58 protein-coding genes and 1 pseudogene (2 of these 59 running past the window's edge) are annotated in these 56,196 nt (G+C 71.7%); 46 read left to right on the top strand and 13 right to left on the bottom strand.

The genetic code is table 11. The annotated features are described in order from the left end of the window. The 14 genes from fliD to C3481_RS12640 all read left to right on the top strand — a co-directional run. On the top strand, positions 1-954 hold the 3' portion of the coding sequence (fliD, locus tag C3481_RS12705) for a flagellar filament capping protein FliD (RefSeq protein ID WP_064955573.1). 426 nt of this gene lie to the left of the window's left edge; only the last 954 of its 1,380 coding nucleotides appear in the window; its start codon lies off the left edge, out of view; its stop codon occupies positions 952-954. Beyond that, positions 951-1,328 carry a flagellar export chaperone FliS gene (gene fliS, locus C3481_RS12700; RefSeq protein ID WP_023953678.1) on the top strand — a complete coding sequence of 126 codons (378 nt, stop codon included), beginning with the start codon at positions 951-953 and terminating at the stop codon, positions 1,326-1,328. Before fliD ends, fliS begins: the two co-directional genes overlap by 4 nt. Further along, positions 1,325-1,585, top strand: coding sequence for a hypothetical protein (locus C3481_RS12695; protein WP_064955572.1), 261 nt, complete (start codon positions 1,325-1,327; stop codon positions 1,583-1,585). The genes fliS and C3481_RS12695 overlap by 4 nt, the downstream gene beginning before the upstream one ends. Positions 1,586-1,693: 108 nt before the next feature. After that, the gene (locus tag C3481_RS12690) at positions 1,694-2,035 is read left to right on the top strand and encodes a flagellar basal body protein (protein ID WP_023953676.1); all 342 of its coding nucleotides are present in this window, start codon (positions 1,694-1,696) and stop codon (positions 2,033-2,035) included. Next, a complete protein-coding gene (locus C3481_RS12685; protein WP_023953675.1) occupies positions 2,032-2,424 on the top strand; it encodes a flagellar basal body rod protein FlgC in 393 nt (130 codons plus the stop codon). Before C3481_RS12690 ends, C3481_RS12685 begins: the two co-directional genes overlap by 4 nt. Further along, on the top strand, positions 2,424-2,729 hold the full coding sequence (gene fliE, locus C3481_RS12680; RefSeq protein WP_023953674.1) for a flagellar hook-basal body complex protein FliE: 306 nt from the start codon (positions 2,424-2,426) through the stop codon (positions 2,727-2,729). Before C3481_RS12685 ends, fliE begins: the two co-directional genes overlap by 1 nt. Then, positions 2,729-4,354 (top strand): flagellar basal-body MS-ring/collar protein FliF, encoded by a 1,626-nt coding sequence (gene fliF, locus C3481_RS12675; RefSeq protein WP_036304749.1) that lies wholly within the window; start codon positions 2,729-2,731, stop codon positions 4,352-4,354. Before fliE ends, fliF begins: the two co-directional genes overlap by 1 nt. After that, the gene (gene fliG / locus C3481_RS12670) at positions 4,351-5,352 is read left to right on the top strand and encodes a flagellar motor switch protein FliG (protein WP_023953673.1); all 1,002 of its coding nucleotides are present in this window, start codon (positions 4,351-4,353) and stop codon (positions 5,350-5,352) included. The genes fliF and fliG overlap by 4 nt, the downstream gene beginning before the upstream one ends. Continuing rightward, entirely contained in the window at positions 5,342-5,959 is a 618-nt protein-coding gene (locus C3481_RS12665; protein ID WP_103842640.1) for a FliH/SctL family protein, read from the top strand. The genes fliG and C3481_RS12665 overlap by 11 nt, the downstream gene beginning before the upstream one ends. Continuing rightward, on the top strand, positions 5,956-7,275 hold the full coding sequence (locus C3481_RS12660) for a FliI/YscN family ATPase (RefSeq protein WP_103842638.1): 1,320 nt from the start codon (positions 5,956-5,958) through the stop codon (positions 7,273-7,275). Before C3481_RS12665 ends, C3481_RS12660 begins: the two co-directional genes overlap by 4 nt. Further along, on the top strand, positions 7,272-7,730 hold the full coding sequence (locus C3481_RS12655) for a hypothetical protein (protein WP_103842636.1): 459 nt from the start codon (positions 7,272-7,274) through the stop codon (positions 7,728-7,730). Before C3481_RS12660 ends, C3481_RS12655 begins: the two co-directional genes overlap by 4 nt. Then, positions 7,727-9,265: a flagellar hook-length control protein FliK gene (locus C3481_RS16540; protein WP_181021929.1), complete on the top strand. Its 1,539-nt coding sequence runs from the start codon at positions 7,727-7,729 to the stop codon at positions 9,263-9,265. The genes C3481_RS12655 and C3481_RS16540 overlap by 4 nt, the downstream gene beginning before the upstream one ends. 14 nt (positions 9,266-9,279) lie before the next feature. Beyond that, complete coding sequence (locus C3481_RS12645) at positions 9,280-9,723, top strand: flagellar hook assembly protein FlgD (protein WP_036304747.1); 444 nt, start codon at positions 9,280-9,282, stop codon at positions 9,721-9,723. Between the two features lie 58 nt (positions 9,724-9,781). Next, positions 9,782-10,942, top strand: a complete 1,161-nt coding sequence (locus C3481_RS12640; RefSeq protein WP_023953668.1) for a flagellar hook protein FlgE — start codon at positions 9,782-9,784, stop codon at positions 10,940-10,942. 103 nt (positions 10,943-11,045) lie between these two features. Here C3481_RS12640 and C3481_RS12635 read toward each other — a convergent pair whose 3' ends face one another. Further along, on the bottom strand, positions 11,046-11,675 hold the full coding sequence (locus tag C3481_RS12635) for a hypothetical protein (protein ID WP_103842632.1): 630 nt from the start codon (positions 11,673-11,675) through the stop codon (positions 11,046-11,048). A gap of 104 nt (positions 11,676-11,779) precedes the next feature. Between C3481_RS12635 and C3481_RS12630 the strand changes: the two genes are divergently transcribed. From C3481_RS12630 to csrA, 12 genes are all read left to right on the top strand, one after another. Then, positions 11,780-12,043: a flagellar FlbD family protein gene (locus tag C3481_RS12630; protein WP_064955564.1), complete on the top strand. Its 264-nt coding sequence runs from the start codon at positions 11,780-11,782 to the stop codon at positions 12,041-12,043. Continuing rightward, the gene (locus C3481_RS12625; RefSeq protein WP_023953665.1) at positions 12,043-12,846 is read left to right on the top strand and encodes a motility protein A; all 804 of its coding nucleotides are present in this window, start codon (positions 12,043-12,045) and stop codon (positions 12,844-12,846) included. The genes C3481_RS12630 and C3481_RS12625 overlap by 1 nt, the downstream gene beginning before the upstream one ends. Then, positions 12,843-13,652: a flagellar motor protein MotB gene (locus C3481_RS12620; RefSeq protein WP_084670382.1), complete on the top strand. Its 810-nt coding sequence runs from the start codon at positions 12,843-12,845 to the stop codon at positions 13,650-13,652. Before C3481_RS12625 ends, C3481_RS12620 begins: the two co-directional genes overlap by 4 nt. 682 nt (positions 13,653-14,334) lie before the next feature. Next, positions 14,335-15,264 (top strand): flagellar motor switch protein FliM, encoded by a 930-nt coding sequence (locus tag C3481_RS12615; protein WP_083990559.1) that lies wholly within the window; start codon positions 14,335-14,337, stop codon positions 15,262-15,264. After that, positions 15,261-15,911 carry a flagellar motor switch protein FliN gene (fliN, locus tag C3481_RS12610; RefSeq protein WP_023953662.1) on the top strand — a complete coding sequence of 217 codons (651 nt, stop codon included), beginning with the start codon at positions 15,261-15,263 and terminating at the stop codon, positions 15,909-15,911. Before C3481_RS12615 ends, fliN begins: the two co-directional genes overlap by 4 nt. A 49-nt stretch (positions 15,912-15,960) precedes the next feature. Then, positions 15,961-16,434: a flagellar biosynthetic protein FliO gene (locus C3481_RS12605; protein WP_181021928.1), complete on the top strand. Its 474-nt coding sequence runs from the start codon at positions 15,961-15,963 to the stop codon at positions 16,432-16,434. After that, positions 16,431-17,165, top strand: a complete 735-nt coding sequence (gene fliP, locus C3481_RS12600; RefSeq protein WP_023953660.1) for a flagellar type III secretion system pore protein FliP — start codon at positions 16,431-16,433, stop codon at positions 17,163-17,165. Before C3481_RS12605 ends, fliP begins: the two co-directional genes overlap by 4 nt. Positions 17,166-17,177: 12 nt before the next feature. Beyond that, positions 17,178-17,453: a flagellar biosynthesis protein FliQ gene (fliQ, locus tag C3481_RS12595; RefSeq protein ID WP_023953659.1), complete on the top strand. Its 276-nt coding sequence runs from the start codon at positions 17,178-17,180 to the stop codon at positions 17,451-17,453. A gap of 1 nt (position 17,454) precedes the next feature. After that, positions 17,455-18,216, top strand: a complete 762-nt coding sequence (locus C3481_RS12590) for a flagellar biosynthetic protein FliR (RefSeq protein ID WP_023953658.1) — start codon at positions 17,455-17,457, stop codon at positions 18,214-18,216. A gap of 13 nt (positions 18,217-18,229) precedes the next feature. Continuing rightward, the gene (locus tag C3481_RS12585) at positions 18,230-19,321 is read left to right on the top strand and encodes a flagellar biosynthesis protein FlhB (RefSeq protein WP_023953657.1); all 1,092 of its coding nucleotides are present in this window, start codon (positions 18,230-18,232) and stop codon (positions 19,319-19,321) included. Further along, positions 19,318-21,369, top strand: coding sequence for a flagellar biosynthesis protein FlhA (locus tag C3481_RS12580; protein WP_103842628.1), 2,052 nt, complete (start codon positions 19,318-19,320; stop codon positions 21,367-21,369). Before C3481_RS12585 ends, C3481_RS12580 begins: the two co-directional genes overlap by 4 nt. Positions 21,370-21,429: 60 nt before the next feature. Continuing rightward, a complete protein-coding gene (csrA, locus tag C3481_RS12575) occupies positions 21,430-21,678 on the top strand; it encodes a carbon storage regulator CsrA (protein ID WP_370576215.1) in 249 nt (82 codons plus the stop codon). Between the two features lie 19 nt (positions 21,679-21,697). On the opposite strand, the gene C3481_RS12570 is transcribed toward csrA, so the two are convergent. Further along, a complete protein-coding gene (locus C3481_RS12570; protein ID WP_064955864.1) occupies positions 21,698-22,705 on the bottom strand; it encodes a metal ABC transporter solute-binding protein, Zn/Mn family in 1,008 nt (335 codons plus the stop codon). A 53-nt stretch (positions 22,706-22,758) separates the two neighbouring features. Further along, entirely contained in the window at positions 22,759-23,499 is a 741-nt protein-coding gene (locus C3481_RS12565) for a GntR family transcriptional regulator (RefSeq protein WP_071918931.1), read from the bottom strand. A gap of 181 nt (positions 23,500-23,680) precedes the next feature. Here C3481_RS12565 and C3481_RS12560 point away from each other — a divergent pair, with 181 nt between their 5' ends. The 9 genes from C3481_RS12560 (at position 23,681) to C3481_RS12520 (ending at position 35,136) form a co-directional block, all read left to right on the top strand. After that, positions 23,681-24,763, top strand: coding sequence for a substrate-binding domain-containing protein (locus C3481_RS12560; RefSeq protein WP_103842626.1), 1,083 nt, complete (start codon positions 23,681-23,683; stop codon positions 24,761-24,763). 44 nt (positions 24,764-24,807) lie between these two features. After that, positions 24,808-26,301 (top strand): sugar ABC transporter ATP-binding protein, encoded by a 1,494-nt coding sequence (locus C3481_RS12555; RefSeq protein ID WP_103842624.1) that lies wholly within the window; start codon positions 24,808-24,810, stop codon positions 26,299-26,301. Continuing rightward, positions 26,298-27,269 carry an ABC transporter permease gene (locus C3481_RS12550; protein WP_103842622.1) on the top strand — a complete coding sequence of 324 codons (972 nt, stop codon included), beginning with the start codon at positions 26,298-26,300 and terminating at the stop codon, positions 27,267-27,269. The genes C3481_RS12555 and C3481_RS12550 overlap by 4 nt, the downstream gene beginning before the upstream one ends. Continuing rightward, positions 27,266-28,336, top strand: a complete 1,071-nt coding sequence (locus C3481_RS12545) for an ABC transporter permease (protein ID WP_103842620.1) — start codon at positions 27,266-27,268, stop codon at positions 28,334-28,336. The genes C3481_RS12550 and C3481_RS12545 overlap by 4 nt, the downstream gene beginning before the upstream one ends. Continuing rightward, positions 28,329-29,201, top strand: coding sequence for a 3-hydroxy-5-phosphonooxypentane-2,4-dione thiolase (gene lsrF, locus C3481_RS12540; protein ID WP_103842618.1), 873 nt, complete (start codon positions 28,329-28,331; stop codon positions 29,199-29,201). Before C3481_RS12545 ends, lsrF begins: the two co-directional genes overlap by 8 nt. A gap of 47 nt (positions 29,202-29,248) precedes the next feature. After that, positions 29,249-30,901, top strand: coding sequence for a glycerol-3-phosphate dehydrogenase/oxidase (locus C3481_RS12535; RefSeq protein WP_103842616.1), 1,653 nt, complete (start codon positions 29,249-29,251; stop codon positions 30,899-30,901). A gap of 17 nt (positions 30,902-30,918) precedes the next feature. After that, on the top strand, positions 30,919-32,409 hold the full coding sequence (locus C3481_RS12530; protein ID WP_023953646.1) for an FGGY-family carbohydrate kinase: 1,491 nt from the start codon (positions 30,919-30,921) through the stop codon (positions 32,407-32,409). Next, a complete protein-coding gene (locus C3481_RS12525) occupies positions 32,406-34,385 on the top strand; it encodes an SDR family NAD(P)-dependent oxidoreductase (RefSeq protein WP_103842614.1) in 1,980 nt (659 codons plus the stop codon). The genes C3481_RS12530 and C3481_RS12525 overlap by 4 nt, the downstream gene beginning before the upstream one ends. A 184-nt stretch (positions 34,386-34,569) precedes the next feature. Next, positions 34,570-35,136: a manganese efflux pump MntP family protein gene (locus C3481_RS12520; protein ID WP_023953644.1), complete on the top strand. Its 567-nt coding sequence runs from the start codon at positions 34,570-34,572 to the stop codon at positions 35,134-35,136. 145 nt (positions 35,137-35,281) lie between these two features. On the opposite strand, the pseudogene C3481_RS16805 reads toward C3481_RS12520, so the two are convergent. From C3481_RS16805 to C3481_RS12500, 4 genes and pseudogenes are all read right to left on the bottom strand, one after another. Next, a pseudogene (locus tag C3481_RS16805) lies at positions 35,282-35,467 on the bottom strand (DUF4287 domain-containing protein); the annotation flags it as partial. Between the two features lie 108 nt (positions 35,468-35,575). Further along, positions 35,576-36,922, bottom strand: coding sequence for a dihydrolipoamide acetyltransferase family protein (locus C3481_RS12510; RefSeq protein WP_023953642.1), 1,347 nt, complete (start codon positions 36,920-36,922; stop codon positions 35,576-35,578). Positions 36,923-36,953: 31 nt separating this feature from the next. Further along, positions 36,954-37,934, bottom strand: a complete 981-nt coding sequence (locus C3481_RS12505) for an alpha-ketoacid dehydrogenase subunit beta (protein ID WP_064955857.1) — start codon at positions 37,932-37,934, stop codon at positions 36,954-36,956. Continuing rightward, complete coding sequence (locus C3481_RS12500; RefSeq protein ID WP_071918925.1) at positions 37,931-39,064, bottom strand: thiamine pyrophosphate-dependent dehydrogenase E1 component subunit alpha; 1,134 nt, start codon at positions 39,062-39,064, stop codon at positions 37,931-37,933. The genes C3481_RS12505 and C3481_RS12500 overlap by 4 nt, the downstream gene beginning before the upstream one ends. Positions 39,065-39,315: 251 nt before the next feature. Between C3481_RS12500 and C3481_RS12495 the strand changes: the two genes are divergently transcribed. Next, positions 39,316-39,762: an SRPBCC family protein gene (locus tag C3481_RS12495; RefSeq protein ID WP_103842610.1), complete on the top strand. Its 447-nt coding sequence runs from the start codon at positions 39,316-39,318 to the stop codon at positions 39,760-39,762. A gap of 148 nt (positions 39,763-39,910) precedes the next feature. On the opposite strand, the gene C3481_RS12490 is transcribed toward C3481_RS12495, so the two are convergent. Further along, positions 39,911-41,506 (bottom strand): alpha-amylase family glycosyl hydrolase, encoded by a 1,596-nt coding sequence (locus tag C3481_RS12490; protein WP_103842608.1) that lies wholly within the window; start codon positions 41,504-41,506, stop codon positions 39,911-39,913. A gap of 156 nt (positions 41,507-41,662) precedes the next feature. On the opposite strand from C3481_RS12490, the gene C3481_RS12485 reads away from it, so the two are divergent. From C3481_RS12485 to C3481_RS12455, 7 genes are all read left to right on the top strand, one after another. Then, positions 41,663-42,673: a LacI family DNA-binding transcriptional regulator gene (locus tag C3481_RS12485; RefSeq protein ID WP_103842606.1), complete on the top strand. Its 1,011-nt coding sequence runs from the start codon at positions 41,663-41,665 to the stop codon at positions 42,671-42,673. 53 nt (positions 42,674-42,726) lie between these two features. Next, a complete protein-coding gene (locus C3481_RS12480) occupies positions 42,727-44,433 on the top strand; it encodes an ABC transporter substrate-binding protein (protein ID WP_146053650.1) in 1,707 nt (568 codons plus the stop codon). A 3-nt stretch (positions 44,434-44,436) separates the two neighbouring features. After that, positions 44,437-45,423: an ABC transporter permease gene (locus tag C3481_RS12475; protein WP_023953635.1), complete on the top strand. Its 987-nt coding sequence runs from the start codon at positions 44,437-44,439 to the stop codon at positions 45,421-45,423. Between the two features lie 17 nt (positions 45,424-45,440). Then, positions 45,441-46,439: an ABC transporter permease gene (locus C3481_RS12470; protein WP_237049138.1), complete on the top strand. Its 999-nt coding sequence runs from the start codon at positions 45,441-45,443 to the stop codon at positions 46,437-46,439. Further along, on the top strand, positions 46,436-48,142 hold the full coding sequence (locus tag C3481_RS12465) for an ABC transporter ATP-binding protein (protein WP_103842602.1): 1,707 nt from the start codon (positions 46,436-46,438) through the stop codon (positions 48,140-48,142). Before C3481_RS12470 ends, C3481_RS12465 begins: the two co-directional genes overlap by 4 nt. Then, on the top strand, positions 48,139-49,476 hold the full coding sequence (locus tag C3481_RS12460; RefSeq protein ID WP_103842600.1) for a glucoamylase family protein: 1,338 nt from the start codon (positions 48,139-48,141) through the stop codon (positions 49,474-49,476). The genes C3481_RS12465 and C3481_RS12460 overlap by 4 nt, the downstream gene beginning before the upstream one ends. Positions 49,477-49,799: 323 nt before the next feature. After that, on the top strand, positions 49,800-50,294 hold the full coding sequence (locus C3481_RS12455; protein WP_084670380.1) for a DUF1990 family protein: 495 nt from the start codon (positions 49,800-49,802) through the stop codon (positions 50,292-50,294). 134 nt (positions 50,295-50,428) lie between these two features. On the opposite strand, the gene C3481_RS12450 is transcribed toward C3481_RS12455, so the two are convergent. Beyond that, entirely contained in the window at positions 50,429-51,493 is a 1,065-nt protein-coding gene (locus tag C3481_RS12450; RefSeq protein WP_071918918.1) for a histidinol-phosphate transaminase, read from the bottom strand. A gap of 72 nt (positions 51,494-51,565) precedes the next feature. On the opposite strand from C3481_RS12450, the gene C3481_RS12445 reads away from it, so the two are divergent. Then, a complete protein-coding gene (locus tag C3481_RS12445) occupies positions 51,566-51,973 on the top strand; it encodes a phage holin family protein (protein ID WP_023953629.1) in 408 nt (135 codons plus the stop codon). Between the two features lie 27 nt (positions 51,974-52,000). Here C3481_RS12445 and C3481_RS16435 read toward each other — a convergent pair whose 3' ends face one another. Both C3481_RS16435 and C3481_RS12435 read right to left on the bottom strand, forming a co-directional pair. Then, positions 52,001-53,308: a hypothetical protein gene (locus C3481_RS16435; RefSeq protein WP_146053649.1), complete on the bottom strand. Its 1,308-nt coding sequence runs from the start codon at positions 53,306-53,308 to the stop codon at positions 52,001-52,003. Then, on the bottom strand, positions 53,305-53,607 hold the full coding sequence (locus C3481_RS12435; RefSeq protein ID WP_146053648.1) for a hypothetical protein: 303 nt from the start codon (positions 53,605-53,607) through the stop codon (positions 53,305-53,307). Before C3481_RS12435 ends, C3481_RS16435 begins: the two co-directional genes overlap by 4 nt. 145 nt (positions 53,608-53,752) lie before the next feature. Here C3481_RS12435 and C3481_RS12430 point away from each other — a divergent pair, with 145 nt between their 5' ends. Together C3481_RS12430 and purB are read left to right on the top strand one after the other, a co-directional pair. Next, on the top strand, positions 53,753-54,229 hold the full coding sequence (locus C3481_RS12430; RefSeq protein ID WP_036305536.1) for a low molecular weight protein-tyrosine-phosphatase: 477 nt from the start codon (positions 53,753-53,755) through the stop codon (positions 54,227-54,229). A gap of 27 nt (positions 54,230-54,256) precedes the next feature. Next, positions 54,257-55,639, top strand: a complete 1,383-nt coding sequence (gene purB / locus C3481_RS12425; protein WP_103842598.1) for an adenylosuccinate lyase — start codon at positions 54,257-54,259, stop codon at positions 55,637-55,639. 79 nt (positions 55,640-55,718) lie between these two features. Here purB and C3481_RS12420 read toward each other — a convergent pair whose 3' ends face one another. Both C3481_RS12420 and C3481_RS12415 read right to left on the bottom strand, forming a co-directional pair. Next, entirely contained in the window at positions 55,719-56,048 is a 330-nt protein-coding gene (locus tag C3481_RS12420; protein WP_023953624.1) for a hypothetical protein, read from the bottom strand. Continuing rightward, positions 56,045-56,196, bottom strand: the 3' end of a protein-coding gene (locus tag C3481_RS12415; protein ID WP_023953623.1) for a hypothetical protein. 499 nt of this gene lie beyond the right edge of the window; only the last 152 of its 651 coding nucleotides appear in the window; its start codon lies off the right edge, out of view; its stop codon occupies positions 56,045-56,047. The genes C3481_RS12420 and C3481_RS12415 overlap by 4 nt, the downstream gene beginning before the upstream one ends.

The following is a 56,196-nucleotide window of genomic DNA, read 5'->3' as shown; positions in this document are numbered from 1 at the left end:
GACATCGCCCACGCCCTGAGCGCCACCGGAACCGGCATCACCGCGTCGGCGGTGTCGGCGGGCGTCGACGCGGACGGTCAGGCCCTGTGGCGTCTGCAGATCACCGCGACCGAGACGGGCGCCGACAACGCGTTCCAGGTGTTCCGCGGCGACGCCGCGTCCGTCGCGGCGGGCTCGGCGACCGATCTCGCCACCGAGCCCGGATCGGCGATCGTGACGGTAGGCGCGGACGCCCAGGTGCGCCTGTGGGCGGGAACCGCCGCGGAGCAGACCGTGACCTCGGCGAGCAACACCTTCACGTCGCTGTTCGCCGGCGTCGACGTCACGGTGAGCCGCGCGTCGGCTACGCCGGTCTCGGTGACCGTGTCGGCCGACGCCGCGGGCAGCGCGTCCGCCGCGAAGGCCTTCGTCACGCAGATCGGCACGCTGCTGGCGGGTATCGCCCGCGGGTCGGCCGCGACCGCCGCCACGACCCCCGGCCAGCAGACGACCCTGGGCGTCTTCACGGGCGACAGCACGGTGCGCGCGCTCCACCAGGCGCTCACCGGTGCCGTGCAGCTGCCGCTCGACGGGGTCGCCCCCTCGACCATGGGACTGAGCGTCGACCGGTGGGGCGCGCTGAGCTTCGACGAAGAGGCCTTCACGAAGGCCCTGGCCGACGACCCCGCCGGCGTGCAGCAGGTCTTCGCCGGCGTCGCCGCCCGCGTGCAGGAGGTCGCGGAGCGCTACTCCGACAAGTACGAGGGCCTGCTCACCACCCGCATCACGGGGCAGGAATCCGAGGTGAAGATGCTCGGCGAGCAGCTGACGCGCTGGGACCTCCGGCTCGAACAGCGGCGCGCGACTCTCGAGCGCACATACGCCGCGATGGAGACGATGCTCTCGCGGCTGCAGACCCAGTCGTCGTACCTCGAGTCGCAGCTGTCGGCCCTGTCGGGAGCGGCGAAGAAGTGAACGCCGCCCTCCGCGCCCAGCAGCGCTACCGCGAAGAGACGATCCTCTCGGCCAGCCCGTCGCGCCTGGTCACCCTCCTGTTCGACCGACTGCTGCTCGACGTCGAACGCGGCGAGGCGGCGCAGCGATCGGGAGACTGGCAGACCGCCAACGACCAGCTGCAGCACGCCCAGCGGATCCTCGTCGAGCTCACCGGCTCGCTCGACGACAGCTGGAGCGGGTCGGCGTCGCTCCGAGCCGTCTACGACTACATCACCCGGACGCTCATCGGGGCGAACATCGGGCGCGACGCCGACCGCACCCGCGAGTGCCGCGAGCTCATCGCGCCGCTCCGCGAGGCATGGCACGGTGCGGCAGAAGCGGCCCCCGCGTGACCTGGGCCGACCTGCTCGACAGGCTCGAGGCGGAGCTGATCGGCGACCCCACCGGCGCCCTGCCGTGGAATCCGCCCGCCGGGCTCGGCCCGCTCCCCGCGCATCTCCAAGACCGGGCACGGGCGGTCGTGCGCGCACAGGCCGACCGGTCGCGGCAGCTGCGCACCGAGCTCGACACCGTTCGCGGGCACCTCGACGCCCTCGACCGCATCCCGCAGCAGCATCCCGACGCCGTCTACCTCGACGTCGACGGCTGACCGCTCGCGGCTAACGGCATCGCTGCGGTGGCCGATAGGGGATGCTGAGCACGGATCGCTCATCCATCGGCCAGGGATCGGCCACATCGTTCGACGGAAGACGCCTTCGTGCTCGAATCTGTGACCACCACCGCGCTCACGAGCGCCCTCTCGGGCCTCGCCGAGCGCCAGCGCGCCATCGCCGACAACATCGCGAACGTCAACACCTCCGGCTACCGGGCCAAGGTTGTCAGCTTCGAAAGCGCCCTGGCGCGCTCGGTCGAACGCGGCGACGGCGCCGTGACCGCGACCGTCCGCGAGTCGACCGCCCCCACCCGTCTCAACGGCAACAACGTCAACCTCGACACCGAGACGCTCGCCAACATCGAGGCGGTGCTGCGGTACCAGTTCGCGGCACAAGCCGTGGGCGGCACCTTCAGCTCGCTCCAGACCGCGATGAGGACCTCATGACCTTCGACGCCATCGGCATCGCCGGGTCGGGCCTGACGGCCCACCGCACCTGGCTCGACGCGCTCAGCGACAACATCGCCAACATCAACACCGCGGTCGCGCCCGGCGACGACGCGTTCCGCCAGCGCTACATCGCGGTCGAGTCGGCCGGCGATCCCGGCGGCGTGCGCGTCGCGGGCGCCGTCTGGGGCGGCACGGAGGGCCGGCTCGTGCACGAGCCGAACAATCCGCTCGCCGACGCCGACGGCTACGTCCGCTACCCCGACATCGATCTCGGCGAGCAGATGAGCCACCTGATCCTCGCGCAGCGCGGCTACCAGGCCAACGCGGCGGTCGTCGACCGCGCGAAGACGACCTACGAGGCCGCGCTGCAGATCGGACGCCGCTGATGCCGCCGCTGTCGGGCATCGACGCCCTGGGCGCGGCTGCATCCGCCCTCACCTCGAGCACCCGAGCGCCGCAGCAGACAGACGGCGCCGGCTTCGGCGCGAGCATCACCGGCGCGGTCGACGAGCTGCGCGCGATGCAGTCGACGTCGAACGAGCTGGCCGTCGCGGCCGTCACGGGTGACCTCGACGACATCCACTCCGCGATGATCGCCTCGTCGCGCGCGTCGGTGACCCTCGAGCTCATCGCCGCCGTGCGCAACAAGGGCGTCGAAGCCTTCAACGACATCATGCGGATGCAGGCCTGATGCCCGCCGCCGTCACCTCGCTCTGGACCCGCCTGCGCGCGACGATCGCCGGGTTCACCCTCGCTCAGCGAACGATCGCGATCATCGGCATCGCGGTGCTCGCAATGGGCGTGTTCGCCCTGGCGAGCTGGATGTCGCGCCCGACCCTCACCCCGCTGTTCTCGGGCCTGTCGGCCTCGGATGCCAGCGCGGTGGTCGAGCAGCTGCGCTCGGGCTCGATCCCCTACGAGCTGACCGACGGCGGCTCGACCGTGCTCGTGCCCGAGACCGCGGTCTACGAGCAGCGCCTCGCGGCGGCCGCGGCGGGCCTGCCGAGCGCCGAGTCGTCGGGGTACTCCCTCTTCGACAAGATGGGCGTGACGAGCTCGGAGTTCCAGCAGTCGGTCACCTACAAGCGCGCGATCGAGGGCGAGCTCGCCCGCACGATCGGCGCCCTCGAGAACGTCACGACGGCCTCGGTGCAGCTCGCGCTGCCCGAGGAGAGCGTGTTCGTCTCGCAGAAGGTCGAGCCCACGGCATCCGTCTTCATCGAGACCTCCCGCGGAGTCGCACTGCCGCCCGAGCAGGTCGAGGCGATCGTGCACCTCACCTCGGCCGCCGTCAGCGGGATGAAGCCCGAGAACGTCGCTGTCGTGGATGCCGCCGGGCGCACCCTCTCGGCGATCGGCGGCGACGCCACCCGCAACGCAGACCAGCAGGCGGGGGCCTACGAGACCCGCATGGCCGCCAGCGTGCAGCAGATGCTCGACACCGTGCTCGGCAGCGGCAACGCGACGGTGTCGGTCGCCGCCGAGATGCAGCAGGCGGCGACCGAGCGCGTCGACGAGACCTACACCCCGGTCGAGGGCGCGCTGCCGGCCACCGAGGAGTCGAGCACCGAGAGCTACACCGGCACCGGGGGTCAGACCGGCGTTCTGGGCACCGAGCTTCCCGCCGGCGTCGGCGGCGCGGGTACCTACGAGTCGACGCAGACCAACCGCTCGAACGTCGTGAACAAGACCGTCGAGAGCACCTCGACCCCGGCGGGCGCCGTTGCGCGGCAGACCGTCGCCGTCGCGGTCAACGCCGACGGCACCGATGTCGTCGACGTCGCGCAGCTCGAGGCCCTCGTGACCTCGGCCGCCGGCATCGACCGGGCCCGCGGCGACCAGGTGACCGTCGAGCTCGTCGCATTCAGCGATCAGGGCGCCGCGGCCGCCCAGGCCGCCCTCGACGCGGCTCGCGAGGCGGAGGAGGCCGAGCGCTCGGCCGAGACGCTCCGCACGGCGATCATCGCCGTCGTCGTCGTGCTCGGACTCGTCGGAGCGACGATCGCGGGCCTGGTGATCGCCCGCCGTCGGCGCGCGGCCGCCGAGGCGGAGTCGGTCATGACGCTCACGCCGGTCGACGAGCCGCTCGACCGGTTCGACGCCCTCACCCGGGGCCTCGCGACCCCGCTCCTCGACGAGGCGCCCACGGTGCCCCTGCCAGCGATGGCGGTCGACCCCGAGCCGGAGCCCGACCCCGAGCCCGTGCAGGTGGCCCTCGACCGCCGCCGCGCCGAGATCGGCGACTTCGCCCGCCGCGACCCCGCCCGCACCGCCGACCTGCTGCGCCGGCTCGTCCGGGACTCGACCGACGCATGAGCGACCTCACCGGAACCCAGACGGCCGCCGTCGTCATCATGAACCTCGACCGGGCACAGGCCGTCGAGGTGCTCAAGCACCTCTCCGACGACGAGGCCGAGGCGATCGCGGCCGAGATCATCCGGCTGCGCGACCTCGACCTCGAGACGACGCGCGACGCGCTGACCGACTTCCAGCGGGTCGTGCGCGGACACCTGCCGCCCGTCCGCGGCGGACGCGATCTCGCGACGGGACTGCTGGAGGCCTCGCTCGGTCCCGAGCGGGCCGCGGGGGTCCTCACGAAGGTCTCGTCGTCGATGACGAGCTCGTCGTTCGAGTTCCTCACCGCCGTCGAGCCGGCCCAGGTCGCCAGCATCCTCGACGGCGAACTGCCCCAGACCGTCGCGCTCGTCATCGCGCACCTGCCGGTGGAGCGCGCCGCGGCCGTCCTGGCCGAGATCGCCGATCCCGCCCGCACCGACGTCGCGCAGGCGATCGCGACGATGGGCACCGCGTCGCAGGATGCCGTGGCCGTCGTCGCCACCGCGCTGCGTGCGCGCTCGGGCGCACTGACCACGCGCGACGCCCGCGAGACCCTCGGGGGCGTCCAGCCCCTGGTCGACATCATCAACCGCTCCGACGCGACCGTCGAGAAGGCCCTGCTCGCGAGCATCGAGGCCCGCGACAGCGCCCTGGCCGAAGATATCCGCTCGCGCATGTTCACCTTCGCCGACATCGTCGTGCTCGACGACCGCGACGCCCAGCGCGTCCTGCGCGGCATCGACGTCCGCGTGCTCGCCCTCGCGCTGAAGGGCTCGTCGGGTCCCGTCGCCGATGTGATCCTCCGGAACATGACCGAACGCAACCGCGAGGCGCTGCAGGAGGAGTCGCGTCTGCTCGGCACCGTGCGCGTCTCGCAGGTCGAAGAGGCGCGTGCGGCGATCGTCCGGACGATCCGCGAGCTCGAGGCCGCCGGCGACATCCGGGTGCAACGGGTCGAGGAGGAGTATGTCGTCTGACGCCTTCACCCGCCTCGAGATCCCGCGCCTGTCGGGTCCGCCGCTCACCCAGGAGCGCGACCGCGCCCGCGCCCGCGGTCACGCCGCCGGGTACGCCGAAGGGATGCGGCTGGCCGCAGCCCACGCCGAGCGCGACGCAGCGGAACGGGCCGAACGCGAGCAGGCGGCGGACGCAGCCGCCCGGGCGCGCGTGGCTGCCGCCGTCGCGGCGCTCGAACGCGCGGCCGCCCGGTTCGACGCGCGCGCGGCCGAGCTGACGGCGCCCGTCGTGGCCGAGCTTCATGCGATGGCGATCGAGCTGGCGGAGGCCATCGTCGAGCGCGAGCTGTCCGATCCCGTGCGCGCGGCGCTCACGACGGCGGCTCGGGTCGAGAACGCGGTGCCCGATGGCGATGGTGCCGCGGTGCCGGTCGTCCGGCTCTCCGCCGCCGACGCCGACGTCGTCGCCTCGGCCCTCACCGAGACGCTGCCACGATCGGTCGAGGTCGAGGTCGACCCGGGGCTCGCGCCGGGCGACGCGACGATCCGTCTGGCCGACGGCGCGATCGACCTGCGGATCGCCGCCGCGTTCGCGCGGGCCCGCCGGGCGCTCGAGGAGAGCGCATGAGCGGGGGCTGGCCGGCGGTCGTCGAGGCCGCGCGCCCGCTGCGGACCGGGACCGTTTCGCGGATCGTCGGCCTCGGCGTCGACATCCGCGGCGTGCACGGAGCGGTCGGCGACCTGATCGAGCTCGGCGGGACGACCGATCGCGGCACGGCCGGCGTGCCCGCGGAGGTCGTCGCTGCGGACCGCGGCATCCTGCGCTGCATGCCGCTCGGGGTCACCGACGGACTGCGCGTCGGCGACGCGGCGCGCGCCCTGTCCGGTCGAGCCCGCGTGCCGGTGGGCCCCGCCGTGCTCGGGCGCGTGCTCGACGGGCTCGGCCGCCCCATCGACGGCCGCGGCCCCCTCGTCGGGCCACGGGTCGACCTCGATCACGCCCCGCCGTCGGCGATGGGACGCGAACGCATCACCGAGCCGCTCGTCACAGGTGTGCGCGCGATCGACACGCTCACCCCGCTCGGCCGCGGTCAGCGGGTGGGACTGTTCGCCGGGTCCGGCGTCGGCAAGTCGTCGCTGCTGTCGATGATCGCGCGGGGATCGTCGGCCTCGGCCAACGTCATCGCCCTCGTCGGCGAGCGCGGCCGCGAGGTGCGGGAGTTCCTCGAGGACGACCTCGGCCCCGCGGGTCTCGCCCGCTCGGTCGTCGTCGTCTCGACCTCCGATCAGCCCGCGATGGCGCGCCTGCGCGCGGCGTCGACCGCGACGCGCATCGCCGAATCGTTCCGCGACGAGGGTCAGCACGTCGTCCTGATGATGGACTCGCTCACCCGCGTCGCGATGGCCCAGCGCGAGATCGGGCTCGCGGCCGGCGAACCGCCCGCGACGCGCGGCTACCCGCCCTCGACGTTCCCGGTGCTCGCCCGCCTGCTCGAGCGCGCCGGCACCGATCGGCACGGGTCGATCACGGGGATCTACACCGTGCTCGTCGAGGGAGACGACCACAACGAGCCCGTCGCCGACACCGTGCGCTCGATCCTCGACGGACACCTCGTGCTCGACCGGACGCTCGCCGTCACCGGGCACCACCCCGCGATCGACGTGCTCGGATCGGTCTCCCGGCTCGCCGGCAAGGTCGCGACCGGGGATCAGCGCCGGCTCGCGACGACGCTGCGGGCCGTGCTCGCCGCCCGCCAGGAGGCCCACGACCTCATCGGCGTCGGCGCGTACCAGCCTGGAGCCGACCCGCGGGTCGACGCCGCCGTCGCCTCTGCGCGGGCGATCGACGCCTTCCTCCGGCAGGACCTCGACGGTCGGTCCCCGGCCGCCGAGTCGTGGCGCCGTCTCGGCGAGCTCGTCGCCTCGTTCGGAGACGTCTCGTGAAGCGGGGGTTCCCCCTGGCGGGGCTGCTGCGCATCCGCGGCATCCAGCAGCGTGCCGCGGCGGCGCACCTCTCGCGCGCCGCGATGGAGGAGCAGCGCACCGAGGCCCGCGATCGGCAGCTGCGCGCGGCCCTGACCACGTCTGCCGAGACGCCCGGCGACATCCGCACGCTCGCCGCCCTCGCGGCCAGTCGTGTGGCCGCCCGCAGCCTGCTGGCCGACCTCGACACGCTCCGGAGGGCGCAGCGCGCGGACGTCGACTCAGCTCGTCTGCGCCTCGACGACGCCCGCCGGGCCGAACGAGGCATCGAGCGGCTGGCCGACGCGTTCCACGAGCGCGAGCGGGAGCGACGGGACGCCGCCGAGCAGGCCGTCCTCGACGAGATCGCGCTGCGCTCGGCGAACGGGATGCCGGGCACGTCGGACACCTCTCCCCGGCCCGAGGAGGCGTCATGAGCATGTGGGGCCTCGCACTCGGAACGACGACCGCGCTCGCGCGTCCTCGCGGCGGCGGCGGGCCGAACGGCGGCGACGACGGCGGCGAAGGTGCGACGGCGTCGGACGCCTTCGCCCTCGTCCTCGCCGGGCAGGCCGCGGCCGCGGAGCCGGTGGACGGTGTGCCGGTGGCCGGTGGGGATGCCTCCGCGGGCCGCGGGGCGTCCGGCACGGACTCGGGCGCAGGGCAAGCCGCGGCTCAGGGCCCGGGTATGCCCGACGGGGAGGCGGCGGGAAATCCGGCTGACGGGAGTATTGCCGTCACGGATGACGCGACCGCACTGCCCGCCACTGTGAGCGCCGGCGCGGGGAGCCTCGCCGGGCTCGGGGTGTCGGGCGGCGGGGTCTCGGGCGGCGGGGTCTCGGGCGGCGGGGTCTCGGGCGGCGGGGTCTCGGTTCATGGGGTCGACTCGGGCGACGGGGTCGACCCGGGCGGGGCCGCGGCGGGCGCTGCCGGACTCTCGGTCACCGGTCCCGTGACGGCGACCGCGACGGAAGCGACCGTGCCCGAAGCGACCGCGGCGGAAGCGACCGCGCCCGAAGCGACCGTGACGCCAGCGACCGTGCCCGAGGCGACCGTGACGCCAGCGACCGAAGCTTCGGCGACGACAGTGACAGCGGCGACGGTGACCGGGCCGGCGGCGACGGTGATGGCGCGGCCGATACCGGCCGGGGAGGCGACAACGGCTACAGCCGGGCGTCCGGACGCCACGGGCACAGGGGGGCCCTGGAGCACCGCGGGGTTCGGGAGCACCGCGGGGTTCACGGCCGCGCGGGAGGCTGCCGACACGTTCGAGAAGCCGCACGGCCCGCGAGCCGAAGCGCTGGTCACGCCGTCGTCGACGGCTGCGACGAGCCAGGGCGGCGCAGCATCCGCACCTGCATCCGCACCAGCATCCGCACTGCTGCCGCACCCCGCGTCCGCACCGGCTGCTCCCCTGCCGCCCCCGGCAACGATCGCATCGGCGTCGCCCGCGCCGAGCAGCGCGCCGGCCACGCCGCCCCTCGCGCCCCAGCTGCGCAGCCCCGTCCTCTCCCTCGTGGCGGCCGAGCCGGGCCGGCACACGATGGTGCTGCGGGTATCGCCCGAAAGCCTCGGGCCGATCACCGTCACGGCGCACATCTCCGGGTCGTCCGTCACCGTCGAGCTGACCTCCGGCACGGCGGCGGCACACGACGCGATCCGGGCGGTCCTCGGAGATCTGCGCCGCGAGCTCGCCGTGCTCGCGCCGTTCTCGTCCGTGAGCCTGACCCCGGGTGACGATCCGTCACGGGCGTCGACGCTTCCGCCTCCGGCCCAGCACGCCGGAGGAGCAGGCGGGACGGCCGGCCAGACCTCGGACGGGGGCGCGTCCGACCGAACGCCGCAGCAGACCCCCGACGACCCGGGTCGCGGCGGGCGTCCCGGTCATGCGCCCGCTGTTCCCGCCGAACTCCCGCACGACCCAGCCCGCCCCGCGCCCCTCGAGGCCGGTCGCATCGACCTCTACGCCTGAATCGGAGAATCACCATGACCAGCGTTCCGCCCGTCGGTGTCGTGGGTGCCACGCCCGCGGCATCCGCCCCTCCCGCGCCGAAGCAGACCCTCGATTCCGAGGTCTTCCTGCAGCTGCTCGTCGCGCAGATGAAGAACCAGGACCCGAGCTCTCCGCTCGATACCAACGAGATGATGGCGCAGACGACGCAGCTCGCCATGATGGAACAGCTCGTCGCGCTCACCACGACCTCGTCGGAGCACTTCGCCCTCACGATGCGCCAGACCGCCGCCGCGCTCGTCGGCCAGCAGGCCTCGTACGTCGACGCCGACGGCACGACTCGCAGCGGTCGCGTGACGCAGGTGTCGTTCGAGAAGGGCGTGCCGCTCGTGACGATCGGCGGCACGGCGGTTCCGCTCGACGTCGTCTCGGGCATCGCGGTGTCGGATGCCGCGCCGCCCGCGGCATCCGCATCCTGAACCACGGCCACTCCGGCAACCCCCACCACCACGCCAGCCCCACACCGAAGGACACTCCATGCTCCGCTCGCTCTACGCCGGCATCTCCGGCCTCCGCTCGCACCAGACCATGCTCGATGTCACGGGCAACAACATCGCCAACGTCAACACCGTCGGGTTCAAGGCGGGCTCGGTGCAGTTCCAGGACACGCTGTCGCAGATCGTCCAGAACTCCCGTGCCGCGCAGGCCGGAGCCGGCGGCACGAACGCCGCTCAGGTCGGCCTCGGCACCCAGGTCGCGGCGGTCCGCACGAACTTCACGCAGGGATCGCAGCAGGCCACCGGCGTGCCCACCGACCTCATGATCGCGGGCGACGGCTTCTTCGTCGTCCGCAACGGCGCCGAGACGCTGTACACGCGCAACGGCTCGTTCGGCTTCGACTCCGCGGGTCGACTGACCACGAAGGACGGCGCGCTCGTGCAGGGCTGGAGCGCCGTCGACGGTGTCGTGCCGACGGGCGGGCCGGTCGGCAACATCGCGCTTCCGGTGGGCGCCACCTCGCCCGGGCGCGCGACGACGACCGCCGCGGTGACGGGCAACCTGCCCTCGGGCTCCGCGGTCGGTGAGAAGCTCGTCCGCGACGTCACCGTCTACGACGCTCAGGGCGAGTCCCGCCAGCTCGCACTCACCTTCACCCGGACCGCGGGCGGCTGGGACGTCACCGACGGCACCGCGACGACGCAGCTCGCCTTCACCGACGGACGCCTGACGACGACGCCCGCGACGATCACCTCGGGTGGGGTCGCGGTCGACCTCTCGGCCATCACCGGCTACGCCGACCTCAGCACCGTCAAGCTCGGCGGTCAGGACGGGCGCGCGCCCGGAAGCCTCGTGTCGTACACGCTGTCGGCCGACGGCAGCCTCGTCGGCGCCTTCAGCAACGGAGCGACATCGGTGCTCGCTCAGATCGCCCTCGCATCCTTCGACAATCCCGAGGGGCTCGAGAAGGCCGGGTCGTCGCAGTACCGCGCCGGCGCCAACTCGGGCGCGGCCGACGTCGGCACGGCGGGCACCGACGACCGCGGCGGGCTCGTCAGCGGGGCGCTGGAGATGTCGAACGTCGACCTCTCGCAGGAGTTCACGAACCTCATCGTCGCGCAGCGCGGATTCCAGGCGAACGCCCGCATCATCACCACGAGCGACGAGGTGCTGCAGGAGCTGACCAACCTCAAGCGCTGAGCGCGGGCGCGGCCCGCAACTCCTCAGATTTCCTGCGGGTACGGCCTCGCGGCCCGCGCGGCACCGAGCGCGCCGGTTTCTGAGGAGCTGCGCGCGCGGCCGGTCAGGGCCACAGCGGGTGCGCTCGCGCAGCTGCGTTACGAAGCGCAGCGGCGTCGAGCGCCGTCACCGTCTCGGGGATGCCGCGGGCCGGCCACTCGACGCCGACCTCGAACGTCGGCACCGGGGGTGTCGGCCAGACCCAGAACTCGCGCGCCCAGCTGTCGGCGTGACCCTGCGGCCGACCGAGCCCCTCGAGCACCGGCCCCTCGACCTGCGCGTCGGTCACGTCGCCGCGCGCCCACGGCGAATCGTCCTGCGTCGTGATCGTCCGCCCGTCGGCGAAGCGGACGCCCCAGCGCAGGCCCGTCGGATCGAACCGGTCATCGAGCTGCCCCCGGCCGTGCGCACGATCGAGGTACCCCCAGATCCGTTGCCGCGCGAGCCGGCCGGTCTCGGCCACGCGCACTGCCAGCCGCAGCACGACACCCTCGCGGTACACCCGCACGAGTTCCAGCGACACGACCGTGTCGGGCGAGCGGCCCACCTCTCGGTCGAGCGCCACGATCACGGGGGCGACGTGCCAGGGCGGCCCCATCCATGCCGGCATGTCGAGGGGCGGGTGGTCGTCGTCGGGGATCTCCCGCGGCTCGACGGGGCGGAAGAACGGGGGCTGCGGCGACGACGCTGACACGGGCGCAACGCTAACCGACCGCCGCGTCCTGCCGACAGTCCCCTCGGAGCCGTCGTACCCGCGACAGCTCGTTCCCCCGCGCGCCGACCGACGAGAAGGGCGACATGATCGTTCTGACACGACTGAACCGTCACCGGTTCGCCGTGAACCCCGACCTCGTCGAACGCATCCAGGCGAGCCCCGACACGACGCTCACGCTGGTCGATGGGGCGACGTTCGTGGTTGCCGAGACGATGGATGCCGTCATCCAGAGCATCGTCGAGTTCCGCGCCCGCGTGCTCGCGACGGCCCTCGGCCATGCCGCGGCATCCGCCACCGCGCCCGCATCGGCCACCGCACCGGCCATCGCACCGGAGGGCGAGCGCTGATGGACCCGTCACTCCTCATCGGCATCCTGCTGGCGTTCGGCGGCCTGTGGGCGATGATCCAGCTCGAGGGTGCCAGCCTCAACGCCCTGCTGCTGCCTGCGCCCATGGTGCTGGTCTTCGGCGCGACGATCGCGATCGGCATCGCCGGCGGCACGCTGCGCGATGCCGCGGGGGCGGTGCGCGCCCTGCCGCGGGCCTTCGTCGGCATCAAGGGATCGACCGAGGCGCTCATCGACACCGTCGTGGGCTACGCCGAGAAGGCACGCGCCGAGGGTCTGCTCGCCCTCGAGAGCGCCGTGGCCGACGAGAAGGATCCGCTGCTGCGCCACGCCCTGCAGAGCATCGCCGACGGAACGGATGCCGAAGACCTGCGGGTCGTGCTCGAGGACCGCGTCGCCACCGTCGCCGCGGAGCGCCGCACGGCCTCGCGCTTCTACTCCGCCCTCGGCGGGTACGCCCCGACGGTCGGCATCGTCGGCACGGTCGTCTCGCTCACCCACGTGCTCGAGTACCTCGACAAGCCCGACCAGCTCGGGCCCCTCATCGCCGCCGCGTTCGTCGCGACCCTGTGGGGCCTGCTGTCGGCGAACTTCATCTGGCTGCCGATCGGCACGCGGCTGCAGCGCCTCGCCGAGATCGAGGTCGACCGCATGACGCTCGTGACCGAGGGGATGCTCGCCGTCCAGGCGGGCAACCCGCCGATGCTCGTCGCCGAGCGACTGCGGGCTCTCGCACCCGAGACCAAGCCCGGGCGCGGTCGGGCGAAGGCGGCGGCCGACGAGCCAGCGGACGCCGGGGTATGAGCGCGCCGCGTCGCCGCCGCGTCATGGAGTCCTCGCACGAGGGCCCCGACGAGCGCTGGATGGCGTCGTACCTCGACATGATCACGGTGATGATGTGCATGTTCATCGTCATGTTCGCGATGTCCAACGTCGACCAGGAGAAGTTCGAGCAGCTGCGCGCCTCGCTCGCGACCGGGTTCGGTTCGGAGATCTCCGACACCCGCGACGTCTCGGAGGGCGTCGTCGTACCACCCGAGCTGGTCGAGGAGGAGGGCGAGGGGTTCGTCGAGACGCCGACCGCTCCGACTCCGGCCGAGCAGGAGTACAGCTCGCTCGACGACCTGCGCTCACGCCTCGAGGGCGCTCTCGCCGAGCAGGGCCTGGGCGACGCCGCGACCTTCACGATCGACGACCGGGGCCTCACGATCGGTCTCGTCAGCGCCGAGACGTTCTTCGACACCAACAGCACCGACCTGAGCGACCGCGCCCGGGCCGTGCTCGACGCCGCGGGAGCCGTGCTCGCCGCCGACGCGCACCTCATCTCGGTCGAGGGCCACGCCGACGCCCGCCCCGCCATCGCGCCCTTCGCCGACAACTGGGAGCTCTCCACCGCGCGGGCCAACGGCGTGCTCGGCTACCTCGTCGATGCACGCGGGGTCGCGCGCGAGCGCATCAGCTCCGTGGGGTTCGGCTCGTCGCGACCGCTCGCCGAGGGATCGAGCGCCGAGGCCCTCGCGCAGAACCGCCGCGTCGACATCGTCGTGCTCTCGGACGCCGACGCCCAGGTGCGAGGCGAGCTCCCCGCGCTCGCCGCCGCCGACGGCTGACTCCCCGGCACGACCTTCACCTGGCAGAACGCGTCCCCTCGCTCGGGCTGAGTGGGCGCAGACTGCCAACCCGACCCAACCCGCGGTGCCTCGGGGTCTCACTTGGCAGACCCCGCCCCATCCCCAGCCCCGACTGGGTACAAGCTGCCAACCCAACCCAGAGCCCGCGTCCACCCCAGGCCTCACCTGGCAGATTTCGCCCCATCCCCAGCCCCGACTGGGCACAAGCTGCCAACCCGCGCCAACCCGCGGTGCCTCGGGGGCTCACTTGGCAGACCTCGCCCCATCCCCAGCCCCGACTGGGCACAAGCTGCCAACCCGCGCCAACCCGCGGTGCCTCGGGGGCTCACTTGGCAGACCTCGCCCCATCCCCAGCCCCGACTGGGCGCAGACTGCCAACCCGAGCCAACCCGCGCCAACCCGCGGTGCCTCGGGGTCTCACTTGGCAGATCCCCGCCCCATCCTCAGCCCCGACTGGGCGCAGACTGCCAAACCGAGCCAACCCGCGGTGCCTCGGGGTCTCACTTGGCAGACCCCGCCCCATCCCCAGCCCCGACTGGGTACAAGCTGCCAACCCAACCCAGAGCCCGCGTCCACCCCCAACCCAAACCCACCCCCACCCCACCCCACCCCGCGAAGCGCGGGGCTAACCAGACGCGCGACGCGACCGATAGTCCCCGCCGTGCAGACCGTGCCGACCGCCCCGAGCGTGCGAACCGAGGATGCCGCAACCGCGGCCCCGGAACGCTACGACTTCGGGCGACCCGCGGCGCTGTCCCGCGAGCACACGCGCGCCCTGGCGGGGGCCTTCGACGCCTTCGCGCGCCAGTGGGCGATGCTCCTCGCCGCGAAGGCGCGGGTGCGAGCGCACATCGCCCTCGAACGCGTGAGCCTCGAGACCTACGACGAGTACGTCGCCACGGTCCCGCCGACGACGACGCTCGTGCTGTGCTCCGACGCGAGCTCGGACGATCGCGCGGTCATCGAGTTCCCGCTGCCGTCGGCGCTGTCGTGGATCGTGAAGATGCTCGGCGGGGACGGCTCGCAGCGGCCCGAGGCCCGCGCCCTCACGGCGATCGAGCAGGCGCTCATCCGGTCGCTCATGGACGAGACCCTCGGCCACCTCCGCACCGCCCTCGGATCCCTCCTGCCTCGCGAGCTGAGCGTCGGCGCGGTGCAGTACAACGCGGCCTTCGCCCAGGTCGTCGGCGGCCAGGACCTCGTCGTCGTGGCCCGGTTCTCGATGCGCCTGGCCGACCGCACCGAGACGGCGACGATCGCCCTCCCCGCCGCGACGCTGCTCGAGCGCCTGTCCGACAGCGCCTCGGCGCCGCGCGCCACGAACGACCCGGGTCTCGTCCGCCGGCACATCGAGCAGACGCCCGTCGAGGTGACGCTGCGACTCGCACCGCGCGCCGTCCGCCCCGCCGAAGTGCTCGACCTCGCCGTCGGCGACGTCATCTCGCTCGCGCACGCCGCCGACCGTCCCCTCGATCTCGCCGTCGACGAGCACGTCGTCGCATCCGCCGCCGTGGGGTCGCACGGCGCACGCCTCGCGTGCGTCGTGACGGCATCCGATCTCTCCCCCGCGCTGTCAGAGGAGTCGCCATGACCAGCACCACCACCCACGAGGCCGCAGCCGCGGCGGCGTTCGCCGACCGCCTGCCGACCGCGTCGCGCATCACCGCCCGCCCCGGGACGAGCGCGGGCGAGACCGGCGACGCGGTCATCGTCTCGTCGGTCGGCGACACGAGCGCGGCCCTCGCGGTCGTGGTGCTCGACGAGTCGGCTCTCGTCGGCGCGGACGCCGGCCTGCCGCTGTCCGAACGACTCCGAGACGCGCTCGACGCCGCGGCGACGGCGTTCGGGCCGAGCGTGCTCGGCGAGGCGAGCATCGGCGACGCCTCGTCGCTGTTCGCCCACCCCGCCGCGCAGGTGTTCGACCTCGTCGACGAGGATGCCCGGGTCATCGGGCGTCTCGCGGTCCGCGTGTCGCATCCCGCCGCCGCCTCGCCGCGCCGCCTGCAGCGCATCGCGGGCGTCGAGATGGAGCTGACCGTCGAGGTCGGCCGCACGCGCATGACCGTCCGCGACGTGCTCGACCTCGAGCCGGGCCGCATCATCGAGCTCGACCGCTCAGCCGGCGCCCCCGCCGACGTGAAGCTCAACGGACGGCTCATCGCCCACGGCGAGATCGTCGTCGTCGACCAGGACTACGCGGTTCGCATCACGCGCATCATCGAGAACGCGGAGGCCTGACATCGACGATCTGCTGCTCGCGCTGCGCGTCGTCGTCTCCCTCGGCGTCGTGCTGGCGATCGTGTGGGTGCTGCAGCGTCGCTTCTCGCGCGGCAGCGCCGCGGGGTCGCGCACGAGCCGTGCGCGCGGCCCCAGACCGGCGCGCTCGGATGCCGTCGCCGACATCACCGTCGTCGCCAAGCGCGGCATCGGGCCGAAGGCCCAGGTCGCCGTGGTCGAGATCGACGGGGCCCGTTACGTGCTCGGCATCACCGAGGGCGGGGTGTCGATGCTCGACCGGATCGACCCGACGCCCGACACCACGACGGGGCACCCCGCGACGGCGGATGCTGCACACGGCGACGGCGCGGGCCGCCCGGCTCTCCGGGATGTCGCGGGCGACGAGCCTCTCGCACCGCCCGTGCCCCTGCTCCGCGCGCAGGCCCGCGCCGAACGCACTGCACGCACCGCCCGCACCACCCGCCCGGCGACCATGACCGCGCGCGATGCCGCACAGGTGCTGCGCCGGGCCCTGGGCGCGTGATCTCCGGCGGCGCGCTCGGCGCGCTCGTGCTCGTCGCCGCCTCGACACCCCCGCCGAACGGCGGCATCTCGGTCGACATCAACGGCATCGACGGCACGCCCTCGTCGTCGGTGCTGACGCTCATCGGCATCACTCTGCTGTCGGTCGCCCCGGCGCTGCTGCTGATGATGTCGTCGTTCACGAAGATCTTCGTCGTGCTGGCGATGACCCGGAACGCGCTCTCCCTGCCCACGATCCCGCCCAACCAGGTGCTCGCGGGCCTCGCCCTGTTCCTGACCCTGTTCGTGATGTGGCCGGTGCTGACCGAGATCAACACGGTCGCCGTTCAGCCCTACGTCGACGGCTCCCTGACGTTCACCGACGCGGTCGGCGTCGGTGCCGACCCGTTGCGCACCTGGATGCTGTCGTTCACGCGCGAAGAGGACCTCGCGCTGATGACCCGGTTCGCGGGGGCCGAGAATCCCCAGGATCCGGCGAGCGTCCCCATGATCACCCTCATTCCCGCGTTCATGATCTCCGAACTGCGCGCGGCCTTCATCATCGGCTTCGTCATCTTCGTGCCGTTCCTCGTGATCGACCTCGTCGTCGCGGCGGCGCTGATGTCGATGGGCATGATGATGCTCCCGCCGGTGATGATCTCGCTGCCCTTCAAGATCCTGCTGTTCGTGCTCGTCGACGGGTGGGGGCTCATCCTCCGCACCCTCATGGAGAGCTACGGAGCGGGCGGATGACCGGGGGCACGCGTGAACCCTGAAGCGGTCCTCGACATCGGCATGGAGGGCGTCGTGCTCGCCGCGAAGCTGGCCGCCCCGCTGCTGATCACGGCACTCGTGGTCGGCTTCGCCATCTCGCTCCTGCAATCGATCACGCAGATCCAGGAGGTCACGCTCTCGTTCGTGCCGAAGGCCGTCGCCGTCGCGATCGCCCTCGTCGTGTGCGGGCACTGGATGATCGCGGAGGCGATCGCCTTCACCCACACCATGTTCGACCGCATCCCGCACCTGCTCTCGGGCGGTTGAGATGCAGCTGCTGCTCGACTTCGCCTGGATCGAGGCCACGGGACTGGCCGCGGTCCGCACGACCGCCTTCGTCTTCACGGCCCCGCCGTTCTCGTACGGCGCCTTCCCCGCCCGCATCAAGGCGATGGTCGCGATCGGCGTCGCCCTCGCCCTCAGCGGCACGGTGGCGCCGGGCTACCAGAGCCTCGACACCGGCGCGTTCTTCCTCGCCCTGACCGCTCAGGTCGTCACGGGGGCGCTGCTCGGGTTCCTCGTGATGACGTGCTTCGCGGTCGTGCAGTCGGCCGGCGGCCTGATCGACGTCTTCGGCGGCTTCCAGCTCGCGCAGGCCTTCGATCCGCAGATGAACGTCAACGGCGCCCAGTTCACGCGCCTGTTCCAGATGATCGCCCTCGCCCTGCTCTTCGCGAGCAACGGCTACCAGCTCATCCTCGCGGGGCTCGCCCGGAGCTTCACGGCGATCCCCGTCGATGGGGTGCTCGACCTCGCCCGCCCGGTCGAGCTGCTGGTCGACACCGCGTCGCAGCTGCTCGTCGCCGCGCTGCAGATCGCCGGTCCCCTGCTGCTCGTCCTCTTCCTCGCCGACATCGCGCTCGGGCTCGTCAGCCGCGTCGCCCCCGCCCTCAACGCGTTCGCGCTCGGCTTCCCGCTGAAGATCATCCTGACGTTCCTCCTCGCCGGCAGCGTCATCCTCGCCCTGCCCGCCGTCGTCGGGGCCCTCACCGACCAGGCGACGGGCCTGCTGATCGGCGGAACCCGATGAACGGCGGCGCGTCATGAGCAGCGACAGCGGGGAACGCACCGAGCAGGCCAGCCGCCGGCAGCTGCGCGAGGCCCACCGCAAGGGCAAGCTCTCGCGCAGCCAGGACCTGTCCGCCTGGCTCGCGATCGGCACCGTCGCACTGGTCCTCCCCGCCATGATCGGGGCGGGTGCGGATGCCGGGGCGGCGCAGTTCGTCGAGATCGCCGCCGTCATCCGCAACCCCGACCCCGAGCACGCCGTCGCCGTCCTGTCGTCGGCGCTCGGCGGCATCCCGGCCATCCTGGGCACGGCACTGCTCGCCGTCGCGATCGTCGCGATCGTCGGGTCGGTCGCCCAGGGCGGCGTCCATCTGCGCGGCGTTCCGGCGCGGTTCGAGCAGTTCAACGTGCTGAACGGCGTCAAGCGGCTGTTCGGCCTGCAGGCGCTCTGGGAAGGCGCGAAGGCGCTGCTCAAGACCGCCGCGATCGGCCTCGCCCTGTGGTTCGTCGTCGCCGGGCTCATGCCCGTTCTCACGATGAGCGGCGCCCACCCGATCACCCGGCTGCTCGAGATCGCCTCGAACGTCGTGACCGCGCTGCTCATCACCGCCGTCGCCGTCGGCGTCCTGCTGGCCGCGGTCGACGTCCTCGTCGTCATGCGCCGCAACCGCAAGCACACCCGCGTCACGAAGAAGGAAGCGCGCGACGAGCACAAGAACTCCGAGGGCGACCCGCTCATCCGCAGCCAGCGCCGCGCCCGGCAGATGGCGATGAGCCGAAACCGCATGATCGCCGCCGTCGGAGATGCGGATGTCGTGCTCGTGAACCCCACGCACATCGCCGTCGCGCTCCGCTACGAGCCCGGCAAGTCGGCGCCGCGGGTCGTCGCGAAGGGGCAGGGCCTCATCGCCGAACGCATCCGCGACCGGGCGCACGAGGCCGGCGTCCCGCTCGTGCGCGACATCCCGCTCGCCCGTGCCCTGCACGGCGCCTGCCAGCTCGGCCAGGAGATCCCCGGCGATCTCTACACCGCCGTCGCCCGCGTGCTCGTCTTCGTCGACGGGCTCAAGCGCCGCGGCGCGGCACGCGGCGTCCACACCGTTCCCGAGAGGAAGGCACCCCGATGAACATCCTGAGAAGGTCGCTGGTGCCGATGGGGGTCGTCGGCATCATCATGCTGCTGATCGTGCCGGTGCCGCCGCCGATCCTCGACGTCCTCATCATCACCAACATCCTGTTCGCTCTGCTCATCCTGCTGACGGCGATGTTCGTGAGGCGGCCGCTCGATTTCGCGGTCTTCCCCTCGCTGCTGCTGGTGGCGACGCTGTTCCGGCTCGGCCTGAACGTCGCCTCGACGAAGCTCGTGCTGGGCGAGGCGCACGCGGGACAGGTCATCGACGCGTTCGCCGCGATCGCCGTGGGCGGATCGCTCGTCATCGGCATCGTGGTCTTCCTGATCCTCATCGTCATCCAGTTCGTCGTCGTGACGAAGGGCGCCGAGCGCGTCGCCGAGGTCGGCGCCCGCTTCACCCTCGATGCCATGCCCGGCAAGCAGATGGCGATCGACGCCGACCTCAACGCCGGCCTCATCAGCGATGCCGAAGCGCGGCGCAGGCGCGCCGAGATCGCCGCCGAGGCGGACTTCTACGGCGCGATGGACGGCGCCTCGAAGTTCGTCAAGGGCGACGCGATCGCCGGCCTCGTGATCATCATCATCAACCTCGTCGGCGGCGTCGCGATCGGCATGCTCTCGAAGGGCATGGAGGCGGGCGAGGCCCTCAACACCTACGCCCTCCTCACGATCGGCGACGGCCTCGTCACGCAGATCCCCGCGCTGCTCATGGCGGTCGCGACGGGCATGATCGTCACGCGCTCGGGAGCGGAATCCGACATGGGATCGGCCGCCGCGGCGCAGCTGACGCAGTCGCGCAACGCCCTGTCGATCGCGGGTGGCGCGGCGATCGTGATGTCGTTCATCCCCGGCATGCCGATGCTGCCGTTCCTCGTCATCGGCGCCACCCTGCTCCTCATCGCGCAGCGGGTCGGCCGACGCGAGCAGACGCAGGCTGCCGAGGACGCCCCGGCCGTCGATCCGCGCGGCGCCGTCGACACCCCCGAGGAACTGGCCGAGCGGATGCGGGTGCATGCGCTCGAGATCCTGCTCGCTCCCGACATCGTCGACCTCGTCACCGGCGGCCCCGACGACCTGCTCGGACGCGTGCGGGCGCTGCGACGCAAGACCGCTCTCGAGCTCGGGCTCATCGTTCCGCCCGTCCGCACGCGCGACAGCATCGAGCTGCCGCCCTCGACCTACGTCATCCGGGTCGCCGGCATCGAGGCGGGCCGGGGCGTCGCACCCCGGGCCTCGCTCCTCGCCCTGGGCTCGGGGCTGGAGACCCTGCCCGGGCGGGCGTCGCCCGACCCCGTGTTCGGCATCGACGGCAAGTGGGTTCCGCTCGAGATGCGGCACAGCGCGGAACTTGCGGGAGCGACGGTCGTCGACCGCGCGAGCGTCATCATCACGCACCTCTCCTCGGTCATCCAGGCTCACGCCGCGCGGCTTCTCAGCCGCGAGGACGTCCGCCAGCTCACCGAGACGCTGCGGCAGTCGAGCCCCGCAGCGGTCGAGGAGCTCACACCGGCGCTGCTATCGCTGGCCGAGGTGCAGCGCGTGCTGCAGGGTCTGCTCGCCGAACGCATCCCGATCAACGACCTGACCCGGATCTACGAGGCGCTCGCGCTGCGCGCCAAGACGACGACCGAACCCGACGCCCTGATCGAGGCCGCACGTCTTGCGCTCGGGCCCGCCGTGGCGACGCGCTTCGCCGAGCAGGGGCGGCTGCGCATCGTGATGATCGACCCGCTGCTCGAGCAGTCGATGCTCGAAGCGATGCGGCCGAGCGAGGACGGCCCGCACATCGCGCTCGACCCGCACCGGCTCGAGGCGGTCGTCGCGTCGACGCGCGCGGCGCTGGAGGCGGCGGGCCCCGGACCCGAGCCGGTGCTCGTGTGCGCCCCGTCGCTGCGCTCGGCCGTGCGGCGCCTCATCTCGTCGCAGACCGACGGGCTGCCGGTGCTGTCGTACACGGAGGCGACGGCCGGGGGCCTCGCGATCGACACGGTAGGCGTGGTCCGGGACAGCATCGGCGACGCGCACGCCATCGCGACCGCATGAGACTCGCGTCGAGCGCGAGGCGCGCGGACGGCGTCCGGAAAGTAGGGTGATCGAGTGCTGGTGTTGACGAGACGGGTCGGTGAGAAGGTGCTCATCGGCGACGACATCGAGCTCACGGTGCTCGAGGTCAAGGGCGACAGCATCCGGCTCGGCATCGACGCACCGCGGTCGACCCGCATCCAGCGCGCCGAGATCGTCGCCGCCGTCGAGAACGAGAACGTCTCGGCGGCCCGCACATCCGCAGACGAGCAGCAGGCCCTCCTGAACGCACTCGTCCGCCGCCAGGGCGAGGCCCCGACGGCGGACTGAGCGGAATCTCGAAGGCGGGTCAGCCCGCGAGCGCGCCCGAGATCTCGTCGATGTTCTGCTGCATCCAGCCGACGTAGTCGACACCGTCGGGCATCAGCTCGGTGAACTCCAGCACGGGGATGTTCAGCTCGTCGGCGAGCTTCGTGATCTCCGTCGTCTCGGCGCCGCCCGTCTGGGCGTTGACGATCACGATCCGGACGTCGCCCGAGCGCAGGATCTGCTGCGCCTCGAGGAGCGTCGCGGGAGGCACGTCCTGCCCCTCCTCGACGGCCTCGCTGAACGCTGCCGGAGTTGCGTTCTCGAGGCCGGCGGCCGCTGCGAGGTACAGCGGAACCGGCTCGGTCACGAAGATCTTCTCGCCCTGGTGCGCCGCGGAGATCGTCTCGAGCGACGTCTCGAGGCCGTTGATCCGCTCGATGAGCGCCTGGGCGTTCGCCTCGAAGGTCTCGGCCTGGGCCGCATCCAGCTCGCCGAGCTCGTGCGCGATGTCTTCGACGAGGTGCGCGATCGTGTGCGGGTCGTACCAGACGTGCTCGTTGAAGCCCTCGATGTGGTCATGACCCTCGTGATCGTGGTCGTGACCGTCGCTGTCATCCGAGGCGTGATCGTCGCCGTCATCCGAGGCGTGGTCGTCGTGGCCCTCGGCGCCCGGGAAGTCGTGCGAGAACTCGACCGCCGTGAGCACGGGGGCCGTGCTGCCGCTCGCCTCGACCAGTGCGTCGAGGAACGAGTCGTAGCCGCCGCCGTTCTCGATGACGAGGTCGGCCTGCGACACCGTCAGCTGATCGCGCGCCGAGGCCTCGTACGAGTGCGGATCCTGCGCGAGCGAGGTCACGATCGAGGTCACCTCGACCGCGTCGCCGCCGACCTCGGCGGCCAGCGAGCCGTATACGTTCGTCGAGGCGACGACGCTGATCTTGCCGTCGTCCGAACCGCTCGCGGCCGGCGACGAGGTGCCGGCACAGCCGGCGAGGGCGAGGGATGCCGCTGCCACGAGCGCGGCGGCAGGGAGGAGTCGACGGGTCATGCCGTCGATTGTACGTTACTGATAATCGTTCTCTTGACCGCCGGAGCGGGAGATCAGCGGATTCCCACGTAGAAGCGCGATTCGTCACTGCGGTGAAGGGCCAGGTACCGCTCGAACGGCTGCCCCTCGGCGTCCCACGCGATCGACTCGATCGACAGCACCGGCTGCCCCGGGGCGAGCTCGAGGAGCGCGGCGTCCGCCGGGTCGGGGACGACCGCGCTGAGCCAGCGATCGGCGCCGCTCGGCTGCACCCCGAAGTTGCGCCGGAGATGCTCGTAGAGCGACCGGTTCTCGAGGTTGGCGCGCGCGAGCGTGGGAAACCGGTCGTGGGGCAGCACCGTGTCGACGAGCAGCCAGGGCGTCTCGTCGACCCGCCGCAGGCGACGCAGCCGAACCACGGGTGCCCCGACAGGGATGCGCAGAGCCTCGGCGTCCGCCGCGTCCGCCGTGCCGACGGCGAAGTCGAGCACGCGGGTCGTCACCACTCGACCCGTTCCGGCGAGATCGTCCGACGACCCCGCCATCGACCCGACGAATCGCAGGTCGGGCCGCGCCGGCGCGACGAACGATCCGCGTGCGCGGACCTTGTAGATCAGCCCGGCGCGCACCATGTCGGCGAGGGCTTCCCGGACGACCGTGCGGGAGACCCCGAAGCGGTCGATGAGCTCCGACTCGGACGGCAGCGCCTGATCGGGCCGCCACCGTCCCGACTCGATCTCACCCCGCAGTGCGAGCGACAGCTGCTGCCACAACGGGAGATCGGACGAGCGGTCGAGCGTCGTCGCTGCGGTCATGGGAGCCTCCTCGATCGGGCCGTCACGGCGAGCGTATCGGCGCCGTGTTGACACTCGGCGGCCCGCTCCCTATCTTAGTCATCACCAACTTGTCATGACAGGTTGGTTGTTACGAGTTTGCAGCCCGCACGCCCTCGTGACATCGGCACCTCGCAACGATGCGACACCAGGAGGCACAACGATGACGTTCCCGACCACCCGCCGTCTGCTCGCCGCAGCGGCCGCGACAGCGATCTCCGCTCTCGTCCTCGCCGGCTGCGCCGGCAGCCCGACCGACACCACCTCTGCCGGCGGAGAACCCCAGGGCCTGAAGGTGGCCCTCTCGAACGGGTTCGTCAACGGCTGGCGCCTGACCCTCATCGACAAGTTCGAGACGGAGGCCGCGAAGCTCAAGGAGAGCGGCGTCGTCTCCGACTACAGCGTCGTCAACGCCCCGGGCGAGAACAGCGCGACCGAGCAGGCATCGCAGATCCGCAGCCTCATGCTGCAGAACCCCGACGTGCTCATGGTCATCCCGGCTTCGTCGACCGCGCTCGTCCCCGTCGTCGAGGAGGCATGCGCCGCCGGCATCACGGTCGTGATCGTCGACGCCGACATGGACACCAGCTGCGGCATCGTCGTGCGCAACGACTACGGGCAGTGGGGCGCCGACTCGCTCCAGCCCGCGCTCGACGCGATCGGGGGCACAGGCGACATCATCCTCAACCGCGGCGTGATCGGCTCGCAGCCCGACGAGGCGTTCTACGCCCGCCAGCAGGAGATCCTCGCCGACTACCCCGACGTGAAGGTCGCGGCCGAGGTGAACGGCTTCTGCGACGCCGCGACGGCGCAGAAGGAGATCGTCGCGATCCTCGGCTCGATGCCCCCGATCGCCGCCGTTCCCGGATGCATCGGCGGCATGGGCGTCGTGCAGGCGTTCCAGTCGGCCGGTCGAGACATCCCGGTCGTCGTGTTCGACACCGACGGCAAGTCGCTGTCGTTCTGGAAGGAGAGCGGCATCGACAACGGTTCGTTCGCCGCGCTGACCGATCCCGGACAGATCGTCGCCGCCCTCTACGCCGCCATCGCGAAGCTGCGCGGCGACGAGGTGCCCGACGAGGTCGTCCTGCCGCTCGTGCAGGTCACGCAGGAGAACCTCGACTACTGGGTCGAGACCCTCGGCACCGACGAGTACGCCGCGAACGCCTGGGACGAGGAGACGACCGACGCCGCGATCGCGGCTCTGCTGGCCGGCGACGACGTCGCCGTGCCCGCGCTGCCCTGACGCCCGGTGACACCGTGGCCGACCAGCTCGAACCAGGAGACCCGATGACAACCCTGTCGCACACCCCCGCGACCACCCCCTCGGACGTGGCGCTCGTCACGGCCGAGGCGGTCGCCAAACGATACGGAAACACGACGGCACTGGCCGGGATAGACATCTCGGTCGCCGCCGGCGAGATCCTGGGCCTGGTCGGCCACAACGGCGCCGGCAAGAGCACCCTCATGCGGGTGCTCGCCGGACGCGAGCAGCCCGACGCCGGCAGTATCCGCTGGCGGACGGGCGGCGCGACCGCGAAGCCCGGCACCGAGCAGCCCGGCGTCCGGATGATCTACCAGGAGCTCGCCCTCTGCCCCGACCTCACCGTCGCCGAGAACATCGCGCTCTCGGACGCCGGCACCCGCGGGGCAGGCTGGAACCGTCGCGCCGAGCGGCGCGTGTCACGGAAGCTCGACGAGATCTTCCCCGGACACGGTGTCTCGGTACTGCGGCGGGCCGGCGACCTCACGATGGCGCAGCGGCAGATGGTCGAGATCGTGCGCGCTCTGTGCACGCCGTCGCTGTCGCTGCTGATCCTCGACGAGCCGACCGAATCGCTCAGTATCAACGCGACCCGCCAGCTCTACGCGGCGCTCCGCAGCCTCGCCGACGAGGGCGTCGGAATGGTCCTCATCTCGCACCGGATGCAGGAGGTGCTGGCCCACGCCGACCGCATCGCCGTCATGAAGGACGGCCGCGTCGTCGAGGTCGTCGCGGCGAGGGATACCGACGAGGACGCGCTGCTGGCGGCCATGGGCGGCGAGGTCCACGCCGACACGGCGACGGTGCGCCGGGTGAGCGCCGCGAGCGCTCCGCCGGAGATCGACGCGCGGGGCACCGTCGCCCGCATCGACGGCGGCGACGTGCCGTTCTCGGTCTCACCCGGCGAGATCGTCGGCCTCGCCGGGCTCGCCGGCCACGGCCAGGACGAGCTGCTGCACCGCCTCTGGAGCAACGCGCGCGGCGTCCGCGTCGTGCGCGGCCGCGCCTACGTGCCCGGTGACCGGCAGACCAGCGGCATCTTCTCGCTCTGGAACGTCGCCGACAACCTCACCGTCTCCGCCACCCGTCATCTCGCGACGGTGGGAATCGTTCCGCCCGCGCGGCGACGACGGCTCGCCGAGGAATGGGTGCAGCGCCTGAACGTCAAGGGCGGTGCCCGGGCCCCGATCACGTCGCTGTCGGGCGGGAACCAGCAGAAGGTCATCGTCGCGCGGGCGTTCGCGACCGACGCCCCTCTCGTCCTGCTGGACGACCCCTTCCGGGGCGTCGATGTCACGACGAAGAACGAGCTGTACGCCCTCATGCGCGTCGAGGCGGCACGCGGCCGCTCGATCGTCTGGTACTCCACCGAGAACGGCGAGATGGCCCACTGCGACCGCGTCTACGTCTTCCGCTCCGGACGCGTCGTGAGCGAGCTCTCCGGCGACGACATCACCGACGAGCGCATCATCGCCGACTCCTTCGGAGTCGACGCCGAGACAGTCCAGGAGGACCGATGACCACCGACGTGCTCGCCCCGCCCACCGCCCCGCAGCGCCTGCGCGCCTCGGCCGTCAACGGGTCGCCCGCGCTCCTCGCCCTCGTCGCGCTCATCGCGATCTTCGCACTGACCGCGGCTCTGCAGCCCGGAATCCTCAGCGTGCCCGGTCTCACCCTGATGCTCATGTCGTCCGTCCCGCTCGTGCTCGCCGCCCAAGCCCAGATGATCATGATGGCCGTCGGTGACATCGACCTGAGCGTCGGATACCTCGTCGGGCTCATCACGGTGATCGCCGCGACGCTCCTGCGGGAGAGCCCCGCGCTCGCGATCGCCATGATCGCCGGCATCCTCGCCGTCTACGCCCTCCTCGCGTGGGTGGTGCAGCGCCGCGGGGTGCCCTCGATCATCCTGACGCTGGGCATGTCGTTCGTGTGGCTGGGCATCGGCCTGCAGATCCGGCCGACCCCCGGCGGCCAGACCCCCGACTGGCTCTCGGCCCTGTCGACCTGGCGGCCGACCTGGTTCCCGGCGCCCCTCATCTTCATCGCCGCGGCGACGGCGCTGGGCTGGTGGATCACCCGACGCTCGCTCGCGGGGGCACGCATGCGCGCGCTCGGCTCGCAGGCCGCGACGCTCGAGAAGACGGGCGCCTCGCTCGTCGCGACCCGGGCGACCGCGTACGTCGCGGCAGCCGCGCTGCTCGTCGTCTCGGGCCTGCTGCTCGCCTCGCAGACCTGGTCGGGCGACATCAACGCCGCCGGCGAGTACACCCTCATGACGATCGCCGCGGTGATCCTCGGCGGCGGCACGTTCTCGGGCGGCCGGGCGCTGCCGATCGGGACGACGCTCGGCGCGATCACCCTCGGCCTCATCACCGTGCTGCTCAGCCTCATCAACCTTCCGTCCGCCCTGCAATCGGCCGCACAAGGCGTCATCGTCATCGCCGTGCTCGCGGGCCGCATGATCACCGAGAGGATCGCGCGATGACCTCCGCTTCCATCCCGCTCCCGGCGCTCCGCCGCGGACCCGCCTGGCCCGCCTGGGGCTGGTCGCTTCTCGGCGTGCTCGCCGTGTGGGCGGTCATCATCGCCGTGCGGCCCGTATCTCCCCTCGACCCGATGGCCCAGGCCCTCTCGCTCGCGCCGTTCCTCGTGCTGGTCGCCCTCGGGCAGATGCTCGTCATCACCCTCGGCCCGGGCAACATCGACGTCTCGGTCGGCACCGTCATCTCGATGGCCTCGTACGTCTCGGTCGGCGTGGGCGCGACAGCGGGGCCCGTGATCGGGCTCGCCGCCGGCGCCGGCTCCGGGCTCGCCGCCGGCGCGGTCAGCGTCGCCGCGATCCTCCTCCTGCGGGTGCCCCCGATCATCGCGACCCTGGCGACGAGCCTCATCGTCACCTCCGCGACGCTTCTGCTGGCGGATGCCGCTCGCGGCGGCGCCGACGCGGGCCTGCGAGCCTTCGTCACGGCCAAGGCGTTCGGCATCCCCGTCATCGCGCTCGTCGTCGCGGCCATGACCGTGATCGTCTGGCTCGCCCTGACGCGGACCCGTGTCGGTGTGGCCGTCATCGCGGTGGGCCAGAGCGTTCGTGCGGCCGAGCGGGCGGGCCTGCCGGTGGCGGGCGTGACCGTCACCGCCTACCTCGTCTCGGCGTGCCTCGCCGGACTCGTCGGGGGCCTGCTCGCCGCCTTCATCTCCCCGAGCACCGTGCTCGGCAGCTCGTACATGCTCGACTCGATCGCCGTCGTCGTGATCGGCGGCACCCTCATCTCGGGAGGCCGCCCCGTGCCGGCCGGCGCCTGGACCGGCGCCCTGTTCTTCGTGCTGCTGTCGGGACTGCTCAATCTCGTGGGGTGGTCGGTCGGCGCCCAGAACGTCCTCAAGGGCGTGCTCGTCGTCCTCGTGGTCGTGATCGCGTCCGCCGCGACCGGAACCGGCCGCAGCTCCCTGCGCCGACTCCGCGCGAACCTGCAGCGCCCCACCCCTGCCCCCTCGGCCCGACGCGCCGACACCGACCCCACCCCGAAGAACAAGGAGAACATCCATGGCTGACCTCGACGACCTGCGTGAGGGAACCGACTACTCCGGCCCCGCCGCGGCCGGCACCGGCTACCCCATCAAGGGCCAAGCAGGCCAGGACTGGGGGATGCGCGCGCGGATGTCACGCGTGTTCGACCCCCGCGACGGCAAGACCGTGATGCTCGCGTTCGATCACGGCTACTTCCAGGGGCCGACGTCGGGACTCGAGCGGCTCGATCGCTCGATCCTCCCGCTGGTCCCCCAGGCCGATGCCCTGATGTGCACGCGCGGCGCCCTGCGCACGACCATCCCGCCGCACTCCGCGAAGGGCATCGTGCTCCGCGCCTCGGGCGGACCGAGCGTGCTCAAGGAGCTCTCCGACGAGGAGGTCGCCGTCTCGATCGACGACGCCGTGCGACTGGATGCCGCGGCGCTCGCGGTGCAGGTCTTCATCGGCGGCGACAACGAGACGAAGTCGGTGCGCAACATGACGACCCTCGTCGACGCGGGCCAGGCCACCGGCATCCCGGTCCTGGCCGTCACCGCGGTCGGCCGCGACATGGTGCGCGACGCCCGCTACTTCCGGCTCGCGACGCGGATCAGCGCCGAGCTCGGCGCCGCGTTCGTGAAGACGTACTACGTCGAGGAGGGCTTCGAGACGATCACGAGCGCGTGCCCCGTCCCGATCGTCATCGCCGGCGGCAAGAAGGTCGAGGAGCGCGAGGCCCTGCGGGTCGCATCGCGCGCCATGGCCGAGGGCGCGGCGGGCGTCGACATGGGACGCAACGTCTTCCAGTCGGAGCACCCGGCCGCCATGCTCGCGGCCGTCCGCGGCGTCGTGCACGACAGCCTCAGCGCCGACGACGCCTTCGATCTCTTCCAGACCCTCTCCCACTGAACCCTCTCGGGGCGCCCACGGGCGCCCCGAGACCAGAAGGATGCAGCATGCCCTCGCTTCGTACCCATGCCGAGCCGACCTCGGCCGACGTCGTCGTCATCGGCGCCGGGATCAACGGCCTCGCCATCGCCCGTGAGGCCGCCGGCCGCGGCCTCCACGTCGTCGTCATCGACCGTGACGACATCGCCGCCCGCACGTCGGCGATCTCGACCCGTCTCATCCACGGCGGCCTGAAGTACCTCGAGCGCGTGGAGATCCCGCTCGTGCTCGAGTCGATCCGCGAGCGCAACATCCTGCTGCGCACGGCGCCGCATCTCGTGCGCCCGTACCCCATGCTCATCCCCTTCTCGCGGGGCGCCTCGCGGCCCGGATGGCTGCTGTCGTGCGGGCTGCTGCTGCACGACATCCTGTCGCTGGGCAAGAAGCTGCCGCGCAACCGCATCGTCTTCTCGCGGCGACTCGCCCGCGAGTGGCCCTCGGTGGCCGCGGGCGGCGTGAAGTGGGGCGGCGTCTTCCAGGACGCGCACGTGCCGGTGACCGAGCGCTTCGGCATCGAGCTCGCCATCGACGCGGCCAACCACGGCGCGACCGTGCTCACCCACACCCCCGTCACCGACCTGATCCGCGAGAACGGACGCATCGCCGGCGTCCGGTACCTCGACCGCGAGGACGGACGCGAGCGGACGCTGCGCGCCCCCGTGGTCGTCAACTGCGCCGGCCCCTGGGTCGACGCGGTGCTCGATCTGCAGGGCGACCACCCCCGCCGGATCGGGCCGACGAAGGGAAGCCACCTCGTCGTCGACGCCTTCCCCGGCGCGCCCGACACGTGCATCTTCTTCGAGTCGCCCGACGACGGCCGGCCCATGTTCGTGCTGCCGTGGTGGGACGGCAAGTACATGATCGGCACCACCGACCTGCCCTACGACGGGTCGATCGACGAGATCATCGTCGACGACGACGAGGTCGACTACCTGCTCCGGGCCGTCAACGACCTCATCCCGGCAGCGGGGCTGCGCCGCGACGCCGTGCTCTGGTCGTTCTCGGGGGTGCGCCCCCTCCCCTACGTCGCCGATCTCAGCGACCCGGCCTCGGTCAGCCGCGACAGCGAGATCGTCGTGCACACGGGCGAGGCCGCGGGGCTCCTCACCGTCATCGGCGGCAAGTACACGACCCACCGTGCCCTCGGCGAGCAGGCGCTGCGGCGCATCGAGACGGCACTCGGCCTCGGCCGTCGCCGCTCCGCGACCCGGACGGCCCGGTTCCCCGGCGCACCCGCGGGCGATCACGGACGCTTCGTCGCCGACAGCGTCGCCCGCAGCGTCCTTCCCGAGCGCAGCGCCCGCCGTCTCGCCGACCTGTACGGAACCCTCAGCCGCCCGATCGAGATGCTCGCGGCATCCGATCCGTCGCTGGCAGAGGTCATCGACGACGACAGCGGCGCGATCGCGGCGGAGGTCGTGTTCGCCGTCCGCGAGGAAGGCGCCCACACGCTCGAGGACGTCCTGATCCGCCGCACCGCGATCGCGCTGAACAGCGACGTGGGCCTCGGCTGCGCGCCCCGCGCGGCAGACGTGCTCGTCGCGCACGGCGACTGGAGCGCCGAGCGCGCGGATGCCGAGCTGGCGCGATACCGTGAAGCCGCTCGGCGCTTCGCACCCCGAACCCTGCGCCCGGCACCCGCTCAGCCGACGGCCGCCTGAGCGAGAAACGAGGATCGATGAAGATCTGCGTCATCGGCATCGACGTGGGCCTCACGTCTGCCAAAGCAGCGGCGTTCGACGACGCCGGGCGGGAGATCCGCACGGTCTCGGCGCCGAACCCCCGCGTCGCGGTCTCGCGCGAGCGGCAGGAGATCGCGATGGACACGCTGTGGGACGTCGTGGCCGACGTCCTGCGCGACCTGACCGCGTGGCTCGCGGCCGACGGATGGACCGTCTCGGCCGTCGGCGCGACCGGTCACGGCAACGGCCTGTACCTCGTCGACGAGCAGCTGCGGCCGGTGCGGCCCGCCATCGCCTCGACCGACAGCCGGGCCGAGCACGTCGTCGCGGCGCTCGACCCCGCGGCGGTCGAGCGGATGCGGCTGCTCACCGGGTCGCTTCCGTGGGCCGCGCAGCCCGGCGTGCTCCTGCGGTGGCTGCTCGACAACGAGCCGGAATCGCTCGACCGGGCCCGCTGGGCGCTGACCTGCAAGGACTGGATCACCGCGTGCCTCACCGGCGTCGCGAGCGCCGACACATCCGACTCGTCGGGGTGCGGGCTGGTCAACCTGCGGGCGCGGGAGTACGAGCCCGAGGTCTTCGACATGCTCGGCCTGCCCCGCGAGCTCCAGCGCATCCTGCCGCCCCTGCACGCGAGCGACGAGGTCGTCGGGACGATAAGCGCCGAGGCCGCCGCGCGCTCCGGCCTGACCGCGGGCATCCCCGTCGTCGCCGGGTGCATGGACTGCGTCGCGAGCCCGCTGGGGGCGGGCTCCACCGACCTCGGCGACGTGACGGTGATCGTGGGAACGTGGGCGATCAACGCGGTCGTCGTGCCGACGGATGCCGTCCCCCCGCGCGTCACCATCAACGCGCTGCTCCCCGATCCCCGCCTCATGCTGGCCATGGAGGTCGCACCGACGTCCGCGGCGAGCATCGAGTGGGCGTCCGGACTGCTCGGCGCGCGAGCCACTCTTCCGCTGACGCCGCGCGATCTGCTCGAGGCCGCGCACGGCGCACCCCCGCTGGCCGACGGGCTGCTCTTCCTGCCGTTCATCCACGGCGCACCCGAGCACCTCGGCGCCTCCGGAACGTTCGTCGGGATCAAGGGCAGCCACGGCTACCCGCACGTCGCCCGCGCGGTCGCCGAGGGCATCACGCAGTACCACCGCGTGCAGATCGAGAAGGTCGTCGCGACGGGCGCTGTCGTCACCGACGCCCCGTGGACACTCGCCGGCGGCGGGGCGAAGAACCCGCAGTGGGCGCAGATGTTCGCCGACGTCATCGGGCACGCGATGCGCCGGCAGCTCGGCACCGAGCTGGGCGCCCGGGGCGTCGCCTCGCTCGCGGCACGCGGTGTCGGCGTCGACATGACCCCGTGGGGCGTCGAGCCCGACCCCGCGCTCGTCGTGCAACCGGGCATCTGCCGCACCGCGTATCAGCAGCAGGCCGCTCGCTTCGACCGGGTCGTCTCGTCGATGACGAGCGTCTGGGAGGCCTACGCATGACCCCGTCACCGGAGGTGTCGGCCGCGCTCGACGACATCGTGCGCGTCAGCCGCGCGCTCGGCGGCGATCCCTCCTTCGTCCTCCACGGCGGCGGGAACACCTCGATCACCGCGCGGGGCGAGGACGTCACGGGCGAACCCGTGGACCTCGTCCTCGTCAAGGGCAGCGGGTGGGACCTCGCCACGATCGAGCCCGCGGGATTCGCGCCGCTGCGCCGCGAACGGCTCGAAGCCCTGCTGCGCCTGCCGCACCTCGACGACCCGACGATGGTGAACGAGCTGCGCCAGGCCTCCCTCGACGCGTCGGCGCCGACGGCCTCGATCGAGGCGCTGCTGCACGCGCACCTCCCCGGACGCGTCGCACTCCACTCCCACGCCGATGCGATCGTCGCCGTGACCGATCGCGACGTGTCCGACGTTGAGATCGCGTCGGCGCTCGGCCCGCGGGTCGCCGTTCTGCCCTACGTGATGCCCGGATTCCCGCTCGCCCGCCTCGTGGCCGACACCGACCTGAGCGGTGTCGACGCGCTCGTGCTGCGCAACCACGGCCTGTTCACCTTCGGCGACGACCCCGACGCGGTGCTCGCGCGCCATCGCGAGATCGTCGCCCGCGCGGCCGAGGTCTCGGGGATCGTCGCCCCCGAGACGAATGCCGGTGAAACGGGTGCCGGTGAAACGGATGCCGGTGAAACGGGTGCCGGTGAGGGCGGCATCCCGTCTCGGGGCACCATCGAGGCCATCGCGAATCTGCGCGCCGACATCGCGCGGGCCGCGGGCCGGCCCCTGCTGCTGCGGCAGAGCCGATCGCACCGTGCCGCCGCGTTCGCTGCGCGCCCCGACGTCAGCGCGGCCACGACCCGCGGAACCGCGACCCCCGAGCACGTCATCTACACGAAGCGTCATCCGCTCGTCGGGCGCGATGTCGCCGCCTACGCGAGCGCCTACCGGGCCTACGTCGAGCGCCATCGGCAGCGCCAGACGGGGCCGGTGACTCCCCTCGACCCCGCTCCCCGCGTCGTGCTCGACCCGGAGCTCGGGATGCTGACGGCGGGCGACACCGTGCGGGATGTCGGCGTCGCGGCCGATATCGCGGAGCACACGATCGCCGTCATCCAAGCCGCCGACGCGATCGGCGGCTACCGATCGCTCGACGAGGCGCAGAGCTTCGACATCGAGTACTGGTCTCTCGAGCAGGCCAAGCTCGCGGGCCGCCGCCGTGCGCCGCTCGCGGGCGAGGTCGCCATCGTGACGGGCGCCGCCTCGGGCATCGGCCGGGCCGTCGCCGAGCGACTCCTCGCCGATGGCGCCGCCGTCGTCGGGGTCGACCTCGACCCGGGCGTGCGGCACGCCTTCGCCGGTGACGTCTGGCGCGGTGTCGTCGGCGACGTCGCCGACCCGGCGGTCATCGAGCGCACCCTCGACGAGGCGGTCCGCACCTACGGCGGCGTCGACATGCTCGTCGTCGCCGCGGGGATCTTCCCCCGCAGCCAGTCCATCGCCGACCTCGACGACGCGACGTGGGAGCGCGCCCTGCGCGTCAACGCCACCGCCCCGCTCCGCCTGATGCGCGCGGCTCATCCTCACCTCGCGCTCTCGCCGCGGGGCGGGCGGGTCGTGCTCGTCTCGACGAAGAACGTCGTCGCCCCGGGACCGGGCGTCGCCGCCTATTCGGCGAGCAAGACGGCGGCGGCACAGCTCGCACGGGTCGCCGCCCTCGAGTGGGCCGCCGACGGCATCCGCGTGAACCAGGTCGAGCCGGATGCGGTCTTCGACACCGCGATCTGGACGCCCGAGCTGCTCGCGCAACGCGCTGCCAGCTACGGGCTGTCCATCGAGGAGTACCGCACGCGGAACCTCCTGCGCATCGAGGTCAGGAGCGCCATGGTGGCCGAGGCCGTCGCCGTGTTCTGCGAGCAGCTGCCGGCGACGACCGGCGCGCACCTCAGCGTCGACGGAGGGAACGACCGGGTGATCTGACGGCCGCAGGAAGCGCGCGCGATTTCGGGCGACCGAACGATTCGCTCGCCCGAAATGCTGTCAATCAGGGCTTTTCGTCATTCTCGAGGGCCGGCGACTGGCAAGCTCGAGAGCGGCCGATCTCCGTTCGACGGCGCCCGGGACGATCGCCCGCCATCCCGTCATCCCGCTTCGAGGAGGAGCCATGTCGCCCTGGGCGCTGTTCATCCTGGCCGTCGGCGTCTCCGCCGATGCGTTCGCCGTGGCCCTCGGAAAAGGTCTGCAGCTGCGCGCCCACGTCGTGCGCGGCGCCCTCCTCATCGCCGGCGCCTTCGGTCTCGCGCAGGCCGTCATGCCACTGATCGGCTGGCTGCTCGGCAGCACCTTCGCGGAGGCGATCGCGCCGTTCGACCACTGGATCGCCTTCGGCCTGCTCGCCGCCATCGGCGCGAAGATGCTGTGGGAGGCGTTCCGCCCCGACGATGACGACGCGGATGCGGCATCCGGCCTGTCCGCCCGCGAGATCGTGCTGCTCGCCCTTGCGACGAGCATCGACGCCCTGGCCGTCGGACTGTCGTTCGCCTTCCTCGACGTGCCGCTGTGGATCGCGGTCGTCTCGATCGGCCTCGTCACGTTCGCCCTGTCGTTCGTCGCCGTGCTGATCGGCCACCGCATCGGCACGCGCTGGCGCAAGCCCGCCGAGATCATCGGCGGCATCGTGCTCATCGGCATCGGCACGCAGATCCTCATCGAGCACCTGGTCGCCGGCTGATCCCGCCGTGCTGTCCGCGCTCGCGAACCTCGGAGGATCGCGCCGATCTCGGACGCATGGGCGCGAACAGTCCGAGCTTCGCGACATGCTCCGAAGGACGGATGCCGCGGATGCCGCGGCTCAGCCGGCGCGCTTCGACCTTCGCATAGGCGACGACCGCGTTCGCGTGGCCGTGCCCCAACCCGTGCTCGGTCTTGAGCGACTCGACGACCTGCATGTGCGTGGATCCCGACGCGAGCTGGTCGGCCGCGATGTCGAGCCAGTGCTGGACCGGCAGTCCGTAGGTCTTCTCGATGCTCGGGAAGTACGACGCGGGCCCCTTCTCACTCATGCGCCGAGGCTACTCCCCCGCCCGCCGCCGAGACCATACCGTCGCGGCGAGAACGTACCGCGCACGGTACGACCTCACGACGACGGTGCGTTCTCGAGAGCGATCAGCTCAGTCGAGCAGCAGCGCGGGCTCCTCCAAGACGGATGCCACGTCGGCGATGAACCGGCTCATGCCGTCGCCGTCCACGACGCGATGGTCGAACGAGCCCGACACCGTCGTGACGAAGCGAGGACGCACCTCGCCGTCGACGACCCACGGCTTCTGCCGTATCGTGCCCATCGCGACGATGCCCGACTCGCCGGGGTTGATGATCGGGGTGCCGGCATCCATGCCGAACACGCCGATGTTGGTGATCGTGATCGTGCCACCCTGCTGCTCGGCCGGGGCGGTCTTGCCCTCGCGCGCGGTGAGGGTCAGCTTCTCGAGTGCGCGGGCGAGACCGCGCATGTTCAAGTCCTGCGCATCCTTGATGTTCGGGACGAGCAGGCCGCGCGGCGTCGCCGCCGCGATGCCGAGGTTGACGTAGTGGCGCACCCGGATCTCCGCGCCGTTGTCGGTCTCGACCCAGGCGGCGTTCACCATCGGGGTGCGGCGGACCGCCCACACGACCGCGCGCGCCATGATCAGCAGCGGCGAGACCTTGATGTCGGCGAAGTCGGGCGAGGCCTTCATCCGCTTGACGAGCTCCATCGTGCGCGTCGCGTCGACGTCGGTCCACACCGACACGTGCGGCGCGGTGTGGGCGGAGTCGACCATGTGCTTGGCCGTGACCTTCCGCACACCCTTGACGGGGATCGTCTCCTCGCGGTCGTCGGCGGGTCCGGCCGACACGACGGCCGGCGGCACGGGGATCGTCTGCTCGCGCACCTCGGGTCGGGCGGGCGTCTGAAGGTTCCGGAAGACGGATGCCTGCGACGCGTGGTTCACGACATCCTCGCGCGTCACCTCACCCGCGGCGCCCGTCGGCGTGACCGAGGCGAGGTCGACGCCGAGGTCGCGCGCCAGCTTGCGGATCGGCGGCTTCGCCACGACGCCCACGGCCGCGCGAACGGGCGGCTCGGCGGGCTTGCGGCGGCGCGACTGCACCTGTCCGGCCCCGCCGTATCCGACGAGCACCGAGCCGCTCTCCTCCGACGCGTCGCCGGCGGCGGCCGGCTTCTCGGCGGGCTTCTGACCGTGCTCGGAGTTGCCGCTCGCGGCATCCGCTTCCGCCGCGGCACCGGCGATGGTGATGATCGCGGCCCCCACCTCGACCGTCGTCCCCTCGTCGACGAGCAGCTCGCCGACCGTGCCCGAGAACGGCGACGGCAGCTCGACGAGCGACTTCGCGGTCTCGATCTCGACGAGGACGTCGTTGACGGCGACCTCGTCGCCCGCGGCGACGCGCCACTGCACGATCTCGGCCTCGGTGAGGCCTTCGCCGACGTCCGGCAGGTGGAAGGTCTGGGTGCTCATGAGGGAATCCTCTCGCAGGCGCGTCGGATGGTCAGTAGGCGAGGGCGCGATCGACGGCCTCGAGGATGCGGTCGGCGTCGGGCAGGTACGCGCCCTCGAGCTTCGCCGCGGGGAACGGGACGTCGAAGCCCGACACCCGCAGCACGGGAGCCTCGAGCGAGAAGAACGCCTGCTCTGTCACCGTCGCCGCGATCTCGGAGCCCAGCGACGTGAAGCCGGGGGCCTCCTGGCCGTAGACCATGCGCCCGGTGCGGCGCACCGACTCGACGATCGGGCCGTAGTCGACCGGCGACAGCGACCGCAGGTCGACGACCTCGCACGAGACGCCCTCGCTCTCGGCGAGCGCGGCGGCCTGCAGCAGCACCGTCACCATCGCGCCGTGTCCGACGAGCGTGACGTCGGTGCCGCGGCGGACGATACGCGAGGCGTGAAGCGGCAGGGCACGTGCGGCGAGGTCGACCTCGCCCTTGGTCCAATAGCGCGACTTCGGCTCGAGGAACACGATGGGGTCGTTCGAGGCGATCGCGTCCTGGATCATCCAGTAGGCGTCGTTCGGCGTCGACGGCGAGACGACCCGCAGGCCGGCGGTGTGCGTGAAGTACGCCTCGGGGCTCTCCTGGTGGTGCTCGACCGCGCCGATGTGCCCGCCGTAAGGGATCCGGATGACGACGGGGAACGACATCCGTCCCTCGTGCCGGTTCGTCAGCTTCGCGAGCTGCGTGGTGATCTGATCGAAGGCGGGGAAGACGAATCCGTCGAACTGGATCTCGCACACCGGGCGGAAGCCGGCCATCGCGAGTCCGATCGCGGTGCCGACGATGCCCGACTCGGCGAGGGGCGTGTCGAGCACGCGCCGGTCGCCGAACTCGGCCTGCAGCCCCTCGGTGACGCGGAACACGCCGCCGAGACGGCCGATGTCCTCACCCATCATGAGGACATGGTCGTCCTGCTGCATCGCCGCGCGCATGCCCGCGTTGAGAGCCTTGCTGAACGGCAGCGTCTCGATGCTCATGCGCGTCCCTCCTCGAAGGATGCCTCGTAGTCGGCGAGCCACTTCCGCTGCCGGTCGACGAGCGGATGCTGCTCGCTGTAGACGTGCGCGAACATGCTGTCGGCCTCGGGGGCGGTGAGCTGGTTCGTGCGGACCCGGACGTCGTCGGCGTAGGCCGCGGCCGCGGCATCCACGTCGTCGAAGAAGGATGCCGACGCACCGCGGCCTTCGAGATAGGCGCGCATCCGTGCGATCGGGTCGCGCTGCGCCCAGAAGGCCTCTTCGTCGCTCGTGCGGTACTTCGTGGGGTCGTCGCTCGTCGTGTGCGCGCCCATGCGGTACGTCAGCGCCTCGATGGCACGGGGCCCAGCGCCGGAGCGCGCCTCGTCGAGCGCGAGCTTGGTGACGGCATAGCTGGCGAGCACGTCGTTGCCGTCGACGCGGACCGACGGCATCCCGTAGCCGGCGCCGCGGCGCACGAGCGGGACCTTGGACTGCGTCGAGACGGGCACCGAGATCGCCCAGTGGTTGTTCTGCAGGAAGAAGACCTGCGGGGTGTTGTAGCTCGTGGCGAAGACCATCGCCTCGTGCACGTCGCCCTGGCTCGACGCGCCGTCGCCGTAGTAGACGATGACCGCTTCGTCGCGCTCGGGGTCGCCGGTGCCGGTGCGGCCGTCGAAGACCATGCCCATGCCGTAGCCCGAGGCGTGCAGCGTCTGCGAGCCGAGCACGAGCGTGTAGATGTGGGTGTTGCCGTTGCGCGGGTCGGTCGGGTCCCACCCGCCGTGCGTGAGACCGCGCATGAGTCGGATGATGTCGATCGGGTCGACGCCGCGGATCGTGCACACGACGTGCTCGCGGTATGACGGGAAGAGGTGGTCCTGGGGCCGGGCCGCCCGCGCGGATCCGACCTGCGCGGCCTCCTGCCCGAAGGACGGCGGCCACAGCGCGAGCTGCCCCTGACGCTGCAGGTTCGTCGCCTGGCGGTCGAAGGCCCGCACCGTCACCATGTCGCGGTAGAACGTCTCGAGCTCGGCGTCGCCGAGCGCCTCGATCACCGGAAGATAGCGTTCGGCTTCGGGCGACGGGTCGAGTGAGCCGTCGGCCGCGAGGACGCGGACGAGAGCGGGATCGAGTTCTGCGTCGGTCACCCTCCCACGCTAACGCCCCCGGTATGGCCCCATCTGCATGCGATCGACAACGGATGCCGCGATTCGCGGTGGGTGCGGCACAAGCCGGGCGGGGTGGCCGTGGGCGTGTTGGTGCGTGCGGGGCCCGGATGCAAGGGATCGTGGCCGACACCCCGGCCGGGCGGCATCCGCACCGGGGTGTCATGACAGATGTCTTGCATCCGGGATGCTGCGCTGCGACCGGGACGATCGCGGGATGGGAGGATCGGCGGATGACGTCGTCGTTCGAGATCGTGACCCGCGCTGCGGTGCCGGCCGACGCGCTGTTCGACGCCTCGCGTGACATCGGGGCGCACGTCGCTTCGATGCGCGGCACCGGCGAGCGCGCGATCGGTGGTGTGACGAGCGGCCTGATCGGATTGGACGAGACGGTGACGTGGCGCGCGTGGCACTTCGGCATCCCGCTCCGGATGACATCGCGGATCACCGCGCTCGAACGCCCCCACCGCTTCGTCGACGAGCAGATGACCGGGCCGTTCCGCCTCTTCCGGCACGAGCACCTCTACGTCGAACGCGACGGGACGACGATCATGACGGACCGGGTGACCCTCGCCTCGCCCGTCTTCGGCCGGGTCGCCGAACGCCTCGTGCTCGTGCCCTATCTGCGCCGTCTCCTCATCCGCCGGGCCGCGCGCCTGGTGGCCTCCGTCTCCCGCTGATCCGGCTCGTTTCGCCGCGATCGCCGCGTCGTCGAGCGGGCCCCGTTGCAAGGGTTTCTGGCCGACACCCCGCCGCGACGGCATCCATCACGGGATGTCGGCGCCGATCCCTTGCATCCACGCACGCGGCAGATCCGCCCTGCACCGCTCAGCGGGCGAGGTCGACCACGGCGGCACCGAAGGCGTCGAGCCGCAGGGTTTCGCCGTCGAGGCGCGCTCCGAACGACAGGAGAAGGATGCCGCGACAGCCGACCGCCACCTCGCACGGCCGCCCCGAGGGGTTGAGCGCGACGAGAAGCGAGCCGCCCCGCCGATAGACGAATGGGTAGCCCGTAACCTCCACCGCCGTGTCCGACCGCGCCGAGAGCCGCGGGTCTCTCCGGCGCAGCGCGATGGCCTCGCGCACGAAATGCAGGAGGGATGCCGGGTCTTCCAGCTGCTGCGCGACCGTCGGAGCGTCCGGGGCGGCGTCCACCGGCAGGTATCGCGACTCGTGCGCCCGCTGACCGAGGACCTCGTCGGCTCCCCAGGCCATCGGGGTACGCGATCCCGCCCGCTCGTAGGTCGGGCCGAGCGATGATCCCTCGAGGGGGCCGACGCCCGGCAGGTAGCGCATGCCGATCTCGTCGCCGTAGTAGATCGAGGGCATCGCCGGCCAGGTCAGCACCAGGAGGAGCGCAGCGCGGGCCTGCACGGCGTCGCGACCACCACTGACCAGACGTGTGAAGTCGTGGTTCGCCGTCGGCAGCCCGACGATCCCGCGGCTGCCGGCGGCCTCGATGGCGTCACGTGCCTCGGACCAGGCGTCGACGAAGTCTGCGGCGTCGCCCCGGCCGGCGGCATCGGCCCACGCGTCGCGCGCGGGCCACGCCTCGTGCACGGTGCCCGAGCCGTTCTCGAACAGCGACTTCAACGGCATCCCGTCGAACTCGCCGCCGAACTGCAGAAAGAAGTCGACGTCGAATCCGGCGGGCACCGCTCGCGCCGGGTCGCCCCACTCCGAGATCAGGATGCGGCCGGGGTGCGTCCGGTCGAGGCGCCGGTGCACGTCGCGCCACAGGTTCGCGGTCTCGACGTGTCCGGGGTCGTCCTTCACGAGCGAGGCAGCCATGTCGACCCGGAAGCCCGCCACCCCGCGGTCGTACCATCGGCGGATGATGTCGACGAGGGCGTCCCGGTTGCGCAACGGCCCGGGCGCGTCGACGGCCTGACGCCACGGCTCGTCCGGGTGGGGCCGCGCGTAACCGAAGTTCAGCGCGGGCTGGAAGTCGAAGAAGTTCGGCTTGTAGAACCCGCGGCCACCCCACGGCACCGGAACGAACCCGTCGGCGGAGACGGGGCTGAAGACGTACCGGTCGCCGGCCGGGTCGCCCGCGGCGCCCGCCGACAGGGCCTCGTCGAACCAGGCATGCTCGTCCGAGGTGTGGCCGGCCACGAGGTCGAGCACGATGCCGATGCCGCGCCGCTCCGCTTCCGCGAGCAGCCGGTCCATCGCCGCGTCACCGCCGTAACGGTCGGCCACGCGGTCGAAGTCGGCGACGTCGTATCCCGCGTCGCGGAACGGCGAGACGAACACGGGGTTGAGCCACACCGCGTCGACGCCGAGCCAGGCGAGGTAGTCCAGTCGGGCCGTGACGCCGTCGAGGTCGCCCATGCCGTCGCCGTCGGCGTCGGCGAAGCTCTGCGGATAGGCCTGATACAGCACGATGCGGTCGAGGCGGTCTGCCAGGGAGACGAGGGTCATGGTGCAGCTCCTTCGCGGCGTCCCTGACGACGTCCTCGACGTCAGGCTTGATGTAACCGGTTACACCGGGCTAGAGTCCCAATGTATCCGGTTACATCGCCGGATCACAGCGCGAACCCGCGCCCGACGCCCGACACGACGAAGTGAGGTGGCCCCGTGGCATCCGACTCCCCCGCCACCCGCCCGACCATCCGCGACATCGCTCGTGAGGCCGGGGTCTCGGTCGCGACCGTCTCCCGTGTCACGCACGACGACCCGCGTGTCGTGGCCGACACCAAGCGACGCGTCCAGGATGCGATCGACAGGCTGGGCTATCGACCCTCGGCCCTCGGCCGCGCCCTGTCGTATCAGCGCACGAACACCCTCGGCATCGTGCTGCCCGGACTCGGCGGGCCGTACTTCGCCCAGCTCATCGAGGGCGCGGAGTCGGTGGCGGTCGAGCGCGGCGTCGTCATCAACGTCGTCGGAACCCACCTGCGGCCCGATGCGGTGGGCGCCGTCCGCCAGCTCGCCGAGCGTACCGACGGCCTCATCATCGCCGGCGGCACCCTGCCGTCCGACGAGGTCGCCGCGCTCGCACGCTCCGGCCGCGTGATCGTCGTCGCCGGAGAGGCTGATGAGGCCGCGACGGTCGTGACTGACGGGCGCGCCGCCGCCGCCGAGCTCACCGGTCATCTCGCCGACGTGCACGGCTACCGCCGCATGCGCTTCGTCGGCGAGCCCTCGGGGTCGCCCGACACCGCGTGGCGCTACCAGGGCTTCCGCGACGCCCTCGATCAGCGCGGACTCGCCGAAGCGGGCGAGCCCGTGCGCCTCGGCCTCGACGTGCGCAGCGGCGCCGTCGCCGCTCGGATGCTGCACGACGCATCTGACCTGCCCGACGCGCTCGTCTGCGCGAACGACGAGCTCGCGATCGGCATGCTCGCGACGCTGCCGGGGCTCGGGCACCGCATCCCCGCGGATGTCGCGGTCACGGGCTTCGATGACCAGGCCCTCGCCGGCATCGCCTCCCCGCGCCTGACGACGGTGCATCAGCCGATCGCCGAGCTCGGCGCTCGCGCCGCCGCGGGAGCCCTCGGCGACGACATCCGCTCGCACACCGTCCTGGAGACCCGCCTGGTCATCCGGGAGTCGTGCGGCTGCTCGCCGGAGGGGACGCCGGACTGAGAACACGACCGGTCGACGAGCGACCGGTCTCGCAGAGGAACGAGGAGGTTCCGATGAGAAGACGCAGAACACTGGCGGCGGGAGCGCTCGCCCTGACCGCTCTGCTCACGACGTCCGCGTGCGCGAACGTGGGCCTCGAGCCCGCTCCCGAGGCGCCGCCCGGGTTCATCGACGAACTGCGGATGCCGTCGGAGGCCGGCGGCTCGGTCCAGGGGCTGCTCAACTACAACTGGCTCTCGCCCAACGCGACCGTTCAGACGTGGCTGTTCGAACCGCTCATGATCCGCGACCGGTTCACGTGCGAGGCCGTGCCGTGGCTCGCCACCGACTACGAATGGGAACGACCGGACCGCCTCGTGCTCACCCTGCGCGAGAACGTGCAGTGGAGCGACGGCGAGCCCTTCACCGCCGCCGACGTCGTGTACACCTTCATGGCCGGCAAGGAGTTCCCCGCCGCCGACAAGTCGGGCTTGTGGGGCGACTTCTTCGGTGCGCCCGCCGAGAGGGTCACGGCGACCGACGACCACACCGTCGTGTTCGAGTTCGCCGGCCCCGCGGTGCCGAAGACCGACGCGATCCTGCAGAACACCAAGATCCTCCCGCAGCACATCTACGCCGAGCACGGCGACCCGACGCTCTTCGTCGACGAGCAGGGGGTGGGCACCGGGCCCTTCACCCCCGAGTCCTACAACGGGCGCCGCCTCGTTCTCGAGCGCAACGAGAACTACTGGAACGCCGACCAGGTGCGCGTCCAGCGCCTGTCGCTCGAGGGCCAGTACGACGCGAACTCCGGCGCACTGAAGCTGCGCAGCGGCGCGCTCGACCTCTACCGCGGCGATATCCCGAACCCCAACCGCTCGGTCGTCGCCCCCGACCCCGACAACGCCCACTTCTTCTATCCGCCCGACGCCATCACGGCCCTCGTGCTGAACAACGAGCGCCCGGTGCTGAACGACCCGAGGTTCCGCGAGGCCTTCGCCTATGCCCTCGACCGCGAGGCGCTGAGCCAGCGCGCGAGCTTCGGGATCATGGAGCCGGCGAGCCAGACGATGCTGCTGCTGCCCTTCCAGGAGCAGGCCGTTCCCGAGCAGTGGCGCGGCAAGGAGTTCATCCCCTACGACCCCGAGCGCGCGAACGAGATGCTGGATGCCGCCGGCTACGAACGCGGTCCCGACGGGCGCCGCGTCGACCAGAACGGCGAGCCGCTGTCGTTCGTCTTCAGCGTGCAGGCCGGCTGGATGGACGTCATCGCCATGGCGGACGTCGTCGCCCGCAACGCCGCCGAGGTCGGCGTCTCCGTGCGCATGGTCACGACTGATCCCAACGCGATCGAGGGGATGCAGAAGGCCGGTGACTTCGACATGACGATCGACTTCATCAGCGGCGGATGCCAGCGGGCGCGCGATCTCGGGGCGAAGCTGCAGGCCTCGCAGATCTCGACCGAGCAGGAGCTGCTCCTCAACCGGGCACGCTACGTCAATCCCGAGATCGACGCCCTCATCGCCGAATGGACCACCACCACCGACGAGAGCCGCACCGCCGAGATCGAGGGTCGGATCATCGACATCTTCATGACCGAGTTCCCCTACATCGCGCTGCAGTACGCCCCGAACCGGCTGATCTACCGCACGAACAACGCCGTCGGGTGGCCGAGCGACGACAACCCCTATCCGGTCGACCAGCTCATCCGCGTCCTGCCGAACCTGCGCCCGCCGGGCGAGGCGGATGCCGGCGAGTCGGATGCCGGCGGGGAGGGCTGAGCCGTGGCCTACTACGCCCGCAAGACCGGCTACTTCCTTCTGACCCTCTGGGCGGCGGTCACGCTGAACTTCATCATCCCGCGCCTGCAGCCCGGCGACCCGGCCGAGATCATGGTCCGTCAGCTCAACGGCCAGGGGGAGATCGATCCGGCCCAGGTCGCCGCCGTGAAGGCGATGCTCGGGTACTCGAATGACAACGTGTTCGTCGCCTACGTCGACTACCTGCGTCAGCTGGCATCCTTCGACCTCGGCACATCGTTCACGTACTTCCCCTACCCGGTCGCCGACGTCATCGGGCAAGCACTGCCGTGGACGCTCGTCCTCGTGGGAATCACCCAGATCCTCTCGTTCGTCCTCGGCACGCTGTTCGGCGCGATCGCCGCGTGGCGACGCAACAGCCGTTTCGACGCGACGATCTCGGTCGGCTCGACGTTCGTCGGCAACCTGCAGTCGGTGTGGATCGGCCTCATCATCCTGTTCGTCTTCGCCTACACGCTCGGCTGGTTCCCGGCATCCGGCGGCTACGGATACACGACCCCGGGACTCACCCCGATCCATGTCGCCGACGTGATCTCGCACGGGTTCCTCCCCGCGCTGACGCTCATGGTGACGGCGCCGATCGGCTTCATCCTGTCGATGCGGAACACGATGGTGCAGGTGCTCGGCGAGGACTACATCCGCCTGGCCGCGGCCGCAGGGCTCAGAGAGCGCACGGTCGCCCTCGGCTACGCCGCACGAAACGCGCTGCTCCCCGTCATCACCGGGTTCGCCCTGTCGCTCGGCGTGCTCATGGGCGGCTCGATCCTCATCGAAACCGTCTTCGACTACCCCGGCATGGGCCGGCTCATGGGCGAGGCGACCTCGAACCGCGACTTCCCCCTCATGCAGGCGATCCTGCTGGCGACGATCGTCATCGTGCTGACGGCGAACTTCATCGTCGACCTGCTCTACCCCCTCATCGATCCGCGGGCCCGCCGGGCCAGAGCGTGAAAGGCAGGTGACAGACGATGTCCGATGAGACCCCCCTCCCCCAGCCGGCCTCGATGCCGCAACCGGCGCGCACCGAACCGACGCGCACCGAGCCCGTCCGAACCTTCCGGCGGCGCGTGACCGACGAGGACGCGTCGACGAAGGAGGTCGTGGCGGTCGTCCGCCCCGCCCGGTGGTACGCCGTCATCTGGTCGAGCCGGAAAGCGCGCGTGGGCATCGTGATGCTCGCGGTGTTCCTGCTCGTCGCGGTGTTCGCCGATCTTCTGTCGCCCTATCGGCCCAACGATGCGACCTTCACGCCGTCGCAGGACCCGAGCTGGGCCCACTGGATGGGCACGAACACGCTCGGCTACGACATCTGGACGCAGCTCGTGCACGGCACCCGCCTCTCGTTCGCGATCGGGGTGCTCGGCGGACTCGCCACGATCGTCATCGCGATCGTCGTGGGGCTTCTCGCCGGATACCGCGAGGGCGGCCTGCTCGACGACATCCTGTCGTTCCTGACCAACCTGGCGCTGGTGATTCCGGTGCTGCCGCTGATGATGGTGATCGTCGCCTACAGCGAGACGCGCGGTCTCGGTCTGCTCGTCTTCGTGATCGCCATCACCAGCTGGGCCGGCGCATCGCGCGAGATGCGGTCGCTGATCATCTCGATGCGCAACCGCGACTACGTCACCGCAGCGCGGTTCGGCGGCGACGGGATGCTGCGCATCGTGTTCCGGGAGATCATGCCCAACATGTCGTCGCTGATCGTCTCGGGGTTCATCGGCGCCGCGACCGCTGCGATCGCCGCCGAGGCCGGCTTGTCGTTCATGGGCTTCGGCGACCCGAACACCGTCAGCTGGGGCCAGATGCTCGCCCAGGCCAACGCGAACGGCGCGCTCGTGCAGGGACTGTGGGTCTGGCTGGTCGCGCCCGGCATCATGCTGGCGCTGCTCATGACGTCGCTGACGTTCGTGAACTTCGGCGTCGACATGCTCAGCAACCCCCACCTTCGCGAAGAGGAGAAGTCATGAGCCCGGCATCCGATCCGAGCACGGCGCCCGTGCTCGAGGTGTCCGACCTGTCTGTGCAGTACCGACCCAAGCTCGGCGCGACGCTCGACGCGGTCAGGCGCGTGTCGCTGCGCGTCGCACCCGGAGAGTTCGTCGGGCTCGCGGGCGAGTCGGGCTCGGGCAAGACGACGTTCGCCCAGGCGGTGCTGCGGCTGCTGCGGAGCCCCGGGCACATCACCGGCGGCTCGATCCGGTGGGGCGACCGCGACGTCACGGCACTCGGTGACGACGACCTGCGCCCCCTGCGCTGGTCGTACGTGTCGACGGTGTTCCAGTCGAGTATGAACTCGCTCAACCCGGTCGTCCGCGTTCGCAAGATGTTCGAGGACATCCTCGCCGAGCACACCGGTGCGAGCACGGCGGCCGCGCGCGAACGCGCAGAAGAGCTCTTCGACCTCGTGAGCGTCGACGTGCGGTTCCTCGACATGTACCCGCACGAGCTGTCGGGCGGCATGAAGCAGCGCGTGAACCTGGCGCTCGCCCTCGCACTGAAGCCGAAGCTCGTGCTCTTCGACGAGCCCACCACGGGGCTCGACGTCGTCGTGCAGAAGTCCATCCTCGACAAGATCCGCGAGCTGCAGGAGCGCGAGCGATTCGGCGCGATCCTCATCACCCACGACATGGGCACGCTCCTCGACTTCGCCGACCGCGTCGCGGTCATGTACGAGGGCGAAGTCGTCGAGGACATGAGCGCGCAGGATGCCGTGACCACGGGGCCGCGGCATCCATACTCCGTCCATCTCGTCGGGTCGTACGCCGAGCTGCTCGGCGAGGACGTCGCCGGCTATACCGGGGCCGAGCTCGAGGCGCCCGTCGAGGTGTCGCAGGAAGCACCGGTCGAGCACGCCCCCGTCATCGAGGTCGAGAACCTGCACCGCCGGTTCTCGAAGCGGCAGGGCTTGCGAACCGAGCACGTGGATGCCGTGAAAGACGTCTCGTTCACGCTCCGCGAGGGCGAGGTGACGGCGCTCGTCGGCCAGTCGGGATCGGGCAAGTCGACGATCGCCCGCATCCTGACCCGCATCGACGATCCGACCTCGGGCGCCGTGCGCTACTACGGCCAGCGCGACGGCGAGCCGCACGACATCACCGCCTTGCACGGCCGGCTCGCCCGCGAGTACCGCCGCAACGTGCAGTACGTGTTTCAGGATCCGTATGCCGCCCTCAACCCCACGCTGACCGTCGGGTACTCGCTGTCGCGGCCCCTCGCGAACTTCTTGCACGTCGGGCGCCGCGAAGCCGTCGAGCGCTCGGCCAGCCTGCTCGAGCAGGTCGGGCTGACTCCGGCGGGCCGGTATCTCGGGCGGCTGCCGCACGAGCTCTCGGGCGGCCAGCGCCAGCGCGTCGTCATCGCCCGCGCCCTCGCTGCCGAGCCCCGGCTCGTCGTCGCGGATGAGCCGATCGCGAGTCTCGACGTGTCGATCCGCGCCGAGATCCTCGAGGTGCTGCAGTCGCTCGTCGCCGATCACGGCGTCGGGATGCTCTACATCACACACGACCTGCTGTCGGCGAAGAGCCTCGCCAATCACGCGCTCGTGCTGCGGAACGGCGAGCTCATCGAGTCGGGCCCGGCCGATCGCGTCATCGACGACCCGCAGGCCGAGTACACCCGACAACTGCTCGATGCCATCCCCAACCCGTTCGAGAGAAGGACCGCCGCGTGACCGACACCGAGCTTCCCGACACCTACCTGCCGGAGAGTGCGCTGCCGGATGGCATGCTGCCGGATGGCGTGCTGCCGGATGACATCCGGGAGCTGACCGAGCGGGAGGTCGACGCGTCGATCCGGTGGCTGTGGGCGCACGCGACCGGCGACCTCGACAGCCCGGGCTGCGGGCTCGTGCTCGACCGCGACGACCTGCCGGGCGTGGCGACGGTCGCGGCGACCGGCTTCGCCCTCGCGGCATGGTGCGTCGGCGTCGAGCGGGGCATCCTCGGCCGCGGTGAGGTGCGTGACCGGGTCGCCGCGACCCTGCGCACGCTCGAGGAGTCGGTGCCGCATCGCGGTGGCTTCCTCGCGCACTTCGTGGATGCGGCCACCGCTGAACGGCAGGGGCGATCGGAGTACTCCACGATCGACACGACGCTCGCCCTGTGCGGTGCCGCGGTCGCGGCATCCTTCTTCGCGGCCGACGGCGACGCCGGACGGGAGATCGGCGAGCGCACCGAGCGCCTGCTGCGCCGCATCGACTGGCCGTGGATCATCGACGACGCCGGCAACCGGGCGGTCGTCCGGATGGCGTGGGTCGCCGACCGCGAGGACGACTACGCCGACGGCGCCGATGAGGCCGGCTTCGTGAGCGCCTGGTCGATGACCGCCGAGCAGCTGCCGATGTACCTCCTCGCGGCGGGGCACGAGCGAGTGTCGACCGAGCTCGCGCGTGACCTGTGGCGGGGGTTCGACAAGCCGGTGGGGTCGTACGGCGGGCACGAGTGCGTGCATGAGCCGGCGGGAACCCTTTTCACCTACCACTTCCCGCTCGCGTTCTATCCGTTCCAGCGGGTGCGCGATCTCGACGGGCGCGACTGGTGGGCGAACGCGCGCGAGGCGTCGCTGGCCTCGCGGGCGTGGTGCGCCGACCAGGCCGGACGGTGGAAGACGTTCGCGAGCGGACTCTGGGGACCGGCAGCCGGCCTCGGCCCGGGCGGGTACGTCGTCAACGGCGCACGCCCGGCGCTGCGCGAGCCCCATGCCGACGGCACCGTGCCGCCCGTGTCTCTCTTCGGGGCGCTGCCGCTCGCTCCCGCGGAGGTGGCTCCGGCGCTTCGCGTGCTGCGAGATGAGCATCCTGGCGCATGGAACGAGTGGGGCGCGACCGACGGGGTCAACCTCGAGGGCGACGAGCCCTGGTACGCCGAGCCGCGCTACGGACTCAACAAGGGAGCGACGGCGCTGCTGGGTGCCGCAGCCCTCGGCTCGACCCTCGTGTGGGACACGTTCTCTCGGCATCCCTGGATCGCCCGCGGCGCCGACAAGCTGGGCTTCACCCCGGCTTGACGGACGCTCCGGCCCTCGGCCAGGGGGCGTGTCTCGCCAGGCCAGCGGTCGAGGGCTGCACGCCCAGCGCTGACCTGGCACCTCACGCCCCCACAACCCCGGGATATGGGCGCGTACTGCCAACCCGCAGGTCAAGGACCCGTGGCGGCGAGCGCGGGCGGTTCCGTCGGACGCCGTCCCCGGCGCAGCGCCGTGCCGCGATGCAAGGAGTTGTGACCGACGCCCCGCGACAGCGGCATCCATCACGGGGTGTCGCAGCCGATCCCTTGCATCCACGCACCCACGCACGCGCCTGCTGGCGGGGCGGGTGGGATGCTGGTCGCATGAGCCTGCCGCACCGCGATGAGTGGAATGCCGACCCGCGAGGCTTCCGCCGATTCGAGAGGACCGTGCGCGTGGGGTCGGGGGATGCCGCGTGGCGGCGGGCCCGGACCGACCTCTTGGCGTGGCGGGTGAAGACACGCAGCGGATTCCGGGTGGTCCCCGATGTGCCGGCCGTCGTCGGTGGGCGGCACTGGCTCGAGATCGGCCGCGGCCCCCTGACGCTGCGCGAGCCGGTCGAGGTCGTCGCTTTCGTCGACGAGTCCGACCGGGTGGGCTACGTCTACCTCGCGCTGCCGGGCCATCCGCTCGAGGGAGAGGAGACGTTCCTCGTCACCCGGCGCGGCGACGACGTGCTCTTCACGCTGCGATCGCTCTCGCGGCCGGCGCCCATGTGGTTCTGGCGGCTCGCTTATCCGGCGGTCCGCATCGTGCAGGTCATCGTGCGAACGCGCTATCTGAGTGCTCTTCGGCGCGGAGACCGCACCGCGCGCTAACGACCCGCGAGCCGCGATGCGAGGGATCGTGGCCGACACCCCGGGCGGACGGCATCCTCACCGGCGTGTCGAGCCCGACGCATTGCATCGCGGCACGCGCACCGTCGGCTCCGAGAACCCCGCTCGCGCGCCGGTCAGCCGACGACGGATGCCGCGGCCGCGACGATCCGCTCGATCGATTCCTCTTCGCCGACCGAGATGCGCACACCGTCGCCGGCGAACGCCCGCACGATCAGGCCGGCCGCGTCGAAGGCCTCGGCGATCTCGAGGGCCCGCTCACCCGCGGGCAGCCACACGAAGTTGCCCTGCGCGTTCGGGATGTCCCACCCGGCATCGCGCAACCGGTCGGCGAGTGCGTCACGTCGCACGGCGATGTGACGCACTCGCTCGAGCAGTTCGTCCTCGGCGTCGAGGCTCGCAAGCGCGGCTTCCTCCGCCTGGGCTGTGACCGAGAGGGGGATGCCGGTGCTGCGGGCCGCATCGAGAATGCGGTGGTCGCCGATGGCGTACCCGACGCGCAGTCCGGCGAGTCCGTAGGCCTTCGAGAACGTCCGCAGGATCACGACGTTGGCGTGCCCCGCGGCGAGCACGGCGGCGCCCGTCACGGCATCCGGGTCGGTCACGAACTCGGCGTAGGCCTCGTCGAGGACGATGAGGACGTCGGAGCGGACCCGCGCCACGAACGCGTCGAACGCCGCCTGGCTCACGACGGGACCGGTGGGGTTGTTCGGGCTGCAGACGATGATCATCCGCGTGCGGTCGGTGACGGCATCCGCCATCGCGTCGAGGTCGTGGCCGGCGTCGGCCGTCAGCGGCACCGCGACGGCGGTCGCGCCCGCGACAGCCGCGAGCCCGGGATAAGCCTCGAACGATCGCCAGGCGAACATGATCTCGTCACCCGGACCGCTGGTCGCCGATGCGAGCTGGTACAGGATCGACACCGAACCCGCCGCGACGTGCACGCCATCGGGGGCGACCGCGTATCGATCCGCGAGCCGCGCGCGCAACCGGCCGGCCGAGGCGTCGGGGTAGCGGTTGAAGGTCGTCGCCGCGCGCACGGCCTCGACGACGCCGGGCAGCGGGTCGAACGGGTTCTCGTTGCTCGACAGCTTGAAGGCGTCGGCGGAGGCCTGACGCCCCTGGCGGTATGCGGGCAGCGCCGCGATCTCGGGTCGGATGCGCACGGGCAGGTCGGTCACGATGCGAGTCTACGGATGCCGCCGCCTCCACCGGATGACGGATCGGAGGCCCCGTGGGAGACTGACGGCACTATGAGCCTCATCATCCGACTGATCGTCAACGCCTTCGCGGTGTGGATCGTGACGCTGATCCCGGCGCTGGAGGTGTCGGTCGTGGCGTTCCCGCCGGGCGGCGACCTGCAGCTCGTCCTCACGCTGCTGCTGATCGCCCTCATCTTCGGACTCGTCAACGCGATCGTCGGCACCGTGCTGAAGGTGCTCGCGTTCCCGCTGTACATCCTGACCCTCGGCCTGATCTCATTCGTCATCAACGGCTTCCTGCTGTGGCTCACCGGGTGGGTCACCTCGGGTTGGGACTGGGGCCTGCGCATCGGCGGCTTCTGGCTCGCGGTGCTCGCGGCCATCGTGATCGCACTGATCAACTGGGTCGCCGGCATCCTGTTCCGCCCCCGTCGCGACCGAGACCGCGACCGCCGCTGACACACGAGCAGACATACGCGCGCACCATCAGTCGGGCCTCCGCACGCGGTAGGTCGTGACCTCGGCCGGCTCGTCGCCCCCGAAGGCCGCGATGCGCTCGTGGACGTCATCGACGCGGGGGTCGTCCGAGGCGTCGGCGAGCGCGGCGGTGTCGCCGTAGGCGTCGATCGAGTGGGCACCGAGCGCGACGTCCGCGATGCCGGGCGGTGGGTCGGCGACCCGTTCGACGACGATGCTGCCCGCCGCGCCCGCACGATCGGGGTGGCCGCCGGACTGCAGCGCCGGGACGAGATCGTCGGTGTGGCGCACCGTGACCTGGAGCGTGGCCTCGCCGGGATCGGCCTGCACGGGAGAGCCGAACGTCACGTTGCCCACGACGCGGAAGGGCCCGTCGACCGCGAGGCGTGACGTGATCGCGCCGCCCTGCGAGTACCCGACGGCGAGCACGGCGTCTCCCGGCCGCGCGCCGGCGGCGCGGAGGGCGCTCACCACCGATTCGTACGACGCCGAGCTGCGGCCCGCGTAGAGCTGCACGTTCGACGACATGTCGAAGGGCTCGCGGCCGCCGAATCCGAGCGGCGATCGGGTTCCCGCGACAAAGACGGCGAAACGGCGCTCGCCTCCCGCGAGGGTGTAGCGCTCGACGCGAACCTGATCGCCCTCGCGCGGGATGCGTTCCGCGAGCGCGGCGAGTGTGCCCGGCGCCGCCGCGCCCGCCTCGCGAACCGCTGACCGCGTGACCTCGACGACCTGCGGCGGCGCGGACCCGCCGCGATCGGGGGTCGCACGCCCCAGCCCCAGGGCGCCGAGAGTGGTCAGCGCGAGACCGCCCGCCGCGACGGCGGCTCCCCCGAGCAGGCCCAGTGGAACGGCGGCTCCGCCGATCTGGCGCTGGAGCTCGCCGTGCCGCAGCAGCGGCCAGGTCGTCAGCAGCAGGTCGGCACGCGAAGCGGCCGTCGGTGAACGGTCGCGGGCCGCGAAGATCCGGCGGTCGAGCAGATCCGTCACGCGACGGTCGCCACCCTCGGCAGCCCGCCGTGCGGCTTCGAGCTCGACGATGTCGTAGACGTCCGCGGCATCCCGCAGTCTTCCGGCGAGAGCCGAGGCCTCGGCGGTGAGCGCGTCGAGGAGCTGGGTGAGGTCAGCGGCGAAGGCCGCTGCGGGCCACGCGGTCGCATCGTGCGCAGCGAGCTCGCGAGCGGCCGTCTCGAACATCGACCTCAGCACGTCGCATTCCGTCGACAGGCCGAGGAGCACGGATGCCGCGAGACGGAGCTGTTCCGTATCGACCGCGATGACCCCGCCGTCGCGGATGTCGAGGGAGTCGTCGCTCACGGGCCTCCCGCCACGAGCCGGGTCTGCACCCGGTGCAGTTCGTCGTCGAGGCGGTCGATGCGCATCGCCGCGTCATCCGATCGCTCGCGCCACGCGGCGAGCCGCTCGCGGTACTCGCGCGCGGCGCGGGCGCGCCAGGCCGTGTCGTGCTCGAGCTCGGCCGCGCGGCGTCGGATCGCGTCCACCTCGTCGCGCAGGGCGGTCAGGCGCGGGCGCAGCGCCGCGATCATCTCGAGCGTCAGCACCGGGGCGGTATCGAGTGGCGTGGCGTTCGAAACGAGCGGCTCAGGCGGAGGCATGCCCCTCACGATGCCGGTGCGGGGAGCCGCACGGACCGCCCTCGTCCCCGCTGGGGGACGACGAACGTCGGCGATACATCTGTGCAGGAAAGGCCGCATCCTCCACAATGGGACGGTGACCCGACGCGCCGAGCCCTTCCGCGTCATGTTCGTCTGCACCGGGAACATCTGCCGCTCCCCCATGGCCGACGTGGTCTTCCGCTGGTTCATCGACCAGTCCGGGCTCGGCGACCGTGTCGTGTCGGCGAGCTCGGGAACGGGTGACTGGCACGTCGGCGAGCCCGCGGACGGACGCACGCTCGAGGCGCTCGAACGCCGCGGATACGACGGGCGGGGGCACCGGGCCCGTCGCTTCACGCTGACGGATTTCGACCGATCCGACCTCATCGTCGCGCTCGACCGTTCGCACGAGCGCGTGCTGTCGAACTGGGCGCGTACGACGGCCGACACCGACAAGCTCGGCCTCCTCATGTCGTTCGACGCGCACGCCGGCGGCGACCTCGATGTGCCCGACCCGTACTACGGCGACGCCGGAATGTTCGACGAGGTGCTCGCTATGATCGAGAGCGCGAGCCGGGCGCTCTTCCGGCAGCTCGAACCCGCGATCCGCACCACGTCCTGAGCGCCCGTTCACACTGAATGGAGCCTCGTGACCTCTCTGCCCCCGCAGCCCCTGAGCCCGCTCGACGGCCGATACGCCGCCGCCGTCGGATCCCTCGCCGACTACCTCTCCGAAGCCGGTCTGAACCGCGCACGCGTCGAGGTGGAGGTCGAATGGATCATCGCCCTGACCGACCGGAGCCTGTTCGGCAGCTCGCCCCTCGCGGATGAGCAGAAGACGCGGCTGCGCGGCCTGTACCGCGACTTCGGTCAGGCGGAGATCGACTGGCTCGCCGCCAAGGAGGCCGTCACCCGCCATGACGTGAAGGCCGTCGAGTACCTCGTCCGCGACCGGCTGTCGGCCCTCGGCCTCGACGCGATCGCCGAGCTGACGCACTTCGCGTGCACGAGCGAGGACATCAACTCGGCCTCCTACGCGCTCACCGTCAAGCGCGCCGTCGAGAACGTCTGGCTGCCGAAGCTGCACGCCGTCATCGGCGCCCTCGGCGACCTCGCCCGAGAGCACCGCGATGCCCCGATGCTCTCGCGCACCCACGGCCAGCCCGCCACCCCGTCGACGATGGGCAAGGAGATCGCCGTGTTCGCCTGGCGCCTCGCCCGCGTCGCGAAGCAGATCGAGGGCGGCGAGTACCTCGCGAAGTTCTCGGGGGCGACCGGCACCTGGTCCGCGCATCTCGCGGCAGAGCCCGACGTCGACTGGCCCGAGCTCTCGCGCTCGTTCATCGAGGGCCTCGGCATCGACTTCAACGTCCTGACCACCCAGATCGAGTCGCACGACTGGCAGGTCGAGCTCTACGACCGGGTGCGGCACGCCGGCGGCATCCTGCACAACCTCGCGACCGACATCTGGACCTACATCTCGCTCGGCTTCTTCGCGCAGATCCCCGTCGCCGGCGCGACGGGGTCGTCGACGATGCCGCACAAGATCAACCCCATCCGGTTCGAGAACGCCGAGGCGAACCTCGAGATCTCCGGAGGCCTGTTCGCCACGCTCGCGCAGACGCTCGTCACGAGCCGCATGCAGCGCGACCTGACCGACTCGACGACGCAGCGCAACATCGGCGTCGCCTTCGGGCACTCGCTGCTGGCGCTCGACAACCTGCAGCGCGGGCTCACCGAGATCTCCCTCTCGCGCGACGTGCTGCTGGCCGACCTCGACGCCAACTGGGAGGTGCTGGCCGAGGCGATCCAGACCGTCGTCCGCGCCGAGATCGCCGCCGGCCGCTCGCAGATCACCGACCCCTATGCGCTGCTCAAGGACCTGACCCGCGGTCGCCGTGTCGGCGGACCGGAGCTCGCCGAGTTCGTGCGCGGCCTCGACATCGGCGATGCCGCCAAAGAGCGCCTGCTCGCCCTGACCCCCGCGACCTACGCAGGCCTCGCCGACGACTTGGTCTCAAGCCTCGGCTGACGCCGAAAACGCACCGCCCCGCCGAGAACGCTCGGGGGGCGGTGCGTTTTGGTGTGGACGGTACGCGCTCGGCGGTCGCTCAGCTCCGAGGCGACGTGCCGGGGGCCGGGTCGTCGGGAGTCTCGGACTCGTCGGGGTACAGAACCGGGCGGTCGACACGCTTGCTCACCTGCGCGGGATCGACGGCGAGCATCAGCAGTGCGATGATCACGAGCGTCGCGATGAAGGCGATGCCGGCGACGACGAGGGCCACGACGACGGCACGCTCGACCGACTCGCGCGGGATCGACTGGAACGCCCCCATCGACACGAGGGTGATGACACCCGAGAAGATCGCCGCGACGAACGCGAGGCCCAGCAGCTGGACCGGGCGCATGATCTCGCGGCGGGTGGGGTGTTCGCCGCTCACGATGCGACCTCCGGATCGGACGAGGGGGATGACGGAACGGATGCCGCGGGCACGATCTCTTCGCGCCGCGGCGAGAAGCCGGCGATTCCGAGGAACACGGCGACGATCGCGGCGTAGCCGCCGAACAGTCCCACCCCGATGGTGATGC

Source organism: Microbacterium sp. Ru50 (genome assembly GCF_002920555.1).
Lineage (GTDB): Bacteria > Actinomycetota > Actinomycetes > Actinomycetales > Microbacteriaceae > Microbacterium > Microbacterium arborescens.
This window is presented reverse-complemented; position numbering and strand designations above follow the sequence as displayed.

What these genes read in the sequence shown, in the direction of transcription:
- C3481_RS12660 (WP_103842638.1), top strand. Translation starts at nt 5,956, where the DNA reads ATGAGCGGGGGCTGGCCGGCGGTCGTCGAGGCCGCGCGCCCGCTGCGG.
- C3481_RS12555 (WP_103842624.1), top strand. Translation starts at nt 24,808, where the DNA reads ATGACAACCCTGTCGCACACCCCCGCGACCACCCCCTCGGACGTGGCG.
- C3481_RS12550 (WP_103842622.1), top strand. Translation starts at nt 26,298, where the DNA reads ATGACCACCGACGTGCTCGCCCCGCCCACCGCCCCGCAGCGCCTGCGC.
- C3481_RS12465 (WP_103842602.1), top strand. Translation starts at nt 46,436, where the DNA reads ATGAGCCCGGCATCCGATCCGAGCACGGCGCCCGTGCTCGAGGTGTCC.
- C3481_RS12620 (WP_084670382.1), top strand. Translation starts at nt 12,843, where the DNA reads ATGAGCGCGCCGCGTCGCCGCCGCGTCATGGAGTCCTCGCACGAGGGC.
- lsrF (WP_103842618.1), top strand. Translation starts at nt 28,329, where the DNA reads ATGGCTGACCTCGACGACCTGCGTGAGGGAACCGACTACTCCGGCCCC.
- C3481_RS12525 (WP_103842614.1), top strand. Translation starts at nt 32,406, where the DNA reads ATGACCCCGTCACCGGAGGTGTCGGCCGCGCTCGACGACATCGTGCGC.
- C3481_RS12435 (WP_146053648.1), bottom strand. Translation starts at nt 53,607, where the DNA reads ATGCCTCCGCCTGAGCCGCTCGTTTCGAACGCCACGCCACTCGATACC.
- C3481_RS12510 (WP_023953642.1), bottom strand. Translation starts at nt 36,922, where the DNA reads ATGAGCACCCAGACCTTCCACCTGCCGGACGTCGGCGAAGGCCTCACC.
- C3481_RS12665 (WP_103842640.1), top strand. Translation starts at nt 5,342, where the DNA reads ATGTCGTCTGACGCCTTCACCCGCCTCGAGATCCCGCGCCTGTCGGGT.
- C3481_RS12480 (WP_146053650.1), top strand. Translation starts at nt 42,727, where the DNA reads ATGAGAAGACGCAGAACACTGGCGGCGGGAGCGCTCGCCCTGACCGCT.
- C3481_RS12490 (WP_103842608.1), bottom strand. Translation starts at nt 41,506, where the DNA reads ATGACCCTCGTCTCCCTGGCAGACCGCCTCGACCGCATCGTGCTGTAT.
- C3481_RS12565 (WP_071918931.1), bottom strand. Translation starts at nt 23,499, where the DNA reads ATGACCGCAGCGACGACGCTCGACCGCTCGTCCGATCTCCCGTTGTGG.
- C3481_RS12560 (WP_103842626.1), top strand. Translation starts at nt 23,681, where the DNA reads ATGACGTTCCCGACCACCCGCCGTCTGCTCGCCGCAGCGGCCGCGACA.
- C3481_RS12580 (WP_103842628.1), top strand. Translation starts at nt 19,318, where the DNA reads ATGAACATCCTGAGAAGGTCGCTGGTGCCGATGGGGGTCGTCGGCATC.
- C3481_RS12430 (WP_036305536.1), top strand. Translation starts at nt 53,753, where the DNA reads ATGTTCGTCTGCACCGGGAACATCTGCCGCTCCCCCATGGCCGACGTG.
- C3481_RS12570 (WP_064955864.1), bottom strand. Translation starts at nt 22,705, where the DNA reads ATGACCCGTCGACTCCTCCCTGCCGCCGCGCTCGTGGCAGCGGCATCC.
- C3481_RS12585 (WP_023953657.1), top strand. Translation starts at nt 18,230, where the DNA reads ATGAGCAGCGACAGCGGGGAACGCACCGAGCAGGCCAGCCGCCGGCAG.
- C3481_RS12445 (WP_023953629.1), top strand. Translation starts at nt 51,566, where the DNA reads ATGAGCCTCATCATCCGACTGATCGTCAACGCCTTCGCGGTGTGGATC.
- C3481_RS12645 (WP_036304747.1), top strand. Translation starts at nt 9,280, where the DNA reads ATGACCAGCGTTCCGCCCGTCGGTGTCGTGGGTGCCACGCCCGCGGCA.
- C3481_RS12640 (WP_023953668.1), top strand. Translation starts at nt 9,782, where the DNA reads ATGCTCCGCTCGCTCTACGCCGGCATCTCCGGCCTCCGCTCGCACCAG.
- C3481_RS12530 (WP_023953646.1), top strand. Translation starts at nt 30,919, where the DNA reads ATGAAGATCTGCGTCATCGGCATCGACGTGGGCCTCACGTCTGCCAAA.
- C3481_RS12470 (WP_237049138.1), top strand. Translation starts at nt 45,441, where the DNA reads ATGTCCGATGAGACCCCCCTCCCCCAGCCGGCCTCGATGCCGCAACCG.
- C3481_RS12535 (WP_103842616.1), top strand. Translation starts at nt 29,249, where the DNA reads ATGCCCTCGCTTCGTACCCATGCCGAGCCGACCTCGGCCGACGTCGTC.
- fliG (WP_023953673.1), top strand. Translation starts at nt 4,351, where the DNA reads ATGAGCGACCTCACCGGAACCCAGACGGCCGCCGTCGTCATCATGAAC.
- C3481_RS12685 (WP_023953675.1), top strand. Translation starts at nt 2,032, where the DNA reads ATGACCTTCGACGCCATCGGCATCGCCGGGTCGGGCCTGACGGCCCAC.
- C3481_RS12520 (WP_023953644.1), top strand. Translation starts at nt 34,570, where the DNA reads ATGTCGCCCTGGGCGCTGTTCATCCTGGCCGTCGGCGTCTCCGCCGAT.
- C3481_RS12495 (WP_103842610.1), top strand. Translation starts at nt 39,316, where the DNA reads ATGACGTCGTCGTTCGAGATCGTGACCCGCGCTGCGGTGCCGGCCGAC.
- C3481_RS12630 (WP_064955564.1), top strand. Translation starts at nt 11,780, where the DNA reads ATGATCGTTCTGACACGACTGAACCGTCACCGGTTCGCCGTGAACCCC.
- fliF (WP_036304749.1), top strand. Translation starts at nt 2,729, where the DNA reads ATGCCCGCCGCCGTCACCTCGCTCTGGACCCGCCTGCGCGCGACGATC.
- C3481_RS12545 (WP_103842620.1), top strand. Translation starts at nt 27,266, where the DNA reads ATGACCTCCGCTTCCATCCCGCTCCCGGCGCTCCGCCGCGGACCCGCC.
- C3481_RS12590 (WP_023953658.1), top strand. Translation starts at nt 17,455, where the DNA reads ATGCAGCTGCTGCTCGACTTCGCCTGGATCGAGGCCACGGGACTGGCC.
- C3481_RS12625 (WP_023953665.1), top strand. Translation starts at nt 12,043, where the DNA reads ATGGACCCGTCACTCCTCATCGGCATCCTGCTGGCGTTCGGCGGCCTG.
- C3481_RS12505 (WP_064955857.1), bottom strand. Translation starts at nt 37,934, where the DNA reads ATGAGCATCGAGACGCTGCCGTTCAGCAAGGCTCTCAACGCGGGCATG.
- C3481_RS12455 (WP_084670380.1), top strand. Translation starts at nt 49,800, where the DNA reads ATGAGCCTGCCGCACCGCGATGAGTGGAATGCCGACCCGCGAGGCTTC.
- fliN (WP_023953662.1), top strand. Translation starts at nt 15,261, where the DNA reads ATGACCAGCACCACCACCCACGAGGCCGCAGCCGCGGCGGCGTTCGCC.
- C3481_RS16540 (WP_181021929.1), top strand. Translation starts at nt 7,727, where the DNA reads ATGAGCATGTGGGGCCTCGCACTCGGAACGACGACCGCGCTCGCGCGT.
- fliE (WP_023953674.1), top strand. Translation starts at nt 2,424, where the DNA reads ATGCCGCCGCTGTCGGGCATCGACGCCCTGGGCGCGGCTGCATCCGCC.